Source organism: Acinetobacter sp. SM1B, from assembly GCF_003289665.1.
In the GTDB taxonomy this organism is placed as follows: Bacteria; Pseudomonadota; Gammaproteobacteria; order Pseudomonadales; family Moraxellaceae; genus Acinetobacter; species Acinetobacter schindleri.
In genome coordinates this window covers 366409-424079 of sequence record NZ_QMBM01000001.1, presented here as the reverse complement: position 1 = coordinate 424079, position 57671 = coordinate 366409, and the positions used below count along the sequence as shown (strand labels likewise).

General features: G+C 43.5%; 51 protein-coding genes, 1 tRNA gene and 2 pseudogenes (1 of these 54 running past the window's edge). 31 read left to right on the top strand and 23 right to left on the bottom strand.

Translation table 11 applies throughout. The features are described 5' to 3' along the window. Both C8322_RS02110 and C8322_RS02105 read left to right on the top strand, forming a co-directional pair. Positions 1-1311, top strand: partial view of an acyl-CoA dehydrogenase C-terminal domain-containing protein gene (locus C8322_RS02110; protein ID WP_111810323.1) — the 3' portion only. The gene continues 492 nt to the left of window position 1, outside the view; the window shows 1311 of its 1803 coding nt (coding positions 493-1803); its start codon lies beyond the left edge, outside the window; the stop codon is at positions 1309-1311. 170 nt (positions 1312-1481) lie between these two features. Continuing rightward, positions 1482-3263: an acyl-CoA dehydrogenase C-terminal domain-containing protein gene (locus tag C8322_RS02105; protein ID WP_008305513.1), complete on the top strand. Its 1782-nt coding sequence runs from the start codon at positions 1482-1484 to the stop codon at positions 3261-3263. Positions 3264-3317: 54 nt separating this feature from the next. On the opposite strand, the gene C8322_RS02100 is transcribed toward C8322_RS02105, so the two are convergent. Further along, complete coding sequence (locus C8322_RS02100; RefSeq protein ID WP_004891465.1) at positions 3318-3524, bottom strand: hypothetical protein; 207 nt, start codon at positions 3522-3524, stop codon at positions 3318-3320. A gap of 181 nt (positions 3525-3705) precedes the next feature. On the opposite strand from C8322_RS02100, the gene C8322_RS02095 reads away from it, so the two are divergent. Continuing rightward, positions 3706-4200 carry a phosphate-starvation-inducible protein PsiE gene (locus C8322_RS02095; protein ID WP_004891463.1) on the top strand — a complete coding sequence of 165 codons (495 nt, stop codon included), beginning with the start codon at positions 3706-3708 and terminating at the stop codon, positions 4198-4200. Between the two features lie 220 nt (positions 4201-4420). Here C8322_RS02095 and C8322_RS02090 read toward each other — a convergent pair whose 3' ends face one another. Beyond that, positions 4421-4843, bottom strand: coding sequence for an RcnB family protein (locus C8322_RS02090; protein ID WP_076754265.1), 423 nt, complete (start codon positions 4841-4843; stop codon positions 4421-4423). Positions 4844-5024: 181 nt separating this feature from the next. Here C8322_RS02090 and C8322_RS02085 point away from each other — a divergent pair, with 181 nt between their 5' ends. Continuing rightward, positions 5025-5477: a hypothetical protein gene (locus tag C8322_RS02085; protein WP_008306039.1), complete on the top strand. Its 453-nt coding sequence runs from the start codon at positions 5025-5027 to the stop codon at positions 5475-5477. A gap of 165 nt (positions 5478-5642) precedes the next feature. On the opposite strand, the gene C8322_RS02080 is transcribed toward C8322_RS02085, so the two are convergent. Further along, positions 5643-5729, bottom strand: a tRNA-Leu gene (locus tag C8322_RS02080). 168 nt (positions 5730-5897) lie between these two features. Between C8322_RS02080 and queA the strand changes: the two genes are divergently transcribed. The 8 genes and pseudogenes from queA to secF all read left to right on the top strand — a co-directional run bounded on the left by queA (position 5898) and on the right by secF (position 14148). After that, a complete protein-coding gene (queA, locus tag C8322_RS02075; protein WP_076754267.1) occupies positions 5898-6932 on the top strand; it encodes a tRNA preQ1(34) S-adenosylmethionine ribosyltransferase-isomerase QueA in 1035 nt (344 codons plus the stop codon). 15 nt (positions 6933-6947) lie between these two features. Further along, positions 6948-7976 carry a hypothetical protein gene (locus C8322_RS02070; RefSeq protein ID WP_111810322.1) on the top strand — a complete coding sequence of 343 codons (1029 nt, stop codon included), beginning with the start codon at positions 6948-6950 and terminating at the stop codon, positions 7974-7976. Positions 7977-8000: 24 nt separating this feature from the next. Continuing rightward, positions 8001-8567 (top strand): LemA family protein, encoded by a 567-nt coding sequence (locus tag C8322_RS02065; protein ID WP_005223221.1) that lies wholly within the window; start codon positions 8001-8003, stop codon positions 8565-8567. Positions 8568-8678: 111 nt separating this feature from the next. Further along, positions 8679-9492 (top strand): annotated as a pseudogene (locus tag C8322_RS02060) (DUF4303 domain-containing protein). A 159-nt stretch (positions 9493-9651) separates the two neighbouring features. Then, positions 9652-10782 (top strand): tRNA guanosine(34) transglycosylase Tgt, encoded by a 1131-nt coding sequence (gene tgt / locus C8322_RS02055; protein ID WP_111810321.1) that lies wholly within the window; start codon positions 9652-9654, stop codon positions 10780-10782. Positions 10783-10884: 102 nt separating this feature from the next. After that, positions 10885-11214: a preprotein translocase subunit YajC gene (gene yajC, locus C8322_RS02050; RefSeq protein ID WP_004816064.1), complete on the top strand. Its 330-nt coding sequence runs from the start codon at positions 10885-10887 to the stop codon at positions 11212-11214. Positions 11215-11266: 52 nt separating this feature from the next. After that, positions 11267-13165, top strand: a complete 1899-nt coding sequence (secD, locus tag C8322_RS02045) for a protein translocase subunit SecD (RefSeq protein WP_005223230.1) — start codon at positions 11267-11269, stop codon at positions 13163-13165. A gap of 8 nt (positions 13166-13173) precedes the next feature. Further along, positions 13174-14148: a protein translocase subunit SecF gene (secF, locus tag C8322_RS02040; protein WP_171056659.1), complete on the top strand. Its 975-nt coding sequence runs from the start codon at positions 13174-13176 to the stop codon at positions 14146-14148. A 49-nt stretch (positions 14149-14197) separates the two neighbouring features. On the opposite strand, the gene C8322_RS02035 is transcribed toward secF, so the two are convergent. The 5 genes from C8322_RS02035 to cysM all read right to left on the bottom strand — a co-directional run bounded on the left by C8322_RS02035 (position 14198) and on the right by cysM (position 20456). After that, complete coding sequence (locus tag C8322_RS02035) at positions 14198-14848, bottom strand: hypothetical protein (RefSeq protein WP_008304943.1); 651 nt, start codon at positions 14846-14848, stop codon at positions 14198-14200. A 104-nt stretch (positions 14849-14952) separates the two neighbouring features. Next, on the bottom strand, positions 14953-17262 hold the full coding sequence (locus C8322_RS02030) for a RelA/SpoT family protein (protein WP_005223232.1): 2310 nt from the start codon (positions 17260-17262) through the stop codon (positions 14953-14955). Between the two features lie 44 nt (positions 17263-17306). Then, the gene (gene rlmD / locus C8322_RS02025; RefSeq protein ID WP_005223233.1) at positions 17307-18683 is read right to left on the bottom strand and encodes a 23S rRNA (uracil(1939)-C(5))-methyltransferase RlmD; all 1377 of its coding nucleotides are present in this window, start codon (positions 18681-18683) and stop codon (positions 17307-17309) included. Positions 18684-18689: 6 nt separating this feature from the next. Beyond that, positions 18690-19508: a 3'-5' exonuclease gene (locus C8322_RS02020; RefSeq protein ID WP_005223235.1), complete on the bottom strand. Its 819-nt coding sequence runs from the start codon at positions 19506-19508 to the stop codon at positions 18690-18692. Positions 19509-19526: 18 nt separating this feature from the next. Beyond that, positions 19527-20456, bottom strand: a complete 930-nt coding sequence (gene cysM, locus C8322_RS02015; RefSeq protein ID WP_005223237.1) for a cysteine synthase CysM — start codon at positions 20454-20456, stop codon at positions 19527-19529. Positions 20457-20824: 368 nt separating this feature from the next. Here cysM and C8322_RS02010 point away from each other — a divergent pair, with 368 nt between their 5' ends. The 5 genes from C8322_RS02010 to rsfS all read left to right on the top strand — a co-directional run bounded on the left by C8322_RS02010 (position 20825) and on the right by rsfS (position 26737). Further along, positions 20825-23635 carry an ATP-binding protein gene (locus tag C8322_RS02010; RefSeq protein WP_111810320.1) on the top strand — a complete coding sequence of 937 codons (2811 nt, stop codon included), beginning with the start codon at positions 20825-20827 and terminating at the stop codon, positions 23633-23635. 99 nt (positions 23636-23734) lie between these two features. Then, on the top strand, positions 23735-24523 hold the full coding sequence (locus C8322_RS02005; protein ID WP_008304931.1) for a crotonase/enoyl-CoA hydratase family protein: 789 nt from the start codon (positions 23735-23737) through the stop codon (positions 24521-24523). 29 nt (positions 24524-24552) lie between these two features. Further along, complete coding sequence (locus tag C8322_RS02000; RefSeq protein ID WP_111810319.1) at positions 24553-25416, top strand: NAD(P)-dependent oxidoreductase; 864 nt, start codon at positions 24553-24555, stop codon at positions 25414-25416. A 45-nt stretch (positions 25417-25461) separates the two neighbouring features. Then, positions 25462-26244, top strand: a complete 783-nt coding sequence (locus tag C8322_RS01995) for a hydroxypyruvate isomerase family protein (protein WP_111810318.1) — start codon at positions 25462-25464, stop codon at positions 26242-26244. An 88-nt stretch (positions 26245-26332) separates the two neighbouring features. Next, positions 26333-26737, top strand: coding sequence for a ribosome silencing factor (rsfS, locus tag C8322_RS01990; protein ID WP_004816041.1), 405 nt, complete (start codon positions 26333-26335; stop codon positions 26735-26737). A 75-nt stretch (positions 26738-26812) separates the two neighbouring features. On the opposite strand, the gene C8322_RS01985 is transcribed toward rsfS, so the two are convergent. The 5 genes from C8322_RS01985 to C8322_RS01965 all read right to left on the bottom strand — a co-directional run bounded on the left by C8322_RS01985 (position 26813) and on the right by C8322_RS01965 (position 31980). Further along, positions 26813-27424 (bottom strand): hypothetical protein, encoded by a 612-nt coding sequence (locus C8322_RS01985; protein ID WP_004816039.1) that lies wholly within the window; start codon positions 27422-27424, stop codon positions 26813-26815. An 18-nt stretch (positions 27425-27442) separates the two neighbouring features. Next, a complete protein-coding gene (locus tag C8322_RS01980) occupies positions 27443-28777 on the bottom strand; it encodes an ammonium transporter (RefSeq protein WP_004816037.1) in 1335 nt (444 codons plus the stop codon). A 291-nt stretch (positions 28778-29068) separates the two neighbouring features. Continuing rightward, on the bottom strand, positions 29069-30514 hold the full coding sequence (locus tag C8322_RS01975; RefSeq protein WP_004816035.1) for an NAD(P)(+) transhydrogenase (Re/Si-specific) subunit beta: 1446 nt from the start codon (positions 30512-30514) through the stop codon (positions 29069-29071). A gap of 3 nt (positions 30515-30517) precedes the next feature. Further along, positions 30518-30841 (bottom strand): proton-translocating transhydrogenase family protein, encoded by a 324-nt coding sequence (locus C8322_RS01970; RefSeq protein WP_004783638.1) that lies wholly within the window; start codon positions 30839-30841, stop codon positions 30518-30520. 11 nt (positions 30842-30852) lie between these two features. Then, on the bottom strand, positions 30853-31980 hold the full coding sequence (locus C8322_RS01965) for a Re/Si-specific NAD(P)(+) transhydrogenase subunit alpha (RefSeq protein ID WP_004816032.1): 1128 nt from the start codon (positions 31978-31980) through the stop codon (positions 30853-30855). A 954-nt stretch (positions 31981-32934) separates the two neighbouring features. Here C8322_RS01965 and C8322_RS01960 point away from each other — a divergent pair. Then, a pseudogene (locus tag C8322_RS01960) lies at positions 32935-34125 on the top strand (MFS transporter). Between the two features lie 7 nt (positions 34126-34132). On the opposite strand, the gene C8322_RS01955 reads toward C8322_RS01960, so the two are convergent. Beyond that, positions 34133-34777: a hypothetical protein gene (locus C8322_RS01955; RefSeq protein WP_004816028.1), complete on the bottom strand. Its 645-nt coding sequence runs from the start codon at positions 34775-34777 to the stop codon at positions 34133-34135. Positions 34778-35047: 270 nt separating this feature from the next. Here C8322_RS01955 and dusA point away from each other — a divergent pair, with 270 nt between their 5' ends. After that, positions 35048-36073, top strand: coding sequence for a tRNA dihydrouridine(20/20a) synthase DusA (dusA, locus tag C8322_RS01950; RefSeq protein WP_004816026.1), 1026 nt, complete (start codon positions 35048-35050; stop codon positions 36071-36073). Between the two features lie 57 nt (positions 36074-36130). Here the strand turns inward: dusA and C8322_RS01945 are convergent, their stop codons facing one another. Together C8322_RS01945 and coaBC are read right to left on the bottom strand one after the other, a co-directional pair. Beyond that, complete coding sequence (locus tag C8322_RS01945; RefSeq protein WP_005223251.1) at positions 36131-36634, bottom strand: hypothetical protein; 504 nt, start codon at positions 36632-36634, stop codon at positions 36131-36133. 202 nt (positions 36635-36836) lie between these two features. Continuing rightward, positions 36837-38111: a bifunctional phosphopantothenoylcysteine decarboxylase/phosphopantothenate--cysteine ligase CoaBC gene (gene coaBC / locus C8322_RS01940; protein WP_004816022.1), complete on the bottom strand. Its 1275-nt coding sequence runs from the start codon at positions 38109-38111 to the stop codon at positions 36837-36839. 113 nt (positions 38112-38224) lie between these two features. Here coaBC and radC point away from each other — a divergent pair, with 113 nt between their 5' ends. From radC to C8322_RS01925, 3 genes are all read left to right on the top strand, one after another. Continuing rightward, positions 38225-38923, top strand: a complete 699-nt coding sequence (gene radC, locus C8322_RS01935) for a RadC family protein (RefSeq protein ID WP_004816021.1) — start codon at positions 38225-38227, stop codon at positions 38921-38923. A gap of 68 nt (positions 38924-38991) precedes the next feature. Then, a complete protein-coding gene (locus C8322_RS01930; protein ID WP_004816019.1) occupies positions 38992-39903 on the top strand; it encodes a bestrophin family protein in 912 nt (303 codons plus the stop codon). 80 nt (positions 39904-39983) lie between these two features. Beyond that, positions 39984-41012: a hypothetical protein gene (locus C8322_RS01925; RefSeq protein WP_004816018.1), complete on the top strand. Its 1029-nt coding sequence runs from the start codon at positions 39984-39986 to the stop codon at positions 41010-41012. Positions 41013-41018: 6 nt separating this feature from the next. Here the strand turns inward: C8322_RS01925 and C8322_RS01920 are convergent, their stop codons facing one another. Continuing rightward, the gene (locus C8322_RS01920) at positions 41019-41870 is read right to left on the bottom strand and encodes a PHP domain-containing protein (protein WP_004816015.1); all 852 of its coding nucleotides are present in this window, start codon (positions 41868-41870) and stop codon (positions 41019-41021) included. Positions 41871-41914: 44 nt separating this feature from the next. Between C8322_RS01920 and C8322_RS01915 the strand changes: the two genes are divergently transcribed. The 4 genes from C8322_RS01915 to C8322_RS01900 are packed head-to-tail and all read left to right on the top strand — an operon-like array spanning position 41915 to position 45325. Next, entirely contained in the window at positions 41915-42526 is a 612-nt protein-coding gene (locus C8322_RS01915; RefSeq protein WP_004816013.1) for a septation protein IspZ, read from the top strand. Positions 42527-42554: 28 nt separating this feature from the next. After that, a complete protein-coding gene (locus C8322_RS01910; RefSeq protein ID WP_004816011.1) occupies positions 42555-42857 on the top strand; it encodes a YciI family protein in 303 nt (100 codons plus the stop codon). 5 nt (positions 42858-42862) lie between these two features. Next, positions 42863-43387, top strand: coding sequence for a hypothetical protein (locus C8322_RS01905; protein WP_004816010.1), 525 nt, complete (start codon positions 42863-42865; stop codon positions 43385-43387). A 39-nt stretch (positions 43388-43426) separates the two neighbouring features. Beyond that, the gene (locus C8322_RS01900; RefSeq protein ID WP_004816008.1) at positions 43427-45325 is read left to right on the top strand and encodes a bifunctional tRNA (5-methylaminomethyl-2-thiouridine)(34)-methyltransferase MnmD/FAD-dependent 5-carboxymethylaminomethyl-2-thiouridine(34) oxidoreductase MnmC; all 1899 of its coding nucleotides are present in this window, start codon (positions 43427-43429) and stop codon (positions 45323-45325) included. A gap of 179 nt (positions 45326-45504) precedes the next feature. On the opposite strand, the gene C8322_RS01895 is transcribed toward C8322_RS01900, so the two are convergent. After that, the gene (locus tag C8322_RS01895; protein ID WP_004816007.1) at positions 45505-45819 is read right to left on the bottom strand and encodes a rhodanese-like domain-containing protein; all 315 of its coding nucleotides are present in this window, start codon (positions 45817-45819) and stop codon (positions 45505-45507) included. Positions 45820-45910: 91 nt separating this feature from the next. Between C8322_RS01895 and C8322_RS01890 the strand changes: the two genes are divergently transcribed. Together C8322_RS01890 and C8322_RS01885 are read left to right on the top strand one after the other, a co-directional pair. Beyond that, complete coding sequence (locus C8322_RS01890) at positions 45911-46399, top strand: YajQ family cyclic di-GMP-binding protein (RefSeq protein ID WP_004816006.1); 489 nt, start codon at positions 45911-45913, stop codon at positions 46397-46399. 27 nt (positions 46400-46426) lie between these two features. Then, positions 46427-46939, top strand: a complete 513-nt coding sequence (locus C8322_RS01885; protein WP_004816005.1) for a DUF4442 domain-containing protein — start codon at positions 46427-46429, stop codon at positions 46937-46939. A gap of 217 nt (positions 46940-47156) precedes the next feature. Here the strand turns inward: C8322_RS01885 and C8322_RS01880 are convergent, their stop codons facing one another. The 3 genes from C8322_RS01880 to C8322_RS01870 all read right to left on the bottom strand — a co-directional run bounded on the left by C8322_RS01880 (position 47157) and on the right by C8322_RS01870 (position 48922). After that, entirely contained in the window at positions 47157-47519 is a 363-nt protein-coding gene (locus C8322_RS01880; protein ID WP_221415591.1) for an acyl-CoA thioesterase, read from the bottom strand. A gap of 74 nt (positions 47520-47593) precedes the next feature. Further along, complete coding sequence (gene trxC, locus C8322_RS01875) at positions 47594-48025, bottom strand: thioredoxin TrxC (protein WP_004816003.1); 432 nt, start codon at positions 48023-48025, stop codon at positions 47594-47596. Next, entirely contained in the window at positions 48026-48922 is an 897-nt protein-coding gene (locus C8322_RS01870; protein WP_004816002.1) for an alpha/beta hydrolase, read from the bottom strand. A 124-nt stretch (positions 48923-49046) separates the two neighbouring features. Here C8322_RS01870 and C8322_RS01865 point away from each other — a divergent pair, with 124 nt between their 5' ends. After that, the gene (locus tag C8322_RS01865) at positions 49047-49382 is read left to right on the top strand and encodes a TIGR01244 family sulfur transferase (RefSeq protein WP_004816001.1); all 336 of its coding nucleotides are present in this window, start codon (positions 49047-49049) and stop codon (positions 49380-49382) included. After that, the gene (locus C8322_RS01860; RefSeq protein ID WP_111810317.1) at positions 49375-49797 is read left to right on the top strand and encodes a beta-lactamase hydrolase domain-containing protein; all 423 of its coding nucleotides are present in this window, start codon (positions 49375-49377) and stop codon (positions 49795-49797) included. The genes C8322_RS01865 and C8322_RS01860 overlap by 8 nt, the downstream gene beginning before the upstream one ends. 155 nt (positions 49798-49952) lie before the next feature. Here the strand turns inward: C8322_RS01860 and C8322_RS01855 are convergent, their stop codons facing one another. Further along, positions 49953-54386 (bottom strand): hypothetical protein, encoded by a 4434-nt coding sequence (locus tag C8322_RS01855; RefSeq protein ID WP_111810316.1) that lies wholly within the window; start codon positions 54384-54386, stop codon positions 49953-49955. Between the two features lie 170 nt (positions 54387-54556). Between C8322_RS01855 and C8322_RS01850 the strand changes: the two genes are divergently transcribed. After that, the gene (locus C8322_RS01850; RefSeq protein ID WP_111810315.1) at positions 54557-55939 is read left to right on the top strand and encodes a dihydrolipoyl dehydrogenase; all 1383 of its coding nucleotides are present in this window, start codon (positions 54557-54559) and stop codon (positions 55937-55939) included. Here the strand turns inward: C8322_RS01850 and C8322_RS01845 are convergent. Further along, a complete protein-coding gene (locus C8322_RS01845; protein WP_111810314.1) occupies positions 55902-57518 on the bottom strand; it encodes a Na/Pi cotransporter family protein in 1617 nt (538 codons plus the stop codon). The two genes, C8322_RS01850 and C8322_RS01845, sit on opposite strands and share 38 nt — an antisense overlap. Positions 57519-57671 lie beyond the last annotated feature (153 nt).

The window sequence follows — 57671 nt, the reverse complement described above, 5'->3', positions numbered from 1 at the left end:
TGTCTGACAGAATCTCATGCAGGTTCTGACCTGGGTATTATCCGTACTAAAGCTGAGCCACAAGCGGACGGCAGCTATGCAATCTCTGGCGAGAAGATCTTTATCTCTGCTGGTGAACATGACATGGCTGAAAACATCATCCATATCGTACTGGCTCGTCTACCGGGTGCACCTAAAGGTACTAAAGGTATTTCGCTGTTCATTGTACCGAAGTTCAACCTGAATGCTGACGGTTCTATCGGTGAGCGTAATGGCGTACGTTGTGGTTCGATCGAACACAAAATGGGGATCCATGGTAATGCAACGTGTGTCATCAACTTTGATAACGCAAAAGGCTTCCTGATTGGACCTGAAAACCGTGGTCTGAACTGCATGTTCACTTTCATGAACACTGCACGTATCGGTACTGCTGTACAAGGTTTGTCTGCATCTGAGTCTTCTTTCCAAGGTGCATTGGCTTATGCGAAAGACCGTTTGGCAATGCGTTCTTTAACTGGCCCTAAAGCACCTGACAAAGAAGCAGACCCGATTATCGTTCACCCAGCAGTACGTAATATGCTGTTAACTCAAAAAGCATTTGCTGAAGGTGGTCGTGCACTAGTGCATCTGTTGAGTCTACACGCAGATATCGTTGAACAAGGTGCAACTGAAGAAGATCGTAAATTCTCTGACAACATCTTGTCTTTATTGACGCCAATTGCCAAAGCCTTCCTGACCGAAACCGGTTCAGAAGCTGCAAAACACGGTGTACAGGTGTTTGGTGGTCACGGCTTTATTTCCGAGCACGGTATGGAGCAAATCGTACGTGATACACGTATTGCTTGCTTATACGAAGGTACTACTGAAATCCAAGCACTTGACTTGTTAGGTCGTAAGGTTCTGGGTACGCAAGGCGCGATGCTGAAAGACTTCACCAAGATCATTCACAAATTCGCAGAAGCCAACAAAGACAACGCAGCAATGCAAGAATTTGTTGAACCGCTTGCAGCGCTGAACAAAGAATGGGGCGATTTGACCATGCAAATTGGTATGCGTGCAATGCAAAACCCTGAAGAAGTCGGTGCTGCGGCAGTTGATTACATGTATTTCTCTGGCTATGTAACGCTTGCTTACCTATGGGCTCGTATGGCACTGGTTGCACAAGAAGCCTTGGCTGCGGGTACTACCGATGTCGACTTCTACAATGCCAAAGTAACCACTGCACGCTTCTACTTCAAGAAGATCCTGCCACGTGTACGCTCGCATGTTGACGTGATTGCGACTGGTGTAGAGCCGTTAATGAGCCTGGATGCGGAACATTTCGCATTCTAAGCTGATACAATTTTAAATGCAGAAACAAGGAAAAGGACGGTTACTTTTAAAGCGTCCTTTTTCTTTATAAAGCATTACAGAATTAACCTTTAGTCGTCTAACAATAAGATTTTTAATGCATTAGACTGACTCAAAATCAATCGATTCAAACAAGAAACAGGTGACCCACTATGCCAATTTATAACGCGCCACTTGCCGATATGAAATTCATCCTGAACGATGTATTCAATGCCGAACAATTCTGGCAAGCCAATGAAAATTTAGCCCATTTGGACGCTGCAACAGCAGAAGCAATTCTTGAAGAAATGGCTAAATTTGCGCAGAACGTCACCCTTCCGTTGAACCGTACCGGTGATGAAGAAGGCGCGAAATATGAAAATGGCGCTGTGACCACACCTGCAGGTTTTAAAGAAGCATTCAAACAATATGCTGAAGGCGGCTGGATTGGCCTTGGTGCTGATGCTGAATGGGGTGGTCAGGAAATGCCAAAAATGCTGACCGTTCTGTCAGATGAAATGCTTTTTGCTACTAACCCGTCTTTCATGCTGTATCCATTACTGTCTGTCGGTGCGGGTATGGCATTGAACAGCTATGGTTCTCAAGCGCAAAAAGAAACTTACCTGCCAAAAATCTATTCTGGCGAATGGTCAGGTACCATGTGTTTAACCGAACCACATGCGGGTACTGACCTGGGTATTATCAAAACCAAAGCTGAACGCAATGGTGATGGTACTTACAGCATTACCGGTACCAAAATCTTCATTACTGGTGGTGACCACGACCTGGCTGAAAACATTATTCACCTGGTATTGGCAAAAACACCGGATGCGCCTGCGGGCTCTCGCGGTATTTCCCTGTTCATCGTGCCTAAATTCCTGGTGAATGAAGATGGTTCGATGGGCGAACGTAACCCGGTAGGTCCAGGTTCGATTGAACACAAAATGGGGATCAAAGCATCTGCCACTTGTGTCATGAACTTCGACGGTGCCAAAGGTTATCTGGTAGGTAAAGAAAACGAAGGTCTGGCAGCCATGTTCGTAATGATGAACTATGAACGTCTGTCTATGGGTATCCAGGGCCTAGGCGCTTCTGAATTCGCTTACCAAAATGCGGCACAATATGCGACAGATCGTCTGCAAGGCCGTAGTGCTTCTGGCGTTCAGTCTCCAAACAAACCAGCAGACAGCATTCTAGTACATGGCGATGTACGTCGTATGCTTTTAAATGTGCGTGCAAACAATGAAGCCTCTCGTGCATTCGCTGTGTACGTTGGTCAACAGCTTGACATCACCAAGTTCTCGACTGATGCAGAAGCAATTAAGAAAGCCAATGATCGTGTTGCCCTGTTAACACCGATCGCGAAAGCGTATCTGACTGATACAGCCTTCAATGCAACACTTGATGCACAAATGGTCTTCGGTGGTCATGGTTATATTCGTGAATGGGGCATGGAACAGTGTATCCGTGATTTACGTATTTCACAGATTTACGAAGGGACTAACGGTGTTCAATCACAAGACTTGATTGGCCGTAAGACCATTAAATGTAATGGTGAATTTATTGCTGAATACATTCAGGAAATCCGTGATTTTACCAATGCACTGGATGCTGACCTGAACTTCATTAAAGATGCGACCCTTGATGCGGCTGCAGAAGTTGAAGCAGTAACCCAGCATATTATTGAAGCTGCGAAAGAAAATCCAGAATATGCGAATGGTGCAGCAGTAGATTACCTGCATGCAGTAGGCCTGTTGAGCTTCTCTTATATGTTCGCACGCATTGCCCATGCTGCGAAAGATAAACAAGGTGAGTTCTATCAGAACAAACTGGGTCTTGCTCGTTATTTCGTACAACGCATTCTGCCTGAACTGGCACTGCGTATTACTAAAGTCAAAGCAGGTTCAGAAGCATTAACACAGTTCTCTGAAGAATACTTCACAACTCAGTCTTAAAATATTTAAGCCATAAAAAACGCCTGCAATTGCAGGCGTTTTTTTATTATGCTTTTAAACTTTTTCGATCAGAATCGTATCTGGCTGATTGGCCACCTTAGGATTCAGATGCTTGTTCACAATTCGGATTTCCCCTTCAGACTGCAAAGATTCACACAACTCTAATACTTTCTGCATGTCATCACTTTTAATCCCTGTACCCAGAATTAATTTTTTGCCTGTTTCTAATTGATTAATCTTATTTTGGATTTTTTCTAACATCTTTTTTCTCCCTCATTATTCGATGTATAACTTCTACAATATAGCAATTTGGTATGAAAAAAGTACACTTTTTCATCTTTTTACATTTTTATTTTCCATATTTTCATTTTCTTTGCATGAAATTTGCAGAAAATTTCCTAAGATTTATAAATTATTTATTTTTAATCAGGAGGACATAGTGATGAAACCTAATTCCAAAGCCAAGAAAATAGAAGCCCTCCTCGACCGCGGCGGTAATCTTGCCGTAGAAAGTTTTCATTATCTCGCCCTGTTCATTATTGGCTGTATGGTGATCTGGTCTGCCGGTCATACCGTCATCGACATTTTGACAGTCAAGAAATTTGCCAGTATTGATGACATTCTGCTGTTATTTATTTATCTGGAATTAGGCGCGATGGTGGGTATTTATTTTAAAACCAATCATATGCCAGTTCGATTCCTGATCTACATTGCGATTACTGCGCTGACACGTCTCTTGATTTCTGATATTCAACACACGCATAAAGCCAGTATGGATCAAGTGATTATTACGGGTTCTATCCTCATTTTGGCTTTCGCCATTTTAATTGTGCGTTATGCATCCTGGAACTATCCATCAATTATCCGAGACAAGCATACTGAAAAACCAGTTCCTCAAGGCAAGACCCCTCGCCCTGAAGATGATGAGTTGGCATAAAATATTTTATTCATAACTGTATTGAAGAATACTCTCTCCCTTTGGGAGAGAGTTAAAGAGAGGGACTTAATGTATACGTGTCAATCTCATTTAGAATTTGAGAAACAATTATTTCAAATCATTTCGCCCTAACCATCTCCTTACCGGTGAGGAAGCTATTTTGTTTTTTTTTGAGTTATTTAGGTATAACTGAAGTATTTCTTCATTCATTTAGGATGGTTTAACGATTATTCACCAACACATAACGTCCATTTTCATAGATCCAGTGCATTCCAGCAGGCGGATCAGGCAGACCCAAACGGCGCCAGTCATTGATCAATACATAACGTGAGCTTTCAATATGTGCCACATTCGGATCGCCATTTACCCAGCTATAGCTGGTCGAGTTTTGATAAATGGTGGTCGGTGCCTGATAACGAATACTCACCCCATTTTGAATCGGTGGATGGCCCCACTGATTCGGATAATGATGTGCAGGCGGTCGCGGACGCTGCGGATAATGCTGCTGAGGTGGACGTGGATGCTGCGGGCGTTTATAAGTCTCTTTGCTGGTATAGCCGGCCCAGTTATTTCCTGCTACAGCTGGGACAGAAGCTCCAAATAATAGTGCAGCTAGACAGGCGCTGGACAAGATGATTTTCATAGGAACTTCCTTTGATAGGTTTGCCTATATTTTATACAGAATTTACGGAGGAAATATGAATTTATGCAGTTATACCACAAGGTTTTACAGCCGATAGTGAAAAGACATTTGTGCTGCGGCTCAGGTGCTGCCTGCATGCTTTGTGCTAAACTTTGATTTTCCGAATTTTGAGTCCAACATCGTGTCCGATTTAAGTTTTGATCGTTTATATGAATATTTCTGTAAAGTCCCAAGTGTTCAAAAAAACCTGATTGATAGCTATGGATCTGATGGCAAGCAGGCATGGTGGTTCAAGTTCCGTATTGATGTAGACCATCCGCTGGCTTGGCAAACTGTACAGGAACTCGGTCATGTTCTGAATTATATTTCCAAGAATGAACGCCTACCGACGCAGTTTTTACCGGTATCTCCTCCTCCGTATATGAATGGTGAAGCGAAGGATTTCCTGTGCTGGGTGATTCAATGCAATCATGCAGATTTCCCGCCGGATGTGGTATGTGACTGGTTAGAAGCACGCCTGCCGAATCCGGTGGATGATGAATCTCAATGGAAAATCAAAACTGATATTGCTGAGCTCGACCAGATGTCCGATAAAGATTTGGATAAACTGGTTCCACCAAATCCTGCACCCTAAAGCTTTTGAAATAAAAAAATCCCTCTAAATTTAGAGGGATTTTTTTATAGCAAAGAATTCATTTAACACTTTAGTTACTGAAATTAAAGGAATTAAAATAGTTAAATTAAATATCAGGCAATAAAAAACCCCAAGACTGAATATGCTTAGGGCTCTTTAGAATTTTGGTCCCGAGGGTCGGACTCGAACCGACACGTCATCGCTGACAGTGGATTTTGAGTCCACCGCGTCTACCAATTTCACCACCTCGGGAGTGGATGAAAGGTATATTACTCGGTTTCAATCAGATGTCAACGCAGATTCTCTGCATTTGTTTAATTTTAAAACAAAACTCATTTTTTTGATCTATAAAGCTGCAATTTTCTCCTTAAAAAGGAAAAAAGTTTATACTACGCCCAGTTTTTATTACCGTAACTTGTCATGCAACTTTCTGATTTTAGCTTTGATCTCCCAGATGAGCTGATTGCTCGCTATCCGCTTGAACAACGTAGTGCTTCCCGCCTTTTACACCTCGATGCTGAAGGTCAATATCATGACCACCAATTTACCGACATTCTGGATTTATTGAATGAAGGTGATTTGCTGGTTCTGAACGATACCAAGGTGATGAAAGCCCGCCTGAAAGGTAAACGTGCGTCAGGTGGTGCAGTTGAAGTTCTGGTTGAACGCATGATGGATCAGTTCATCGCGCACTGTCACATTAAAGCCAGCAATACACCGAAAGCCGGTGCTGAACTGTTTATTGGCCCAGATGTCGTTAAAGTGACTGTTCAAGGCCGTCATGAGAATCTGTTTGTTGTGGAATTCTCCCAGCCGATTTTAGATGTCCTGGATCAATACGGCGCCCTGCCTATTCCACCTTATTTCAACCGTGAAGCGGAAGAGATTGATACTTTACGCTATCAAACGGTTTTCAATGACCCAACAAAATTAGCCAGTGTGGCTGCACCGACAGCTTCCTTGCACTTTGACGAAGATTTATTGAAAAAACTCGAAGAAAAAGGCATTCAAAAAACGTTTGTGACCCTGCATGTTGGCGCAGGTACATTTTTACCAGTGCGCACCAGTGATATTGAAAATCACATTATGCACAGTGAATGGTGTCAGGTCTCTGATGAATCCATGGCCCTGATCAAAGCTACGAAAGAACGTGGCAATAAAGTCATTGCTGTCGGTACCACAGCCACACGCGCAACTGAAAGTGCAGCTCAGGCCAATGGCGGTGAGCTGAAAGGCTGGACCGGCGATACCCAGATTTTCATTTACCCGGGTTATGAGTTTAAAGTGGTTGATCGTTTGATTACCAACTTCCATTTGCCTGAATCTACCCTACTGATGCTGGTCTCAGCGTTGTCAAATCGTGACAATATCCTGAATGCCTACAAACATGCCGTAGAAAGCAGATACCGCTTCTTCAGCTATGGTGATGCCATGCTGATTGATCAGGCCAAATAATTACAGGACCCATCTATGCCGATCGATGCAGTGCAACGCTCCATTCATATTCGTCGTAAGAAAAATGAAGTGGTGTTTAAAAATATCGATCGGCTGTGGCACTTATCGAGTGATGCCAAAAGCCATCAGGACATTCTTAATGGCTTGCATCCATGGCAAGGTTCAATTTCTCTAAAATTTGAAAACACCCTGCCGTGGTTCTTGGCACTCTTTGGCTTGATGCAAGTATTCAGCCTTATCATTGCACCGCACAATTTCTGGCTGCAATGCAATTTTGCCTTGGGTTTTGGCATGTTATTTTGGGCCTATCTGATTTATGAGCAAGAGCGCTCCATCAATGATGTAATTGAATATTTAGAAGAACGTGTGCTGACGCATAAATATCATCTCCACTTTCAACAACAGCCACAGCATATTTCAATGCCACTTAATCCTCGGCAATTTATTGGCAATTTAAAACGCCTTTTTCCTGTGTTTGAACGTGGCTCATTACGCAATGACATCTCACGTTATGCCAGCACCACATGGTTAGATGAAAATGGACAAGAACACCAAGTCTTGCTGTTTGAATACCACTATGTAGATGAAATTAAAACCATCGATAAAAATGGCAATACCGTCAAACTCATTGAACAACATAAAAATTTGTGGGGTGCATTTGTCTTTGATGTCTCTGTGCAGGGGCTTGCCATTAGCACATCAAGACGTCCATTCCCCTCACCTTATCGCCATCCTTGGCACAGCAGTGATATACGCACCAATCAGCGTTTAAAATTTTATGGCACAGATCCCATGCAAATGGCTAAACAGCTCAGCCCGGGTTTTGTGCTCCGATTAAGTCAATTTTTCCAATACCGTGAAGGCGATCTTATTTTTCATCCCCAACAACGTGTGCTGTGCTATTTAGGGCCACATGACATTTTTAATGCGCCTGAACGCAAGCAAAATATCCAGGATATTTCTGCATTGCGTGGACATCTGAGAACGTTTAAATTAGTACAACTGGAAAAGCTGCAAACTGACCTGATTCAGTTTTTAAAATAATTATTTTCTCTGGGGACTGCTTTTATGGGATTTGTTGTTTTTGTCATTATCCCGATTCTGCTGATTGTTGCCATCATCATGATCCGTAACAGCATCGTACGTTATCATAATGCCACAATTCGGGCATGGTCTGATGTTGCCAGCTATGAACGGCAGAAACTGAAAATTCTAGATGGCCTGCAACCTTTGGTCGAACAGTATTCCAGTTTCGAAAAAGGCACGCTGGAGAAAGTGACTGAACTGCGTCAGAACATCATGAACCTGAATATTAAAGATGCCGATATTGGGCAATTACAACGGATCGAAAGCCTGAACCGGGAGCTGATGCATAACCTGAATGTGGTGATCGAAAACTATCCTGAATTGAAAGCCAATGAAATTTATCTGAAAATGATGAACGAAATTGAAGAACAGAATGAAAATGTCGGTGCCGCAATCAGTATCTATAATCGCAATGTCGAACTGTTTAATAACCAGATTCAGGTTTTCCCGCATAATATAATCAATAACATGCTGCTACAAAAGAAAGCTGTGCGTCCCTTCCGCGATCAGGCCGTGACCCAAAGTTTTGACTATCGTCCGAATTTTTAAACCCTGACGTATATTCATGCGATGATAAGAAATACCCAACTGCCTTAGCGATGAATCAGGAGATTCCAGCTAAGGCAGTTTGCTTCAGAATAAAAATAAAGAATTAAAACTATGCTGGATCATCTCGATACCTTAAAGGAAGTCCTGATCAAGAAATTTTATCAACTCTATGATCATTATAGTGACGACGAAATATATGCCTGTAGCCTGGTCTTTGACGAGTTTCTGCGAATGGATTATCTCGCCATTTCAACCGAACGTAGTATTTTTAATGATCAGGAAGATCGTGCACAGTATCTGTCTGAAACTGAACGCTGGAATGCAGCGAAATGGCTACCGTACCGTCCATAGCTCTAGTAACGGTATGACGCAGTTTCGTGCACTGCTGGACAGCTATTTCAAGAACCAGCATAGTTTCGGCAATCCTTTGCTGGAACATAGCAAGACCGATCAGGCCAATACGCTGGATGTACTTTTAAAGCTCTTTCAACAGGCACGTGATGCTTTAGAACAGGATTATGGCTTGGACTTAAACCGGATTGTGTTTTTTATCCATATGCCAACACAGCCACAAATAGAATTCCAATCTGCTATTTCTCTAAATCAGGAAAGTCCATTAAGACAACAGTTTCTGTTCAGCAAACAGCCTGCAAATCAACCTGCTATGTCAAAGTCATTTAAGCTAAACCAGAACGATAAAGATCTGCTGATTGATCTGGCGCAGCTGGTCAAGTTAGAAGCTTATGATTATTTACATGTTGCCCATCAGGCCTATTTACTGACCTTGGAACCGCATTTTGTCGATGCCAATTTTTATATCCAGAAACTGATCCAGCATATCGCAGCGATGGCAACTGAAATTGATGGCAGTTGTGCCATGACACAAGCGGAAATTCAGGAGCACATCAGCCAGTTTGAACGTTAGATCACAAGCTTATTCTTCATTTTTTATTCATACAGGCAACATAAATAAAACAGCCCGGACTGGATGGAGCGCTGGTGTTTACGGTCAGAATCAAGGAAAATAGCCGGTTTTAGCATTAACAATCAGTGAACTGTTTTTTCGCCTTGATTTGGAACTCCTATGAAGTTTGAAAAATTAGCGCAGTCGGGCCGTGCCCGTCGTGGCCGTTTAACGCTTGAGCATGGCGTGGTTGAAACCCCAATGTTCATGCCGGTGGGGACTTATGGCACGGTAAAAGGCATGTTGCCTCGTGACATTAAAGAAATTAAGTCTCAGGTAATTCTGGGCAATACCTTCCATCTGTACCTGCGTCCAGGTCTGGATGTCATCCGTGACCATGGTGGTCTGCATCAGTTCATGAAATGGAACAACCCGATCCTGACCGATTCTGGTGGTTTCCAGGTGTTTAGCCTCGGTGCGATGCGCAAAATCAAGGAGGAAGGTGTGACCTTCCGCTCGCCGATTGATGGTTCCAAAGTATTCCTGTCTCCTGAAATCTCGATGGACATTCAGCACACCCTGAACTCTGACATCGTGATGATTTTTGACGAATGTACGCCTTATCCGGCAACGCATGAAGAAGCACAAAAATCGCTGCAACTGTCTTTACGTTGGGCAAAACGCTGTAAGACTCAACATCACGACGTACTGAAAAACCGCAATGCCCTGTTCGGGATTATTCAAGGCGGTATGTACGAAGATTTGCGTGATGAATCCTTAAAAGGCCTGCTTGAAATCGGCTTTGATGGTTATGCCATTGGTGGTCTGTCTGTTGGTGAACCGAAAGAAGAAATGATCAAGGTGCTGGATTATCTTCCAGAGAAAATGCCGGAAGACAAACCACGTTACCTGATGGGTGTCGGCAAACCGGAAGATATCGTGGAAGCAGTACGCCGTGGTGTCGATATGTTCGACTGCGTAATGCCAACCCGAAATGCACGTAACGGTCATTATTTTGTGACCGGCGGTTTAGTACGTATCCGTAACGCGAAATACCGTCATGACCAAAGTCCGCTAGATCCAGCCTGCGATTGCTACACTTGCCAAAACTTTAGCCGTGCCTACCTGTTTCACCTGGAGAAATGCGGTGAAATGCTAGGTTCTATGCTGGGTACGATTCATAACTTGCGCTATTACCTGCGCCTGACTGAAGCGATGCGCGAAGCACTGGATCAAGGCACATTCGAGCAATTTGTTGAGGACTTTTATGCCCGCCGTGGCATGCAAGTGCCGCCTTGTCCTGAAGATTAATCTTTCAGTATTTGCGCTAAAGAAAAAGACAAGGTAAATTGCAGAACAAGTCAATTTATTATCATTCAGTTAATTAACCATTTTTAGTTTAGGAAAATGTAAATGAGCCTATTTATTTCGACTGCTCACGCTGCAGGTGAAGCTGCACAACAACCAAGCCTGATGGCGAACCTTTTGATGATTGCGGTATTCGTAGCAATCTTCTATTTCCTGATCTGGCGTCCTCAATCTAAACGTGCCAAAGAGCATCGTGCACTGATTGAAAGTCTGGGTGTTGGTAGCGAAGTGGTATTTGCAGGCGGCTTAATGGGCAGAATCACAAAAATTGAAGGTGACTTTGCTGTGGTTGAACTCAACCGTGGCGTGGAAGTAAAAGTTCAGCGTGCGAGCGTGGTCTCAGTACTTCCTGAAGGCACTTTAAATAACATTTAATCAAAAGAAGTCGTGCTCCCTGCACGACTTTTTAATTTTAAGAAGAAAACAAATGCGTTACCCAGCATGGAAATATGTACTGATCCTGGTTGTCCTGGCGATCAGTACATTATATGCCCTGCCTAGTTTGTATCCAGATGAACCTGCCGTACAGATTTCGGGTGCCAAAGCCGGCACTCAGATCGATGCGGGCATCGTACAAAGAGCAGAGCAATTATTAAAAACTGAAAATATTGCAACTCATGACAACAGCTTCAGCAACAATGCGGCCTTACTCCGCGTTGATTCTAGCGAAGCACAGCTCAAAGCCAAGGAAGCACTGCGTCGCGGCCTGGGCGATGATTATGTTGTAGCATTGAACCTTGCACCAACAACACCAGAATGGCTGCAAAAAATTGGCGCCAAGCCAATGAAGCTGGGTCTGGATTTGCGTGGTGGTGTTCACTTCCTGCTAGAAGTGGATATGGACAAGGCGATTGCGCAGCGTATGGAAACATCGGCAACTGACCTACGTCGTCAATTACGTGATAACAATCTGAAATTCAACAGCCTGACCCTTAGCAACAACACCATTACCATGCAGTTTGCCAATAATGATGATCGTTCTGCGGTAATGGACTTTCTGCGCCGTAATGACAATGAGTTCACCCAGCAGGCTGTAGCGACGGATACCGGATCTACCCTGCGCCTGAACTATACCGATGTGCGTAAGCAGGAAATTGAAAGCTATGCAGTCAACCAGAACTTAACCACACTACGTAACCGTATTAACGAGCTAGGTGTGGCTGAAGCACTGGTACAAACTCAGGGCAGCAACCGTATTGTGGTTGAACTTCCTGGTGTTCAGGATACTGCTGAGGCAAAACGTGTCCTTGGCCGTACTGCAAACCTCGAGTTCCGTCTGGTCTCAGATCTGAACGATCAATATATCGACCCATATACGGGTCAGGCAACAGGTACCTTGCCCCCTGGTACTGAAGCATTTGCTTATGAATCTCTAGACAGCGGTCGTCAGTTATTGCTAAACCGTACCCGTATTCTGACGGGTGAGCGTGTTCAAAATGCCTCAAGTGGCTTTAGCCAGGACACTGGTGGTGCTGAGGTGAACATTACCCTCGATGCTGCGGGCGGTAAGCTCATGTCCGATGCCACACGTAATGCTGTTGGCAAACGTATGGCTGTACTGTTCATCGAGAACAAGCAGAAGATCAGCTATGTTGAAGATCCTGCAACAGGTCAGCAAACTGAAGTTCGTACGCCATATACCGAATCTGTGGTAATTAACGCGGCAACCATTCAGGCGGTATTGGGCTCTCAGTTCCGTATTACCGGTCTGGATTCTCCACAGGAAGCGTCTGAACTTGCCTTGATGTTACGTGCCGGTGCACTGGCCGCGCCAATGTACTTTGTTGAAGAACGTGTGATTGGTCCAAGTCTGGGGCAGGAAAACATCGATAAAGGTGTATTGTCTACCCAAATCGGCTTTATCTTGGTGGCGATCTGGATGGTCGTGTTCTTCCGTCTGTTTGGTGTGATTGCCAACTTTGCCCTAGTATTTAACCTGGCGATGATCCTGACAGTCATGTCATGGATTGGTGCTTCGCTTACCTTGCCAGGTATTGCCGGTATCGTGATTACCATTGGTATGGCGGTCGATGCCAACGTCCTGATCTGTGAACGAATACGGGAAGAAATGAAATGGGGCGCTTCGCCGAAACAGGCCATTGTCGCCGGTTATGACCGAGCCTATAACACCATTTTCGACTCGAACTTAACTACCTTCCTGGTAGCGTTCATTCTGTTCGCGATTGGTACCGGCCCGATCAAAGGCTTTGCCGTGACCCTGATGATTGGTATTGTCTGCTCGATGTTTACAGCAATTACTGTAACCCGTGCGATTGTACAGATTATCTATGGCAAAAAACGTAACTTGAAAAAGTTGAGCATTTAAGGAGATCACTGATGACTGAGAATACTCAACCTAATTCAAAACAATACGGCCGCCCGGATCACGAACGTGTTATCCCGTTTATGAAAATTGCTTTGCCTGCGGCATTGTTTTCAATTTTATTAACGGTTGCCAGCATCTTCTTTATTGCCACTAAAGGCTTGAACCTGGGTCTGGACTTTACTGGTGGTGTGGCAGCAGAGCTGAACTATACCAATCCGGTTCAGCCAGAATCAGTTACTCAGGCGCTGAGTCAAGCTGGTTTTAATGATGCTGTGGTACAAACCTTAGGGTCAGATCGTGACCTGATGGTGCGTATGCCTGTTCAGGAAGATGTTGAAGCAGAAGACTTGACCAAAGCCATTACCACAGCAGTTCAGCTGCCAGGTAATGCAGCTGAAGTACCAAAAGTTGATGTGGTTGGTGGTCAGGTCGGTAATGAGCTGTACGTGCGTTCTGCAGGTGCGGTTGCCCTTGCCCTGCTGCTGATGCTGGTTTATGTCACCATCCGCTTTGAATTCAAGCTGGCGATTGGTGCAGTACTGTCCTTGTTCCACGATATCGTGGTGACACTGGGTATCTTTGCCATGATGCAATGGCCATTCGACCTAACCGTACTGGCAGCGTTATTGGCGATTATCGGCTTCTCACTCAACGATAACATCGTGGTCTCTGACCGTATTCGTGAAAACTTCCGTAAAATCCGTGGTGCTGAACCATTGGAAATCATCAATATTGCCTTGACTGAAACTTTACGTCGTACCATTCATACCTCTATGACGTTATTGCTGGTAGTCGTAGCCATGATGATCATGGGTGGTGATGGTTTGAAATGGTTCTCGATCGCAATGTTTGTTGGTGTTTTTGTAGGTACCTATTCATCCATCTATATCGGTACAGCCTTTGCTTTATGGCGTGGCCTGAACCGTCAGGATTTCATTGTGCAAGTGAAACCTGAGTTTGAGGAAGAAAACGAAATTCCATAATTTCAGCCTTCTTTTAAAATATGAAAAGCCCATCTACAGATGGGCTTTTTTATCGCCGTTGAATCTGTTCTGGATGCAGGATGGCGATCACTACCTCAGCTTGCTGAACGTCCTGTTTCTGAAAACGAACCTGACGTTTGCCATCCAGACTTTGACATTGTAACTCCTGCTCAGTTTCTCGCTGTAATTCTAAAATTAAACAGAATTTATTGATGAACTGTATGCAAAGCCAATCAGCCGTTTGGGCGGGCCGCTGACGGTCACATAGCAGCCACCAGCCCGGTTTAAGTATAGGCTGATAGGCATCGCTGCTGATTTGCAGAGCATGGTGATTCGCCTGCAATTGAATAGTAGGCTCTATTTCATAATGAACAGCATCCAGAGGCTTTAAGCAAAACAGTTCCTGCTCCACCACCTGCATACTATATAAATGAGGAACCAGAGTATTTTTTACTTGTTCTATCTGAAGCTCTTGCTGATCCAGACTCATGGATTCCAAGCCGAGCTGCTGTTCCAGTTCCCGAGCCGCCTTTTCTCCAATCTGGCGCTTGCTATTCAGTAACTGAGCGACATAAGTCGCAGACAGGCCATAATATTCACAGATCTCTTTGCCTGTTTTAAAGCGCTGATTGGCAATCCATTGATCAATGATCCTGCTCAGATTTTCCCGTCTACGTTCAAATAGTTCTGTCGTACTCATCGCAATTGGGTGACTTCATTTTTATTAAGTGCTACTGAGCACCTTACAATAAAAAAGCCCACCAATAAATGGCAGGCTTTTTCTAGACGAATTAATCAGTAGATTTAATTGCCTTGAACCAAACGACGGGCACTAATAATCCCGGGCTGCTGTTCTAATCGAGCCAGCAGTTTGGACAGCTGGGCTAAACCTTTGACTTCAATCAATAGCTTCATATTGGCAATACCATCAGCTTCTGAAATGGTATTTACCTGACGGATATTGATCTGATCAGAGAAGATCACTTGCGTCAGATCTTTGAGCAGGCCACGGCGGTCATAAGCTTCTACTACAATCTGGACACTCTGACCACGGGTTGGCTGCATTTCCCAATCAGCTTCTACGGCACGTTCTGGTTCCTGCGAAATCATACGCACATAATCCGGACACGCCACCTTATGGATGCTTACTCCACGATTGAGCGTGATATAGCCCCCAATCGACTCGCCATGTACAGGCTGACAGCATTGCGCCACATGTAGTTCAACATTGTCTAAGCCATCAATCAGAATACCATGAGCAGACAAAGTATGACTGGCACGTGGATTCAGCGCCGGCTTCAGTACCAGTTCAGGTTCATCCTGATCCAGGTGCATATGGCGATTCACCTGATTGATCAGCGCATGCAGGCTGATATCGCCATTTACGATACCAATCAGAATGTCTTCGCCACTCTTCACATTAAAGTGATTGCAATAGTCACCCAAGTCGATCGATTTCGGGTGAATTGCCAGACGTGAAAGTTCTTTATTCAGAATTTCACGGCCAACTTCCAGATTCTTGCTACGATCCTGCTGACGGAACCAGTGACGTAACTTGTCACGTGCACGTGCAGTCTTGATATAACCAAGCGAGTTCACCAGCCAGTCACGGTTTGGCTCACGGTCTTTTTTGGTCAGAATCTCGACCTGTTCCCCGGTTTTCAGAGTATAAGTCAGCGGCACATAGCGCTGGTTCACTCGTGCGGCATAGCACTTGTTACCCACTTCGGTATGGACATGATAGGCAAAATCCAAGACTGTTGAGCCACGCGGCAATTCTTTAATATCTCCATCGCGGCTAAACACATAGATTTTCTCAAAGCCTTCAAAGTCTTGAATCTGTTCAAAATTCTCAACTTCTGCCTCAGAATCTTTATGTGCACTGGCATCATTACGTTCCTGGTAATGCTCCAATACGGCACGTAAAGAATGCAGGCGATGGTTAAAGGAATGGTCTGTGGTTTTTGCCCCTTCCTTATAGTTAAAGTGTGAACATACACCTAGCTCTGCCTCTTCGTGCATGTGATAGGTACGAATCTGCACTTCAAGCGATTTGTTTTCTGCAATCACGGCAGTATGCAGTGAGCGATAACCATTGGCTTTCGGATTGGTAATATAGTCGTCAAACTGGTGCGGAATATGACGCCAGATCTGATGTACGATACCTAAAGTGTGATAACACTCAGGTACTGAATTTACCAGGACACGTACAGCACGGATATCATAGAGCTGATCGAAGCTCAGATCCTTGCTCTTCATTTTTCGATAAATCGAATAAATGTGTTTGACCCGACCGGTAATTTCGGCCTCAATGCCATGCTCAGCCAGTTCACCACGCAACTTGTCGATTACAAACTGAATATAATGTTCACGCTCCAAGCGCTTTTCATTCAGTAAAGAAGCAATTTCTTTATAACGTTCTGGCGCCAGATAACGGAAAGCCAGATCTTCCAGCTCCCATTTCAACTGGGCAATACCAAGACGATGTGCCAGTGGCGAGTAGATGGTCAGAATTTCGCGTGCAACACGTTCCTGACGGTCTCGAGGTGATTTCGCCAGTTCACGCAATGCATAGGTACGCTCGGCCAACTTGATCAGTACCACACGGACATCTTCGGTGACTGAGATCAGCATCTTGTAAATGCCGGTCAAATGCTCGCGCTGGTTATTGTTGAAATGGTCTTCCAGACGTTTGTTATTTTCAATCAGCTCGGACAGCTTACCCATCGACAGAGTGCCTTTCACCAGGCCATGTACACTCTCACCGAATTTCTCCAGTACGTCTGCAAGCGGTGTGACACCTTCACGTACCGAACGATACAGCATGGCTGCAGACAAGGTATCTTCATCAACATGCAAATGGGCAAGGATATCCGCCATCTCAATACCGGTATAGAAAGTATTGGAGCGATGCTGAACCGTGGTTTCTAACTCATTTTCTAAAGTGAGATGGGCGACTTCTTCGAGCTGTTTTAATGGGGCCCCATCTAATATGCCGCGTACACGATCTAACCATTCGGTCATATCCTGCAGGGCTTGATCGGCATGTTCTACAGTCGCCTCCTGTGACAACTCATTCAGTCGCCCAGGCAGCTGTTCACGTACTGTGACCATACCATTCTCCTACTTTTATATACATCATCTCTTTAATCGTTTATTTAATTTTCTTTTTCGAACAAGGCAATCGACTCAACATGGCCCGTATGTGTGAACATATCCATCACACCGGCCCTGCTCAGACGATACCCCTGTTGTACCAGCAATCCAGCATCTCTGGCTAGAGTTGCCGGGTTACATGATACATAAACGATTCTTTTTGCACCAAACTTAGGAATATATTGCATCACTTCTTCTGCGCCTGAACGAGGCGGATCAATTAGTAATGCATCAAAACCCTGATTTGCCCAAGAATGATGCGAAAAATCCTGGGTTAAATCCTGCGAATGGAATGAAAGTTGTGCAATACCATTTATTTTGGCATTTTCCGCACCACGTTGCACCATTTCTTCACTACCCTCAACCCCTACGACGCTTCCACTCGCACCAACACAGCGCGCCAATGGTAAAGAAAAGTTTCCTAATCCGCAAAACAGATCCAGAACACGCTCTCCTGGTTGTAGTTGTAGCAAATCACATGCCAGACGTAGCATCTGCGGGTTTACTGTGGAATTGACCTGGGTAAAATCTAGCGGATCAAAGCCAAAATCAACATCAAAGTCATCCAGACGGTAATGCAGTCGCGCAGGCAATTGCGGGTGATCAATACGCGTCAGTTGGTTTTGACCTGCTGGCTGAATATAAAGCTGCCACCCCTTCTGTAACGCAAATTCGCGTAATTGGTTGACATCCTGTTCAGGTAATTGTGCAGTTTCACGAACTACTAATGCGATTTCCTGATCACCCATGGCCAATTCTATATGACCAACGTCAGCCTTACCATTTAGACTTTGGAGCAATTGTTTAAGACGTGTAACCGAGCCAAACTCCCGATCCAGAATCATGCAGCGATCAATCGAAGTCAGCTTGTTACTTTGGCTTTCACGGAATCCCACCACCAGCTTGTCTTTACCGGGTAAATAACGTACGCCAATACGGGCTTTACGACGGTAATCTTCACGTTGTGAACGCAATGGCGCCAGCCATTCATCTGGCTGAATTCCAGCAAAATGTTGCAGATGTGATTTCAACACACTCTGTTTGAGCTCAATCTGTGCATCCGGAGCGATATGCTGCATATTGCAGCCCCCACAAATCCCAAAATGTGTACAAGGGGGCTGTATGCGAATTTCTGATGCTTCACTCAACAATTCAAGCGAGTCAGCTTCTTCTAGCTTTTTCACTTCACGGGTGATTCGGGCACGAACTGTTTCACCAGGCAGTGCATAACGAATAAAAACTTTTTTACCGTGCTTGTCCGCTGGATGGTCCGGATGTGAACCATAGTGAGCAATGCCACGCCCCTCATGCGATAGTGACTCAACCTGGAAGATGTATTCGGGTTGCTGCTTGGGCCGTGGTTGAGCTCGATGTTTCATGAAAACCTAATGTGTGGAGATGGGAAAATCAAATTGAGTAAATTCAGTCCGTCGTGACGTTTCACGCCAGACCGATAAAAAGTCCGCATGCTGCGGTTGCATTTGCAAATACTGGATCGTGCTTTGTAGCAGATGTTGATAATCAGGCAGCAATAACTGTCCCTTTAGCAACTGCCAGCGAATATAGACCAGCCAGGTATTCAGGACATCACCTTCACAATAGCTGGTGAGCTTGTCCCATTCCTGATTGCGCACATATTCAGGCACATGGTAGCCACCATCGCCACGCTTGCCTGGATAACCGAGCAAGTGCGCCACGTCATCCAATTTCTGGAAATGACGGGCATGAAACATGGCCATCACATCCATCAAATCGACATGACGCTGATGGTAGCGGTTCTGATAGTTATTATAGCGCTTTTGCGTATCAATTTCGCCCTGATCAAACAGACTTGGCGCAGACAAGCCATGGTACATGGCCCGGTAAAGAATCACGGGCAGATCAAATTGTGAACCATTCCAACTCACTAGAGTTGGATGACGCTTATCAAAAATCGATAAAAATTTTCGTAAAATTTCAGCTTCTGAATTCTGTTCCCGGCTAAAGGAAAACAGTTTCATGCCCTGCTCATCAATCCACAGTCCGGAGATACAGACAATTTCATGTAGTGGAAGACGCTGAAAATCAGAACCGGATTCCTGACGACGCAGTTTGGTCAGGGCCTGATCCAGGCTTTGTTCGGGCAGGTCCAGGCCAAACAGATGTGCGCCTGATTTAAGATCGGTCTGGGTTTCAATATCAAACGTTAAAACAGGCAAGCGCATAAATTGATTACTCAGGAATTATTCAGGATCTTGTACAGAGAATAAACCTGTAGACAGATAACGGTCACCACGGTCACAAATAATGCACACGATTACGGCACCTGGATTTTCTTCTGCCAGCTTGATCGATGCCCAGACTGCACCTCCGGAAGAAGTTCCAGCACTGATCCCTTCTTTTTGTGCCAGCTTGCGCATGGTTTTTTCAGCTTCAATTTGTGGAATATCGATAATACGATCCACACGGCTACGGTCGAAAATGGTTGGCAGATACTCTTCTGGCCAGCGGCGGATCCCCGCAATACTTGAACCGTCAGAAGGTTGTAAACCAACAATCTGAATATCCGGATTCATCTCTTTCAGGTATTTAGATACACCCATAATAGTACCGGTCGTACCCATCGAACTGACAAAGTGAGTGATCTTGCCACCCGATTGCTGCCAGATTTCCGGACCAGTGGTCAGATAATGCGCTTCAACATTGTCCGGATTACCAAACTGGTTTAGGACCAGGCCTTTGCCTTCGTTTTGCATTTGCAGTGCCAGATCACGTGCACCCTCCATGCCTTGCTCTTTGGTCACTTCAATCAGTTCGGCACCGTAAGCACGCATGGCATCCTTACGTTCCTGACTCATGTTATTCGGCATGATCAGCTTCATTTTGTAGCCGCGCATTGCCGCAACCATTGCCAATGCAATCCCTGTATTTCCACTCGTCGCCTCAATCAGGGTGTCACCTGGCTTGATCTGACCACGCTTTTCCGCCTGCATGATCATGTTATAGGCCGGACGATCTTTCACCGAACCTGCAGGATTATTGCCTTCGAGCTTTGCTAACACTGTCGCTTGAGTGTGATTTGCCAGACGCTGTAGACGTACCAGTGGCGTTTTGCCTACGTAGTAGTCCAGTAAAAATTCGTCTGCTTGAAAATCAGGGGTTGTATTACTCATTATTTGCACCTATGTCGAGGTGCGGCTATTGTATGAAAATTTGCATTTCCCTGCACCCATTTAGCCAGTCTTTTTCAGAAAACCGATTAAAACTCGTGCAGCATTGTCTAAAAATTAAAAAACATTTTTCTGTCAGTAGTTTATTTGTAAATTAAACGCTGTTATTTCAATATTTCTCAGGTCAATTTCAGATTTAAAGGGTTTCATTTCTTAGCATTTTATACGTTATCTATTTGAATTTTTTTCATATCCAGATTTATTCTTAAAAAGTCTGTTTGATTTGGTATTGCGAAAAATCTTGATGAAATTTTAACTGAAGATTTAAAGCGTGCTAATATGCGGAGCATAAGGAAAACACTGCTTGAATCATGTCAAATATCAATAAAAAGCTGTTTAAACGCCTACACTTAAATCATGCCTATGGCCAGTTGATTGCCCTGATCTTTGTGCCAATTACAATTTTGGCTTGTGTGGGTGCAGCACTGGTTTTGACAGAAACCTCCAATGCAGCCCGTGCCCAGCAAAAACAGATGGCGATTGCCATTCTGACCCGTTTTCAGACCACTTCTGAATCTGCGCTGGATATTGTCAATTACTCCCCCTGGCAGTATGAACAGGCACGCAATGCTATGCAAAACATGCTCAATGAAAAGCATCTGATTCGTGCTGCAATTCTGGATCCTCAAGGCAAAAACCGCCTCGGTATTGGTTTTCAGGATCAGGCACCTTGGCCAAAGTTCAAGCAGGAAGCTAGTTTTGTTGGCCCGATTGTCAATCAGAATAATCACATTTTTGCGGTTCGCATTAATGACAATACGGGCAATCCGGGCTGGCTTGCGATTGAGCTGGACAATCAGCCCCTCGAAATTGCCCGCTACCGCGTGATGATCGTATTGATTGCTACCGGCCTGTTGACCTTGTTGCTACTTTTATTGTGTCTGAATTTCTACTCGCGCCGCTGGATTGCACCGATGTATGAAATCCGCATGCAATTACAACGCCTGAATGCAGATACTTTGGATCAGCATATGGTCATCAACAGTACCGGTGAACTGCGCCTGTTACAGCGCGATATTGCCAATGTGGTAAAACGGCTGCATTTCAGTTTTCTGGAATTGCGCGAACATACTGAACAGACCGAAGATGACTTGCGCCGCACCCTCGACACTCTTGAAGTGCAGAACATCACCTACCGTCAGGCCCGTGACCAGGCGATTTCTGCCAATCAGGCCAAGTCAGTATTTTTAGCCAATATTTCACATGAATTACGCACCCCACTGAACAGTATTGATGGCTTTATTCATTTGCTGCTGCGTCAGGGTAATTTAAGTAATGAGCAGAGTCTGTATTTACAGACCATCCGCAAATCATCGGCGCATCTGCTGGCCCTGATCAATGACGTGCTAGATTTCTCCAAGATTGATGCCGGTAAACTAGAACTCGAAACGGCGCTGTTTGATCTGGAAGAAGCGATTTTTGATGTAATGGACATGCTCTCGCCACTGGCAGCGCAGAAGCATATTGATATGGCCTTCTACTATGCCGACAATGTACCAAAATGCGTCAATGGTGATGCACTGCGCTTTAAGCAGATTCTGACTAATCTGATTTCCAATGCGATCAAGTTTACGCCGGACGGTGAAATCATCGTGCGGGTACGAATGGAACACGATGATATCGGGCAATGTCTGCTGCATTTTAGCGTACAGGATAGTGGTATCGGCCTCAGCGGTACTGACCGCAAGAAGCTGTTTGAATCCTTCTCTCAAGGCGATACCTCAGTTACACGTCAGTTTGGTGGCACTGGATTAGGTCTGGCGATTTCCAAACAGCTGGTCAGTCTGATGCATGGCCAGATCGGCTTTGAAGATAACCAGGAACGCGCCCCAACCGAGAAAGGGTCAACCTTCTGGTTTACCGCCCAGTTCCTGGTCGATGAAGATGATGTGATCGAACACCCAGACTTTAACAATCTGACTGTGGTCTCTTATCTGGCACATCCAGCGACGGCGAATGTACTGCGTCATTATCTGGAAAACTATAACGTGAAGCATACCGAGTGTGCTTCGATTCTGGATCTGTTTAGCCGTCTGAATCATCTAAAAACCACGACTGAAAATACCTGGCTAATCGTTGATCATAGCGGCGACAGTCAGGCCCTGCTACAGGAAATTCGTGCGCGTTATCATGGCAATCTGGCAGTCTATGGCTATCAGATGCAGCTTGATCCAAACATGCTGAATGAATATCGTGCCCGTGCGCTCTACCAGCCACTTAGCCGTAGTGCACTGATTCAACTCCTGAATAACCAGCCTGTATTCGACCAAGAAACTCATGAAGACTTCAATGGTCAAGGGCTGCATATATTGGCAGTCGATGACCATTTACCCAACCTGATCGTCCTTGAAGCACTATTGGGTGAACTGAATGTCACCACAACCAAGGCCACCAGCGGTCAGGAAGCGATTGATATTATCCAGAAACGTCATGAAGAAGGTTTAAGTGCATTTGATCTGGTATTTATGGATATTCAGATGCCGGTAATGTCCGGCATGGATACGACCCGTGCCATCCGCTCGCTGGAATCCACCTTTGAAAACCATCGACGTTTGCCGATTATTGCCCTGACTGCACATGCCCTGTCTGATGAAAAGCAGAAATTACTACAGGGTGGCATGGATGACTATGTCACCAAGCCCATTCAGATTGAACAGATCATCCAGATTCTGACTCAATGGACCACGGAAAATTTCCGCAAGGCACCCATGCTAGAACGTGCGAATGTCATTGATGCTCTGGATAGCAATATTCTGGACTGGCAGCAAAGTCTGCAACTGGCTGCCAATAAAGAAGATCTGGCCGTAGATCTGTTGAGAATGCTGGTCGACAGTTTTGAAACTGAACTCAGTGAAATAGAACAGCTGATTGAACTGGAAGATTTTCCACAACTGGAACATGTACTGCACCGGCTCTACGGCGCGACCCGTTATGTGGGTACGCCGAACCTGCAACAGCTGACTGGCAGTTTTGAACAGTTTGTTTCTACCCTACGTAAAGAACGCCGCAAAGCTGATGAAGCCTTTGTCCAAGAGGTGATGAAACGCCTCGATGAGCTTAAAGCAGGCATTGACCAGGTGGAACAAGCTGCACAACAGGTGCTAAATAAGCATATGATCTAATGCGCAAGTTAAGGATAATCACAAAGCGTGACTTAAGTGTCATGCACGTGATCTAACGCACATGCTATGCTCAGAGCAATAAAAATGAAGGGTTTAGCCATGTCACTGGTTCGTTTAGAAAAAAATAATGGAATTGCCACGGTGAGTTTAAACCGTCCGGACAAACGTAATGCCATGAGTTTTGCGCTATTGCGTGAACTTGTTGCAACCGCCAACACGATCAAAAAGGATAAAAGTATCCGCTGTGTCATCCTGACAGGTGAAGCACAGGTCTTTAGTGCCGGGATTGATCTTGCTGATTTAAATAATCCCAAAAATCGTGCCTATGCAGCCTGGGAACTGCTGCGTCCGGGTCAAAGCCTATTTCAGAAAGCATTTTTGATCTGGCAAGAATTACCGGTTCCCGTGATTGCAGCTTTGGAAGGCTATTGTTTTGGTGCAGGCATGCAGCTGGCACTGGCAGCAGATATTCGGATTGCTCATCCACAGACTCAAATGTCAATTATGGAAAGCCGTTGGGGCTTAGTACCGGATATGGGGCTGAGCCGCTCGTTAAAAGGCTTAATAAGTCTGGATCTAGCCAAAGAACTGACACTGACCGCGCGTATTTTTGACGGTAACTATGCCAAGCAGATCGGCCTGATTACTCATGTAGATGAGCAACCTCTAGCAAAAGCACAAGCCTTGGCTGAAGAAATGTTGCAGCGTTCTCCAGATGCTTTAATGGCGTCTAAATATGTGCTGGATGCTATGGAACATCGACCAAACAAATCCTTACGTATGGAAAAAATCTGGCAGTTAAAATTACTCCTCGGCAAAAACAGCCAGTTGGCACGCAAAAAAGACAAAAATCCAGAAGTCCAGTTCCAGCCTCGCCAGTATTCATAAGATCATCTCAGTAGATATCGGATAGCATCATGCAGTTTGATCAAACCACTAAAATCGCATTTCTCGGTATGGGCCTGATGGGTAGCCGTATGGCCAGCCGGCTGATTCAGGCAGGCTTTGAAGTTGCTGTCTGGAACCGTACCGCTTCTGCTTGTGATGCATTGATTGCTCAAGGTGCACAGCTATTGCAGCTTGAGCAGATTGCAAATTACCCGGTAGTTCTCATCTGTCTGGCGGACGATTTAGCCGTTAAAGCAGTGTATAAACAGATTGAGCCTTATCTGGTTGCACAACAGGTGATTGTAGATTTCTCCAGTTTATCTGTGCAGCAGACGTTGGAACTGGCACAACGTGCGCAGACCCAACAGGTGATCTGGATTGATTCCCCAGTTTCTGGCGGTACTGCCGGTGCTGAACAAGGCAGTCTTGTGATCTTTGCCGGCGGTGATGAACAGACTATTTCTTCTTTAGCTGCAATTTACCAAGTCCTCTCCCAACGTGTGACTCGCATGGGTGACTCAGGTACAGGACAAGCGACGAAAATCTGTAACCAGCTAATTGTCGCGGCAAATAGTACGCTGATTGCCGAAGCTGTGGCACTGGCTGGACGTGCAGGAGTAGATACCACCCTGCTTGCCCCAGCGTTGGCCGGTGGTTTCGCGGATTCAAAACCGTTTCAGATTCTGGCACCGCGTATGGCCGCCCAGACCTTTAAACCGGTACAATGGAAAGTTCAGACCTTGTCCAAAGACCTTAATAATGCAGTACAGCTTGCAGCAGCACATGCGCTGAATATTCCGGTTGCTTCTCAAGCTTTATCTCAGCTCAAGGCTCATCAAGAGGCTGGCTATAGCGAAACGGATCTGGCCACTTTCATTCAGCACGTTCAATAACTTCATTTTCACGATTATTTCTATATTTAGTGCAAGGAGCTTCAGATGTTAAAATTCGCAGTCAACCTTTCCATGATTTTTACGGAAGTCCCCCTGCTGCAGCGTTTTGCCCTTGCCCGTGAGCATGGTTTTGACCATGTAGAAATCCAGTTTCCTTATGAACTGACTATCGAGCAGATTCAGGCACAGTTGACAGCGCATCAGCTGAGTTTATGCCTGATCAATGTCCCGGCAGGTGACTTGATGCAAGGCGGTCATGGGCTGGCTGGCATACCCGGCAAGGAAATTGAATTTCATCAAGCGATGCAACAAGCGATTGCATATGCAACTGCGCTGAAAGTACCGAGCGTCAATATTCTGGCAGGTAAACAGCCGCTGGATAGTGACCTGTTACCTTGCCTGAATACATTGGCAGATAATCTGAAAATGGCCTGTTCGATGTTGGCAGATCATGGTATTCAGCCAGTTTTTGAGATGATCAATGGGACCGACATGCCACGCTTCCTGGTGCAAAATGTAGCTCAAGCACAGGAAATGCTCGAAGCAGTCCAACATCCAGCCTTAAAGATGCAATATGACTGTTACCATATGGCGATGATGGGTGAAGATGTATTTGAAGCTTTAAAAGAGAACATTGACACAATTGGACACATTCAATTTGCAGACTGTCCAGGGCGACATGAACCGGGTACAGCTATTGTCAATTATGTCGAGATTTTTCAATGGTTAGAGAATAGCCAATATCAAGGCTATGTGGCAGCAGAATATCGCCCGCTGAAGCATTCAGCAGCGTCTTTTGGTTGGAAGACCCGATATTTTGCAGATTGATTACAAACCGAACAATGTGCTGATTTGAAATTTCGGGGCAAAACCGCTATATTAGATCATGCATAATTGTTAGGAAATTATATCCCCCATGAATTTAGAACCATCGCCCAGCGCTTCTAATTCTCACGATCTTACTATGAATTCACACTTACAGACTGTACAAGACTGCTTGAAAGTTGTGCATGCTGCACTTGAAGATGTAAAGGCCAAAGAAGTTGTTGTGCTTGATGTCAGCGGTATGAGCAATGTTGCTGATGCCATGGTCATTGCCAGCGGTACCTCTACCCGTCACATCAAATCTCTTGCCAACAATGTTGCTGAAGAAGCACGTAAAGCTGGCTTCCGTCCACTTGGCATCGAAGGCGAACGTGATGCTGAATGGATTCTCCTAGACCTCGGATATGTAGTGGTTCACTGCATGCTTCCTACAGCGCGTAAATTCTATGACCTAGAAAGCCTGTGGAGCAATGCTCCTGCAGATTCAGTGGCATAAAACAGATTCTTAAAAAAGCGGCCCATGGAGGCCGCTTTTTTTTATTGGCTCAAAATAAACTTTAACCGAAAAGATTCAAAGGAGCTGCTGTAAATTAGCTTCTGGGTATTTTTGTTTGATCAAATTCTTGGCCTGAGCATAGACCTGATCACTACGTTGTGGGCCATAGAAGTCACAGAATACCTGATATAGACTGGTAATGGCTTGTGCATAAAGTTTTGAAGATACATAGCTCAGCAAATCCGCACTTTTCTGCAATTTCTGACTAGTTTCCTGGAACAAAATCCGGTCTTGTACCAGTTGCTGTGCCAGCTCCCTATAAAAGTCTTTCTGATCTTCTAGCTTGACCTGATCAAGAACTGATTCTCCAAACTCAATATAAGCCTGGTACTGTGCTTTCTGATTCAGAGATACTGCCTCTGTATCTTCAGACTCGATCCATTCACTTTTTTCCAGAATGGTCAGTTCATGCAGTACCTGTTTAAGCATATCTTTCCGGTTCTGCTTAAGCTCTTCTGTAGTACAAATCTCGCTAAGAAAGCGATTCAGTACAAAAGCAGGCTGCCCGCTATATTCCTGTTCCCAATATCCTACGATCTGTTCCAGGTGAGGTCCTTGAAAATAATGCTGTAGCCCACGCTGAATAGCCTGGCGGCGCTGTTCTAGATTGAGCACTTCTGCATTCATGTTATACCCTCCTGTCCATTAATGTCGTTTGGTGATGTGATCCGTATCGAAAGTTACATCTCGCTGGAATTCTGGATAAGACAGTTCAGCATGCTCGGTATAGTCCAGACCACGCTGCTCGTGCTGTGCACTCACACGTAAACCACCTAAAATAATATGCAGCACTTTAAATACAATAAATGCCACCCCGAAGCCCCAGGCAAATCCGGCACCAACGCCTACTGCCTGAACAGCAATAATGCTGCTATCAAACATTTTACTTTCATAAAAGATACCCGCAGCTAGCGTCCCCCAAGCACCACAAAAGCCATGTACAGTGACAGCATCCACCACATCATCAATACGCATTTTCTCGAGTAGTGCTGGCAATACACTAACCAGCAACCCTGCTACCAGTCCGGTTATAACAGCAAACATAGGACTCATTGTGGCGCAACCCGCTGTAATCCCCACTAGCCCACCTAAGGAAGCATTAATCGTAGTCCTTATTAAAATTGCTTTACGTCGTACCAGGGCAAACAGCATATAAGCCACTGCCGCCGCACACGCTGCGAGATGGGTATTTAAAGCAATCCGCCCAATGCTGACATCGGCATTAACTGTGGAAGCGGCATTGAAGCCAAACCAGGCTAACCACAAAATAAAACCACCTAAGGCAATTAAAGGCAGATTATGGCCGGGTAAATAGTGCACTTGGCCATTGCGGCCAAAACGCCCTATACGTGGACCCAATACAATAATGCCCGCCAAAGCAACCCAGCCACCAATCGAATGCACTACAGTTGAACCAGCAAAATCAATAAAGCCCATGGCTTTGAGCCAGCCTTCACCCTCAAATAGACTCCCCCACGCCCAACTGCCAAAAACTGGATAAATTAAGCCACTCACAAAAGCGGCACTCACCACATAGGCGACAAAATGAATACGCTCTGCCATGGCACCACTGGCAATAGTGGTTGCTGTTGCGGCAAACATCATTTGGAAGAAGAGTAAATTCCAGCTCCAGCTATCTAAACTATCCGGTGCAAAATGTGAGCTACCAAACCACCCGGTATGATTAATCCCGAACATAAGCCCAAAACCTATCAGCCAGAAAACCAGCCCTCCAAGACAGGCATCCATATAATTTTTCATTAAAACATTCACACTATTTTTACTTCTGACTGATCCGCTCTCAATCAGTGCAAAACCTGCCTGCATGAAGAAAACCAGAATACCGCCCATCACCACCCAGACACTGTCCAGCGATATCCGGATTTCCTGGATATTTTTTACCATTTCTGCTGGTTCAGCTGCATAGATAGGTAAACTCAGTAGCCCCAGTAAAAACCCTAAATATTTTATTTTTGTCATGTAATCCCCCTAGCTCTTAATGAAGGAATAGCAAGAACAATGCCATACAATTTATGAATTTTAAAATTATTTGAAGAAGCAATTTAATGATAAACCTATCAAATTTTCACAAATAAATAATTCCTAATTCACAAGATAAATATTTATCTGCGATCAAATATCAATTAACTGTGGTGTATAAAAAATAAGAGCAAAAATAAAAAAACCACCCGAAGGTGGTTTTTTTCTAAATCTTTTAATTCATCTCGACCTTTCTTTTACAAAAGAGGATCTGGAAGAAGATTTTAGGAATTAGTGACCCGTACCATTAATGGCTTTGGTCATATCTTCCACAACTTTCTTGGCATCACCAAAGATCATCATGGTCTTATCGTTATAGAACAGGTCATTGTCTAAACCAGCATACCCTGTTGCCATAGAACGCTTGATCACCAAAATCGTACGTGCCTTGTGCGCTTCCAGAATTGGCATACCGTAAATTGGTGAGCTTGGATCGTCTTTGGCCGCCGGGTTAACCACGTCATTCGCACCGATTACCAGTACTACATCTGTTGCCGGGAAGTCAGAGTTGATCTCATCCATTTCCAGAATGTCTTCATATGGCACGTCAGCTTCAGCCAGCAATACGTTCATATGACCAGGCATACGACCTGCAACCGGGTGAATCGCGAAACGTACAGTCACACCCTGCTCTTTTAACAAGTTCGCCAACTCTTTCACCGCATTCTGTGCACGGCCTTGCGCCATACCATAACCGGGTACAATGACTACACTGTCTGCATTCGACATCAGGAAGCCAGCATCATCTGCAGAACCTGAGCGATGATTACGTTGTACCTGCTCGCCTGCACCCGCTGTTGCTGTTGCGGTTCCGCCCATTGCACCACCGAACAGAACGTTGATGATCGAACGGTTCATCGCTTTACACATGATATAAGACAGAATTGCACCTGAAGAACCCACCAGCGAACCAGCAACGATCAGCATGTTGTTTTCTAGAGTAAAACCGATACCTGCAGCTGCCCAACCAGAGAAAGAGTTCAGAAGCGATACCACAACTGGCATATCACCGCCACCGACTGGTGCAATCCATACCCAACCGAATACCAGTGCAAGACCGGTCATTGCCCAGAAGGATGTCATGTTACCAGTCAGGAAGAAGTGAATCCCTGCTGCCAGCATTGCGATAAAGATCAATGCCTGAACTGGTTTTACCCAAGCACCTGAAATGGTTTTTGCCCATTTCTTAGCAGCCAGTTTACCGTAAGCAAATACAGAGGCAGTAAAAGTAATCGCACCGACGAAACAACCCACGAAGAGTTCGAACAAATGCACTTTGCTCATTTCATGGAAAGTTACCCCATTTGCAGCTAAAAGGTCTGGACCCAATTCGATTAACTTGTTGTTATGGATAATCGCAGCAATAGCAATCAAAACCGCGGACAAACCGACCAGAGAGTGCATCAGCGCGACAGTTTCAGGCATTTGAGTCATAGGTACAGTTTTCGCACGGGCAATACCGACGATCGCACCAAGCACCATTGCGCCAAGAATCATCCAGATCACCGGATTTTCTGCGACAAAGAAAGTCGTCAATACCGCAATCGCCATGGCAAGCATACCGTAGCGGTTACCTGCAATTGCTGTTTTAGGACCTGACAAACCACGTAGCGTCAAGATAAAGAGAATGGCACCAATCAAATAGAACCAATTTGCATATTCACGAATGAATTCCATCAATTAGCCCTCTTTTTTCTTTTGTTTTGGTTTGAACATTTCCAGCATACGTGCAGTCACGGCAAAGCCACCGAAAATGTTAATGCTCGCCAGGAATACTGCAATTGCGCCAAGTACACTCACCACGTTAATGGTCTGGAAGTCTACGCTGCCTTCAACACCGACCATGGGTAAACCAACAGTCTGAATCATCGCACCCACGATAATGATTGAAGAAAGTGCATTGGTTACCGCCATCAACGGCGTATGCAAAGCTGGAGTCACGCCCCATACCACGTAGTAGCCTACAAAGATGGCAAGGACAAAAATCGTAATAGTTTCAACCATGAGTACTCTCCTTAACCACGCTTTAACAGCACTTGGCCGCCGTGAGTGACGAGTAGGGCTTTCTGAATTTCTTCTTCTGGATTGATAGCAAAATTCTTTTCGCTATCAAATAAAGTTTCAATGAAGTTCAAAACGTTACGTGCATACAGTGCAGATGCTTCAGTCGACAAGGTTGAAGGAATATTTGGAATACCCAGAATCTTCACGCCATTTTCAGTCACAACCGTTTCACCGCATTGAGAGCCTTCTACATTACCGCCAGTTTCAACCGCCATATCTAAAATGACTGAACCTGGTTTCATTTTGGCAACGGTCTCGGCACGGATTAAGCGCGGTGCATCACGACCTGGCAATAATGCAGTCGTGATCACAATATCCGCATTGGAAACTGCTTTATCAACGATGATCGCCTGATCCTTGATGTACTGTTCACCAGGCATCCAGCCATAACCATTTTTAGCCGCATCAGCTGCTTTTTGTTGTTCTTCTTCAGACATCGGTACGTCTAACCACTTACCGCCCAAAGATTCAACCTGGTCTTTTGCTGTAGGACGCAAGTCAGTTGCTTCTACAACAGCACCGAGACGTTTTGCAGTTGCAATCGCTTGCAGACCTGCAACCCCTACCCCCATGATCACGACACGAGCCGGTTTTACCGTCCCTGCAGCAGTCATCAGCATCGGGAACATGCGCTGGTATTCTGCTGCAGCAAGAAGCACTGCTTTATAACCCGACAGGTTTGCCTGAGAAGACAGGACATCCATGTTTTGCGCACGGGATAAAGTACGTGGCAAAAGTTCCAATGCAAATGCAGACACATTCTGTGCCGCGAAATGGTCAAGCTCGGTATTGCGGTATGGGTCAAACATCGCCACCACCGTAGCATTCGCAGGTAATTTTTGAATTTCTTCACCTTTCGGTGCACGAACTTTCAAAATCATCTGGCTACCGGTATAGGCATCATCCGTAATTTTTGCACCAACCTGTTCATAAGCACTATCGATATAGGCAGCTTTTACCCCTGCACCACGTTCGATAATCACGCTATGACCAGCGCTGATCAATTTCTTTACTGTCTCAGGTGTCGCAGCGACACGATGTTCACCGACGACAGTTTCGGCTGGAATTCCGATTTGCATGAGCGTCCCTCAAGCTAATTTTTTCTTAAGTAAACATCGCAAAAACGATGTTTCCCCTCAGGATGTGTTTTGTTGATTTTTTGGATTCTAATCAAACTATTCCAAAATACTACCCAATATTTATTTAATAAATAGCCATATTTTGAACTGATGATTCATAAAAATGATGTTGTCATATATCATTTATAAGTTAAGCCCTGATTTTTTGATCTGCTGAATTTATAAACGATATTCATTCTCTTGAAGGATATTTCCTTTTATGTTCATTTTTTCTTAGCTTAATTTTCGTTGTACTTTGTTACATTGATCATTCTGACAGTCATTCCATTTTTTTTGCTGTACTCCTTCCCTTTTCCGGCATGCCAGAATGCCCTAATTTAGGCACTTTTATTGGGCACTTTTTGATTCCTTGACTTCTTTGACAAATTTAACTGAATTATACTGATTCATTTGGAACCCCTGAAAACCATGTTTTCCTATAACTTTTTCCTTTTTTAATCATAAAATTTTTAAATCAGTTGAATTTAATGTTTCATTTAATTGGCTCTTTTGACTTATTCTACTCAAGTCTAAAACTACACTAATAATCGTTAAAAAATAATTTTTGAGTCATTTATTATATTAATACCTTAAACTGGCTCAGCATCATAAATTGTCAAATTTGCACTATATTTGTGCAATAGAATACAGTTTTATCTCTGACTCAATTGCAATGTTTTTCTTCAGTGCCGTTTCGACAACTTAAGATACTTTGTAAGAAAAAAAAGATTAAATACGCATCAGTTATGGTTTTGAAGATATTCAGAGATGGTAATAACCAGATCTGTCTTCAATTTCTGTTGTATTTTTCTACTTTTATCATGTGCTATTTTGACCTATAGTGCCTGCAATCTTTGCATCTTTTTGATGCCATTATCAAAAATAGTCTTCTGCTTCTTATATAAGGTAGCTGTCATGAATCCTGCACTGGATATCAGTCAAAATAAGCCTTTGCTCTGGCTGATGGCAATTGCATGTGGTCTATGTGCTGGGGCGAATTATTACTGTTAGCCTCTGATTTCATCAATTCAGCAATATTATCAGGTACCTGAATCGCAAGTCGCCCTGACCGTGACCTTTGCTCAGGTGTCTTATGCACTGGGCCTGCTGTTCATCGTGCCATTGGGTGACATGCTGAATAAGACCAAGCTGATTCCTGCCCTGATATGGGGGGCTGCGCTGGGACTAATGATCTGTGCCACAGCAATCAATTTGCCCATGCTCTGGTTAGGGACGGTTATCGCTGGTTTATTTTCTGTAGCGGCACAGGTGCTGATTCCTTTAGCGGCCATGACGGTTAAACCGGAAAAAACTGGTGAAGTGATTGGCTTTCTGATGAGTGGTTTATTGGTCGGGATTTTGCTGTCGACCAGTATTGCCGGATTACTCTCTGACTTGTTTCACTGGAAAGTCATCTATGCATTGAGTTCAGTTTCGATGCTGTTCCTAGGAATCTATTTACGTGGGCAGCTACCGACCCTACCAAAATTCAGAATCAGCTATGCCAGAATTTTCCACTCTATGGGCAGTCTGCTGGTCCAAGAACCACGACTGGTATTTCGTTCCCTTACCGGTGCTTTTGCCTTTGCTGCGATGAGTATTCTGTTCTCTACCATTGCCCTGTTACTGACACAGTCTCCCTTTCATCTGGCAGATGTTATGGTGGGATTAGTCACTTTAGTAGGAGTTTTTGGCGCATTATCAACTCAAGTGATTGGGAGATGGGCGGACCGAGGTTATATCAAACTGCTGAGCTGGATTGGCTGTTCAATTCTGGCAGGCAGCTGGCTGTTTCTCTATTTTGGTGGCACATCGTTGATTAGCTATATTGCAGGTTATGCGCTAATTAATTTGGGACTGGCGATTACCCATAGCTGTAACCAGAATGTAATTTTTCGCCTGCGTCCGGATGCCAAATCCCGGATTAACTCTATTTATATGACCCTGTATTTTATTGGAGGTGCCTGTGGCTCTGCAGCGGGAGTATACGCGTGGCATCATGGTGGCTGGAGCATGAGCTGCCTGACTGGATTCATATTTGCACTAGCTGCCACCGTCTTTGCCCTGATTGATCAGTTTTATCATGCGCGTGTAAAAACCAACTAATGATCATCTAATTTACTTGAACCACTGGATAGTAGGCTTTGCCGGAATCCATTACTGCTGCATGTTCCAGCAATATATAGATAAAGGTGTTCAGCAAGGCTGAAAATAGACTACAACTTTCCTGCATCTGCTTGCGACTGAGGGCGCTGGCATAACTCACTCCACCCTGCAGAATTTGTTGCCTTAAAATAGTGAAACGCTTAAAAACTTCTGACAGCATCTTCAATATATCCTGCTGTCCTAGCGCTTGTTGAGCCTCTATTTTTTGTTGCTTCAGCATTTTACGACAATCACTTTGGCTAATCTTATTGTGTTGATAATCCCAAAAGTGCTGAGTGAGATATTGATTATTCAATAGTGCATGCAGCGTAATCTCATAGCGACCCAATAAAATTTGAGAAATTCTTTTCTCCTGATCCTTGCTAAGGATGAGATGGAGAAATTGCGTTAATGCCTGCTGATCAAGACTATCTTCATTTTCCTGTACATAAAGAGCATTCAGACCAATCCACAGGCTCAGAAACTGAAAATCATAATCGGCCTGTAACTCTACCGCTTTTCTGAACCAGCTTAGACTGCGTTGAATACGCAGATTGAAATATTCTGAACGCTGAGCTTTTGTTGTTTTGTAAATCTCTTCTAGTAACATCATTATTTTTCTCCTTTTTTATCCTGTTTTCTTTATCTTAAACTCTTTTACTGTTTAGTAAACTATTCCTTGACCTCTGCATCTATTTGAATGAATTCAATACTTTTTAATTTCCTAGAAGGCTTTCTTGCAGTGCTAGTACTCAGCCATGAAGCCTGATTATTTTTATGCTAATATTGCGCCCTCTTTTACTGGTCGTATCACTGCCGGTGAGCGCCCAAAGACCCAACGGCGTGCTGTCTCTTCCATTTCTAACTTAAGGCGTGATTTTGAATGACTGATCTCAAGACCATTGAACAACAACTTCAACCACGAATCAGTGTTGCGCCGATGATGGATTGGACCACCAAAGATTATCGTTTCTTTGCACGACTGTTTAATCCCAATATTATTCTCTATACCGAGATGGTAACGACAGGTGCCATCATTCATGGTGATGCCAAACGCCATCTGGACTTTAATCAGCAAGAACAGCCAGTTGTGTTACAGCTTGGTGGCTCTAATCCCAAAGACCTGGCCACCTGTAGCAAAATGGCACAGGATTGGGGGTATAACGAAGTCAACCTGAATGTCGGCTGCCCAAGTGACCGGGTACAAAACAATAAAATTGGAGCCTGCCTGATGGCGGAGCCTGATCTAGTCGCAGAATGTATTGGTGAGATGCGCAATGCCGTAGATATTCCGGTGACGGTGAAACATCGTATCGGGATTGATGATATGCAGTCTTATGAAGAGATGCTGCATTTTGTCGATACCGTAGCGAAGACGGGTTGTAATAATTTTATCGTGCATGCCCGAATTGCCCTGTTACAAGGCCTATCCCCGAAGGAAAATCGTGAAGTTCCCCCATTACGTTATGAAGATGTTTACCGTTTAAAACAGGAACGTCCTGAGCTGCTGATTGAAATCAATGGCGGGATCAAAACCTATGCGGAAACGGTTGAACACTTAAAACATGTGGATGGCGTAATGATTGGTCGCGAAGCCTATCACAATCCGTACTTACTGGCCGAGTTAGGCCAACTTTGGAATCTTGAAGCTCCTGATCGTTTTGAGATCATGCAACAAATGATGCCTTATATTGCCCAGCGTATGGCAGAAGGTGCACCACTTTCGATTATTAGCCGTCATATTCTGGGCTTGTTCCAGAACTTGCCAGGTGCGCGTAAATGGCGTCAGGCATTAAGCGGTGGTAATGCCAAAACCTTAAAAGATGTAGAAAATGCCTTGTTCAATATTCAGGAGGCGATCAAACGCACTGAAGACTACCTGCTCGAACAGCAAACCCAGAATCTTTAATTTAAAAAGCACCGTTTCCCCGGTGCTTTTTAAATTAAGGTTTTTTGACTAGAGAATTTATTGGGTATAAGCGGTAATATTTCCCACAGGAATGGGTTCTTCAACCCGCTGTGATGTTGTCCTGGATTCCCGCGTTGCAGCCTCAGTGATCTCATTGACCTTCTCGTTCCCAAAGCCTTCATCTTGTTCGAATTCTGCAGAAATCATAGCCAGTTCCTGCTGTAACTGCTGTTCATAACGCTGAATTTCAACTTCATCAATAAAGGCAAAAGCATCATCTTCCAGCTGCCAGCTATAACCCTGCTCCACCTTCTGGATAGAGACCTTAACTGGAAAAGATTGGCCCTGATACTGTATCTGGGAAATGGCCTGAAAATGATCACCAGAACGTTCCATGATTTTTACATCCATGACTTTTAACCGGTAATGGCGATAATCCAAACTGGAATTAAATTCACGTTGCATCTGAGACTGAATATTGCGCGACAGTTCATCAATAGAGACAAAGTAACTGCAGGAAAACAATAGCAAGGTCAGAAACAATAGACTTATTCTTTTCATACCACCCCCAGTGCTCAAATTAGTGAGGCTGGAAAATAAAAAAATTCTGATTCTTATAGGGTGATTTTATCTTTTTCAAACTGGGCACGAAATAGCCAAAAGTGTCTTTCAAGGTCAAAATACTTGGTTTTCTTTTGAACATTTAGTCAATTCTGCAGAAATAAAAAAGCCCTGACTATGCAGGGCTTTTTTATAAAATAACTTAGAAATCATCATCCTTAGAAGGATCATGATGTAGGGCATCATGAATGGCTTCAACCAGTTGCTGGGCAATTTCCTGTTTGGAAGCCTTTTCCAGATCACGTTTTTCCATATGATAAGATTCTGCAAAGAATACCGTCATGGCATTTTCATCTGAGGCAAAGCCAATATCTGCACGGGAAACGTCATTGCAGGCAATCATATCCAGTTTTTTAGCGACCAGTTTGCCAGCTGCATATTCTTCAATATTTCGTGTTTCTGCGGCAAAGCCAACCATAAATGGACGTTTTTCCTGTTGAGCAATGGTTGCAACGATATCCGGATTTTTGATCAGTGCGACATTCAGCTCATCACCGGCTTTTTTAATCTTATGTTCTGCCACTTGTGCTACGCGGTAATCCGCAACTGCAGCGGTCGCAATGAAAATATCACAGCCCTGTTCTAGCATATGCAGACTTTCATCCAGCATTTTCACGGCTGAGCTGACATTTTTACGTTTGACGCCATTTGGCGTATCCAGCGTCACTGGTCCTGCAATCAGTGTTACATCCGCACCGGCAGCATAACAGGCTGCCGCCAAGGCAAAACCCATTTTTCCGGTACTGTGATTGGAAATATAACGAACCGGGTCAATCGCTTCACGCGTTGGACCTGCTGTAATCGTGACGCGCTTACCCGCAAGCTGACCAAATTTTTCTGCAATCGCTCGTTGTGCCTTATGGAAATACTCGGTTACCTGACGTGCCAGATCTTCCGGTTCCGGCATACGGCCCAAACCTACATCACCACAGGCCTGTGAACCTGCATCCGGCATAATCACATGCACGCCATCTTCAATCAAAGTGGCTAAGTTACGTTGCGTCGGCTTGGCTGCCCACATCTGCTGATTCATGGCTGGCGCTACCCAGACCGGTGCGTTGGTCGCCAGATAAAGTGTACTGAGCAAATCATCGGCCAGACCGGCAGCGAATTTGGCCAAAGTATCGCAGCTTGCTGGGGCGACCAGTAACAGGTCCGCCCAGCGTGCCAGTTCAATATGCCCCATGCCTGCTTCAGCTTCTGGATCCAGTAATTCAGTATGGACAGGATTACCCGACAGTGCCTGGAGCGTCAGCGGCGTGATAAAGGCCTGTGCGCCTTGAGTCATGACCACACGAACATTAAAACCGGCATCTTTCAGACGACGGACCAGAATTGCACTTTTATAGGCAGCAATACCGCCTGTCACAGCTAAAATAATATTTTTATGAGGAATTACACTTACGTCGAAGCTCACAAACAGGCTACCTTTCTGTTGCAGTGGCGCTCACAATAGCATTAAATAGAATCATGCCCAAGAGACCTTCTTGTGTGAAAAACAATAATTAATAATAAATAAGTCTAATAAACATGCAATTTTCGATTAAACACTGGCCTGAACAGGAACGTCCACGCGAACGCCTGTTACAGTCAGGCCCACAAAGCCTCTCCGATGCCGAATTGCTGGCAATTTTCCTGCGCTCAGGCTCCCAGCGGCATTCCGCAGTGGAACTAGCTCGACTTCTGATTCAACATTTTGGTCATTTAAGTACTCTTTTGGATGCCCCACTGCAAGAGATCAGCCAGTTTCACGGGATGGGTGTCAGTAAATTTACCCAGCTGATGGCTGTTAAGGAACTGGGACGGCGCTATATTGCCGAGCACCTTCGCCAAGATGCATTGGAACTGAATCATTCCCGCAAAATTATGGACTATCTGCGCTTTGAACTGCTGGGAGAAACTCAGGAAGTGTTTGCTGTACTGTGTCTGGATGCCGGGTTAAGAAAAATCAGCTTTAAGAAAATGTTTTATGGCTCGATTAATTCATGTGAGATTTCGATTAATCAGTTACTACGCCATGCCATTCAGCAACAGGCAACATCGATTGTGATTGCCCATAATCATCCACTCGGTCAGCCTCGACCTTCCGCAGCAGATCTTGAGCTCACTCAGCAGATTGCAAAGGCCTGTCACCTGGTCGAAATCCGCCTGATTGATCACTGTATCATTGCCCGGGAAGGCAGTTTTTCCTTTGCAGAACAGCAACTCATTAATACGGTAAAACCCTGAACGATAGCACTTGACAAAGCAGACACAACTCAACAAGATCATGAAAAAAATTGTGATGATTCCAATAAATGATCGTACGTGACCAACCCAGTATCTTTAAAGTATTATTTTCATGGCGGGGAACGATTTTACCTAAGGTACTGCCGCCTCTAGGCGTGGTCATGCTTATTTCTGCCATTATTGGCGGGCTATCTTATACCAATTATTTACATTTACCGGAATTACCCTTAGTCGGTTTTACCCTGATCGGAGTAGTACTGTCGATTTTCCTTGGTTTCAAGAACTCTGCCGCCTATGAACGCTGGTGGGAAGCGCGCAAACTCTGGGGGATCCTAATTGCCAATGCACGTCATTTTGACCGAGACTGCCGTATGTTGACGCAGGCACGCCGTGAGCGGGTCATCCAGCATGTAATTGTCTTTGCCAATGTACTGCGCGATCGTTTGCGCCATCAGACTGCCAATCCAACCGAACTGGTACAGACCAGTGGTATGAGTCCTCAAGCCCTGCAACAGCTCTATCAACAGGCCAATGCCCCACAGTACACCCTCAGTCTGATTCAATGGGAATTTATGCAGGCCCTGAAAGAAGGCGAAATTTCAGACATCATTTATGCGCAGATGAACCAGCATGTAGCTGAGTTGAGTATTGTACAGACAGGTTGTGATCGGATTGCCACCACACCACTACCTTTCGCCTATTCAGTCTTGCTGAATCGTACCGTATATTTTTTCTGCTTTATGCTGCCATTTAGTCTGGGTTCGACCCTTGGAATGGTGACACCGCTGCTGGTCGGAATTTTGGCTTATACTTTCTTGGGACTGGATGCGCTCAGTTCAGAAATTGAAGAACCTTTTGGTACGCAAAGCAATGACTTACCACTTGATTCAATGGTACGTACCATTGAAATTGAACTATTGGGTACTTTAGGCAAACCAACCCCACCACCTATTCAGGCCCAAGATCATAATCTATTATAAGAAGTACGATTACAGCTGAACGCAGCTCATATATATTCAATTCAAAATTAAAATAATTGAAACAATAAAAATAAGATCTCATGACTATCAAGCAACGGATTCATCATTGTACACCGCAACCGGTGACGCGTCTGGGTGCAACTTTAGCGGCTTTACTACTTTGTAGTGGGGTCGTGTTCGCATTTGGCTGTGTATTGGCCTGGCAAGATATTTTATTTAGTGGATTAGAACAATACTGGATTTTACTGCTTCTCATCAGTTTCATACTGGTGTTTGGTCTAAGCTATGACCGGAAACAATATTTCAAATTTCCTTTTCTGATTCAGCAACATCTGATTGATTCGAAACTGGCTCAGGATATCCGTGAAAGAGCCTTACGCAGCTCAGATGCCACCATTATGGGCCAACGTCAGATTCATACGACCCGGCTACGCAAACAGCAGCAACTGCTATTAAAGATCAATGAGCATGAAGCACCACAATGGTTTAATGTCGATTTGAATCAGGTGTTTAAAACAGAGTCGTATCTGGATATCCATGTTCAACTAAGTGATGCGCTCATCGGCCAGCAGGTTCTGGTCTATTACCTGAGGCGTACACGCTGGATTGTTCAACTGTATGCACATGATGGAGACCAGAATTTTCAGCATTTGCAGTACTATATCGCGACACCGCTCCGCGGACGGATTTACTTCGACCATATTCCCAGTCGACTCATGCTGGACTTACCAAGAATTGTACATATTCAGGCGAGTCGTGAAGATGACTCTCCAACTTATACGCTTAAGCTGAGTACCAATTATGGTAAGTACTATCGGATGTCCTGCAAGGCAGTACATTTTGACAAGCTGGAACTGGCGCTCGCGAATTTGATCGATTTTCTACGCTATCGAGAATTCAAACATCATCCAGACATCCAGCAGGCGGTAATTTCCCGAAACCATCCTTTTCTTTATCGCAATTTACTGAACTATACGCTTATTGCAGCATTATTACTGATGGCAGCGATTACAACAACTTGGCAACTGGCATTACTGAGTTTAGCTTTGGCCTGCCTTCTAGGCATAAAAATCCAGCAGCAAAAGCAGTCTCCATTTATTGAAGCCTGACGCCTGTTACCGAAAACTTTCCCAGATGCCCACTTGCCCGTCTTTAACTGTTGGAATATGGCCGAGCTTAATCCAGGGCATATTGTCCCCATGATAATCACTGCCTACAGATACTTTTAGCCCATGTTCAGCAATCATCCGATCTACCATCTGCCGGGTAGAAGCCGGATCAACTGCTGGTGGCAGCTCAACGGCGTCCCCACCGAACCTAGCAAAAATTTCTATCAGGTAACGGATGTTGGTCGCAGACAGATCATAACGGGTGGGGTGCGCTAGCACTGCAAAACCACCACTGGCATGAATCACCTGAATGGTTTCTTCCAGTCCCAGTCCATCAAACTTCACATAAGCTTTCTTGCCTTCCTTGATATATTTATCAAAAGCCTGTTGTGGACGGGTGACGATCCCCTTTTCAACCAGTGTTTTGGCAATATGGGTTCGCGTGACACGGTCTGGAATATTATCAACCTTAGCGACTACATCTGGATAAATATCTTGTCCAATCAATGGTATCAGTAGATCACAAATCTTTTTTGAGCGTTCAGCGCGAATCCGTTTTTGCTGTTCTAAAGCCTGTTGCAATGGTTCAGGATTTTGAACATCTAACGCCACAATATGCACGCCATAATTCTTCTTGGTGGCCGGACGTGACCATTGACTGGAGATTTCTACGCCAGAAATGATCTTAATTTCGTGATCTTTCGCGGCTTCACGCGCCAGTTCTAAACCGTCCATGGTGTCATGATCAGTCAAGGCCAGCGTATGGATAAAGCTCGCTGCCGCGGCCTCAACCAGCTGCTGTGGACTTAAGGTTCCATCAGAAATATTGCTGTGTGTATGTAAATCTACGCCGTGCATCTCTATACTATGACATTTATTTGATCAGATTTAGATACTCTAACATGAAAGCACTTTTAGACTTTGTGCCACTCATTATTTTCTTTTATTTATATAAGACAGTAGATCCTAAAGACACCAACCATCCATTACTCCAGCTGATTGGCTCCGCAGGCGGTGTCGACAATAACAATATTCTTGTGGCAACCACAGGTCTGATCATTTCCATGTTAGTGGTCTATGGCGCGTTATTTGTTTCACAGAAATTCCGTCTGGACAAACAGCAATGGATCGTATTGTTTATGACAGTAATCTTCGGTGGAATCACTTTAATACTCAGTGATGATTTCTATATCCGCTTAAAAGCTGTCTTGCTAAATCTGGTTTTTGCTGGCGTATTCCTGCTTTCACCATGGTTCAGTAAAGATAAAAAACCATTAATCCAACGTCTGTTTGGACCAGTTTTTAATTTAACTGAAAAAGGCTGGTTTAAGCTCAACTATGCTTGGGCAGCAATGTTTGCAGTTATGTCTTTCTTGCATTGCTTCTTTGCCTATATCTTTATGGATGGAAAATATTGGGGAGAATTTACCGCATTTGGTGACATGATCGTGATGTTTTCCTTTATCATTATTCAGTTCATTGTATTGCGCAAATACTTTAAAACTGCTGAATAAAAGTTAGACTAAGTCATCGAGAACTGCCATGCCATTATTTGTTGTCAGCTGTACCGATCAGGAAGGTACTGTCGAAAAACGCCTTGCGATTCGTCCTCAACATCTTGCACGTCTGCAAAAATTAAATGATGAAGGTCGTTTAATCGTTGCCGGCGCGATGCCAAAAGAACCAGGTAATCCTCAAGCAGGTTTTTATGGCAGCACCATCATTGTGGACTTTGACAGCCGTGAAGCATTGGAGGAATGGTTACAGGAAGAGCCATTCTTAAAAGAAGGCGTCTATGCGCATATTGACGTTAAACCATTCAATAAAGCATTCCCACAAGGATAAGGTTCATGCACGCTGTAATTGCCAGTTTAATCGGTTTATCTTTTGCCTGTACAACTGCCTGGGCAGTTGAAGTAACACCGGCAGCGGAATCTGCTGCCCCAGCGCAAAATACACCAGCAACTGTGCAACCCGCGGTAGCCAATACGCCACCGCAAACACTGTCTGCCAATAAACCTGGCATCATGCCAGTGGCTGCTTCGAATAATCCTCTTGTTCAAAATCCTGCTGCCAAGCCATTGACTGCAGAAGATATTGCACAGAACAAAGCTCAGCAAGATGCCAAAGTGAAGGCTTTGGTCAAAGATCAGGCGACACGTCTGCAACAACTGGAAAAAGCCAATCTTGAAGCATTGACCCAGAATCAGGAACTACAGCTGAAAAACGATAATCTCGGCGTTCAGGTGCAGGTGCTACAAAGTGAACGTAGTGCACAAATGTTTCTTTACGGTGCTGCGACATTGGCAGTTGGGGTACTACTTGGCTTCCTGATTGCGAGTTATGTTTATACCAAACGCCGTCGTCAGTGGTAAGCTATTCCCTCTCCTGACGTATTCAAGGTTGTATCCGTTTTGTCTCATGCAATTCAAACTGCCGATCTCGATTGGCAGTTGGTAGATGGCATTGACGTGCCAGTTTCCAAACAGTTCGGTGATGTTTATTTTTCCAAGGACAATGGTCTGCTTGAAACACGCCATGTGTTTTTAAATGGTAATGATCTCGGTACCCGGCTCACGGATCTCAAACCTTTTGAATATTTTTGTGTAGGGGAAACGGGCTTTGGTACAGGACTCAATATTCTGGCCTTATGGCAACTGTGGCAACAGGTTCGTCCAGATAACCGGAGCCATCTGCATGCCATTTCAGTAGAAAAATTTCCTCTATCAAAAGATGATCTGATTCGTGCTTTAAATGCCTGGCCGGAACTAAAACCCCTTGCAGATCAGCTGATTTCCCAATATCCACTCCCAATTGCTGGCTGTCATCGCCTCAGTTTTCCTGAAGAACGTTTTTCTCTGGATTTATGGCTAGGTGATGCACATGATGTCTTTCCAGTCATTGAAAAAACTGTGTCAGTACATGCCTGGTTCCTTGATGGTTTTGCGCCTTCCTGCAATCCGGATATGTGGGAAGAGAATGTCCTGAACAATATTGTTCGACTCTCGGATTATGGCACCACCTTTGCCTCTTTTAGTGTCGCAGGTATACTGAAACGCGGTCTTAGAAATCATGGTATTTCGATTTCACGTCCACGTGGCTTTGGCCATAAACGTGAAATGCTGAAAGCCATCTGGAATCCGCCTGAATTTGCACAGCCAGTAACAGCAATTCCTGAACACCATACTCAAAAAAAAACTTCGCTCAATAAAGAGTTGAAATGTCAGGCACGTCAGATCGCTGTCATTGGTACAGGTATTGCCGGTTTAAGTATAGCCTGGGCTTTTGCTCTACGTGGTCATCAAGTCAGCCTATTCGATCAAACAGCACCACTTTCCGGTGGTTCTGGTAATCCATTAGCGCTACTCAATCCGAAACTGTCACCGATTGCACAAAGCGCTGAACATTTAATGACCCAGGCTTGGCAACACGCCCTAAATCATTATGCACAGTTTAAAGCCTTTCACGCGATTCAGGTTCAGCAGCTGGCATTGAAAAATCCAGAAAACCTGTTGGCTCTGGCTGATGAGTATCCTGATGGTATTCTAGAAGTTCCAGATCAAAATCAGCAGTCTTTAACAGCGAAATATCCAGCATTGTCGTTGTTACAGGCGGGAGCTGTATCGCCTCATCAGTTGCGTGATGAAATCCTGCAACATAGCAATATTCGCTATATCCAGGCCCAAATTAGCCGAATTGAACCACACTCATGTCCAGAATTATTTGATGGTGATAGCTCACTCGGACAGTTTGATCATATCATCGTCTGTACCGCATTAAATACGCCACAGCTGCTTGAAGAGCATCCTGAACTTAAACCCATTCGTGGACAGGTCAGTTGGCTCAAAAATAGCGATCAACCACTCAATCCGAATATTGCCTATAGCTACGGCGGATACTGCATCCAGTTTGATGAACAGCATTTGCTGCTCGGTGCTTCATTCTGCCTGAATCGTGATGATACAGAGGTACTGGAAGAAGACCATATCCATAACCTTGAACTGATCCATTCAGTATTTCCAGAGTATGCACAGAGTTTGGCTGATGTCAGTGAATGGCAAGGTCGTGCTTCGGTTCGTGCCCAGAGTAAAGATTATTTCCCCTTGCTTGGAAAACTTAAATCAGATCAGGAAATCTATAGTCTGGCTGGCTTAGGTTCCAAAGGCTTTCTATTTGCTCCATTGTGCAGTGAAATTTTGGCTGCACAGATTCTAGGAGAGGCTTGTCCTGCATCCACAAATCTAGTGAAGAAACTGGATGTCAAACGCTTTGAAAAGAAAATCAAAACCCAAAAGCCTTATTTTAAACCTTAGTGTTAAAGCCCCTCCCTTTATTAAAGGGTGAGGAACACTGTTCCGCAAGGGAAGGATTTATAGAAAAAATTTAATCCCCCTCTTGCGCCATCTATGGCTCACCTTTTTCAAAGGGGAACATTGAAGAAATATAGCCAAGAAAAAAGCGCCTGACGGCGCTTTTTCTTTTTAAAGCTTAATCAGGCACCCTGTTCCAGCGGCAAGCCTGCATCACGGGCAGCACGTGTACCACCCATCAGGATGACATATTCACGAGAGCTGTCGAAACCCTCTAGTTTTTCAGCAGCACGAGGGGCTTTACTACCTCCACCACACAGGATATAAATCGGCTGATCCGTGGACACTTGAGTAAGGCTATCTGCTGAAAGATCGTTAATGGGCTGGTTTACCGCACCCTTAATATGTGCTTCAGCAAAAGCATTAGAATCACGTACATCCCAGATTACAGCACCTTCTGGGAACTCAAATGTTGTAATTTCTTGTTTACGGATCATTGCGCACTCCTTTGATGTAAACAACACTTGGCAAATGAAGAAAACATCCCTAGCATCTCAGATATTCTTTCCATTTGTAAAGGTCTAAACTATGCCTTCTTTCGATATTGTTTCTGAATTAGAAATTTTTGAAGTAAACCATGCAGTTCAAAACACGCAAAAAGAAATTGCGACCCGTTTTGACTTCCGTGGTCAGGACGTTTCAATCGAGCTGAACGAAAAAAATAAAGAAATCAAAATCAAGACTGAAAGTGATTTTCAGTGTGAACAAGTTTATAGCATGTTAGAAAATCACTTCTTTAAACGTAAAGTAGATATTCAGGCGCTTGATCCGCAAAAAGGTGCACCTTCAGGTAAAAACTATATCCAGGTGATTAAACTGAAAGACGGTCTTGACTCAGATACCGCAAAAAAAATTAATAAAGCCATTAAAGAAAGTGGCATTAAAGCGCAGTCTTCTATCCAAGGCGACAAGATTCGTGTGACCGATAAAAAACGCGATACTTTGCAACAAATTATGGCATTCCTCAAAGAACAGCAATTTGGTGTGCCTTTACAGTTCAACAACTTTAAAGACTAAGACAGTCTATTTTCGGATAATAGAACCATGGCCAAAAGCAATCAACTCTCCAAACTGGTAAAAGCAAGTTCACGACTTCCACAAGGCATTCGTACTGCACTGCTGAGTAAAACCTTTGGACGTGTGGTGCCGATGGTCGGTTCTGCCCGAATTCGCTATGAACAGGTGAGTCATGATCAGGTCATGGTCAGCATGGCCAATCATAAGGCTATGCAGAACCATATTGGTCAGGTTCATGCCTGTGCCATGGCACTGCTTGCAGAAACAGCCACAGGATTTGTCACCGCAATGAACGTGCCTGATTCTGCAGTCGTCCTTATTAAAAGTATCAAAATTGATTATAAACGTCCTACCCAGGGGGCAATGCGTGCTATAGCCACTCTGACTGCTGAACAGCAGCAATTGATGCAAAGTACAGATAAAGGCGAAACATTGGTGCAGGTTGTCATAACAGATGAATCTGGTGAAGCACCAATTCAGTGTGAAATGCTGTGGGCCTGGATCGCTAAATCGCAGCTTAAAACCAAAGCCGCATCTTAATTTTTTAAGAATATACGCTAAATAAATTGGGGATTATTTAAAAGTATCCTCATCATCTATCAAGATAATGACTGTTTTCCTTGTCTCAGCTTAAAAACTATTTGATTTTTTAGCTTTAAAATCAGGATAAGCAATAAAAATCATTGCCTAAGAATTTAAATTTTCAAAAATAAAAAAACCAGACAAATTGTCTGGTTTTTTGCATTCATCAATTCGTTTACTGAGCGTCAAGGAACTTCTGTTTTGCTTCATCTGGAATCGGACGCTTATTGCCTTTGACATCCACCGCTACGAAGGTAAACACGCCTTCTGTGACACGAACAGGCGGACGGGAATCATCGTGACTGTCCCACACTTCGATCTGCATTTGAATCGAAGTATTCCCCACCTTCAGAATCTTGGTATAGCAGCTGATCACATCACCGACTTTTACCGGTACCAGAAAAGTCATCTGATTAATCGAAATTGTCGCACAACGTCCTTTGGAAAAACGTTCTGCATGGATCGCACCGGCCAAGTCCATTTGTGAAACAATCCATCCACCGAATACGTCACCGCTCCAGTTGGTATCTGCTGGCATTGCAATCGTCTGTAGGGAAAGAACTCCCTCTGGTTTTACATGAGAATCTGACACGTTAACTCCAGGCCTGGGTATTAGGATTTGGCATTCAGATGCTGATCCAGCCACTGTTGCAGCTGAGGTGCTCTGAGCGCACCACTTATTCTAGCAATTTCATCAGTTTTATTCATCAAAACCAGTGTTGGAATACTACGAACATTAAATGCAGCGCTGAGTCGTGGATTCGCTTCAGTATCAATTTTGGCAAATACCACATTTGGATACTGCTGTGCTACTGTTGCAAAATGCGGAGCCATCATCTTGCATGGGCCACACCAGTCTGCCCATAGGTCAATCAGAATCGGTAAATCGCTGCCAGTCACGAACTGGCTAAAATTCTGTTCATTGAGTTCAATCGGTGCAAGTGGAATCAGGCCCTGATGACACTGGCCACATGCAGGACTCTCGGTGAGTTTATCTTCAGGCACACGGTTTTTGGCCTGACATGACGGACATACAATGATCATCTAACGAACTCCAATATATTGATGTAAGAATTCTAATTGGGTCGAAATTGCTTTTTCAAACCATTCACCATGATATATATCGAAATGTCGCATATTCCACTCATGATATTGGGCAAATGGTGCGATATTGGTTACCGTTTCACGGCTGGACTCAATCGGAATCAGGCTATCCTGTTGCGCAGCGATAAACAGAACCGGTACTGTAATTTTACGCACATCCTGAATCGGTCGATAGCGGATCAGTTTAAAGAACACCCGGGCTGGTATTTCCCCACTCCAGTAATGGTCTGGATGAACAATTGACAGATAACCTTCGTAGCTATCGGGTGTTGGTAAGAAACAGAGTTCATTCTGGGCTACAACGGGTAAAGTTCGTGGCGTCATCCCGACTTTAGAGCCCATATAATCTTGACTGGAAATTTTCAGCGCTTTAGGCAGCTGCTGTAAAGGATACAATTTGGCACTTTCAGCACCATCCACAAATGGGACTTGGACCATAATGGCCTGTACATCTTTGGATTCTGCGGCAAGTGTTAGTACATATCCGCCACTCAAACTCGTTCCCCAGAGCACAATACGTTTAGCATCTACGGATTTACGTGCTTTAACGTGAGCAATCATGGTTCGCCAGTCTTCAAGCTGGGCTTTAATTGAAACCAGTTCTCGTGGTCGTCCGGTACTTCCACCCCAGTAGCGATAATCAAACAAAATGACGGCATAACCCGCTGCTGCAAAACGTTGGGCATATTTGACCAGTTCAAAATGACGTAAGGCAGCCAGACCATGTGCCATTAAAATGACTGCTGGTTTGTGTATATTCTTGGGACGATAAAAATCGGCAGCAATGACATCTTGACCGCTTTTGACATACAGTGGTTCAACTGTATATACATGCATACGCGCTCCGTTGCGTTATTTTATGGTTGTATTCGTTTATAAAAATTTCAGATCTTTCTGCTCATTTTTGAGCTTAATGCTATCATAAAGCATATCTTTATAAATGAAATGATGGAGTGACATCATGAGTGAAAATGTAGGCTTTGCAGGTCAAATTGGTCCAGAACATATCGAACAGGTAGTTGAGAAAGGCTTTAAATCCATTATCAATAACCGCCCGGATATGGAAGGTGGTTCGGATCAGCCAACCAGTGCACAAATTGAAGAGGCTGCTCGTGCAGCAGGTCTGGATTATGTGCATCAACCTGTAGTTGCAGGTCAGATCACTGAACTCGATGTCCGTACTTTTGCCAATCACTATAACGAACTGCCAAAACCCTTATTGATGTTCTGCCGTACTGGTAACCGTTCTAATAACCTGTACCAGATCGCAAAGCAAATGGATTTATTGGATGACTAATCCCTTCTTCTGGAAATGTGCAATGCTTGGACTCGGTCTAAGCTTTGCTACACTCAGTTTTTCTGCAGAATTAAGCCGGCCATTAACTCCTACAGTGAGTGTAGCTGGACAAATGAATAGTATTAAGTTTCAAGAATTAATGAAACAGGGTTTTAAGTCTGTCATTGTCAATCGTCCAGATCAGGAAACGAGTAATGAAGTATCGGTTATTCAGCTTCGTACTATCGCAGAGCGCCATCATGCCAGTGTAATTTATCAACCAGTGATTAGCGGAAAAATTACACAACAGAACATTGAAGAATTTTCCAAATACTATAATGACTTACTTAAACCCATTTTAATGGTTTGCCGTAGTGGTACACGCTCTGCTGCCTTGTATTACAAGGCGAAGGACCAAGGATTAATTCATGAATAAAGTTTTACTGATCATTTGCTTAAGTTTAAGTTTTGTTGGTTGTAGTTCGATGAATGTGAAACCAACAGTGGGTGTGAGTGTGGGGACCTCGCTCTAATTTTTAAATTAAATTCCCCATAAAAAAACAGCGCCGAAGCGCTGTTTTTATTTCATTATTATGGCGTACACTCCGAGGTATTTGTACCAAATGGACTAATTGCATTAATCGAATAAATTCCATTGAAATCCTTATCATTACCTTGCTGGTTACGTAGAAGATGAGGATAACTATTTGACATTCTATACGAATTTGATTCTGCTGTAGCATCAATACGTACATTTAACCATTGAGCATACGTTTTTGGATAAGTTATTACAAAATTAATTTCACCTGAATTATTTGTAACCCCAGTCCATGTCGCATCATTACTTGCCTTAAACTTAACAACATCTAATGCTACATTCGCATTTGTGACGTGGGTAACATCTACAGCAAAGTTACAGAGCAAGCTTTGATTGACTAGTACAGGGTTATTAATATTATTACCTTGATAATAATTTTGACCAGCAAATACCCATTTCATTTCACCTATTTGAGGGTCTGTGAAAGGTATAGGTGCTAATGCCCATAAATTTTGACCTCTTATATAGCTTTGAGGTTTAATTTCAAAGCTTACATTCTGTTCTTTTACTAAATTTCCAAGTTCATCTTTTACTGTAGCTTTTAACGTTTGCTCATAAGTATTACCATTGGCTACAGGTTCTAAATGATTATCTGTAATATTAATCACTAGATTGTTAAGAGATTTTCTGACTACATCCAGTATATAAGTTTGGGTAGCACCTGAAAAACTTGCACTCAGCTCCAAATCTTCATTGATAAAAGCAGTCTCAGTATAATTACGACGTAAACTTTCATCAATTTTAATGTTAAATGTAGCTTCCCCATTATTATCAGTTACAAGCCCAGATGGACCTTGTATATAAGCCCCATTAAAGTTTGAATTCTTTAAAGCCAATGTAACATATTCATTAGCCACTGCACCACCAAACTGATCACGTAAACTGACGCTAACAGTTGCCGTTCCATCGACAACATTAATAGTTGATTGACTAGGTTTAATGAACAGACTGTATCTTGGTGTAGTCGATGTCGGATCTGTAACATTTAAATGAAGAACCTGCTTCACATCAATACCATTCGTAGTATTAGTTGCATCTAAGGTAATACCACTTGCTATCAAAGCATCTTTATCAAAACCTTCTTTTGGAATATATAGGGTGAAGAAGCCTCGTCCATCTTCATCAGTTTTGACAGTCCATTTCTCAGCAATATTTTCTGGTAAAGGATGATTATTTTCATCAGAAGTATTTTCTTCAGTAATAAAGCCTACATTTTTACCTGTGGTGGTGTTTGTCTTACGTACAGCCAAGGTGACTTCTTCATTACGTACAGGATTATTAGAAGCATCGAGTAAACGTACAACGACAACTGTTCTGTCATCACCTGGATTCAAAGCGTTTTTAAAACTATTGATTTCAAGATGGTTTGGGTTTTCGACATCTTCAACTGTAAACGTTAAAATAGCAGGAATTTCATTACCCTTTGGATCTCGAATTACACCTGTAACTCGAATAGATTGTAATATATCCGTCGTTATACCTTTTGGTACCTCTAAGGCAAATTCAATTGAACTATTTGCTGGTATAAGCACACCCTCTATATCAACACCATTGGCTTTTAACTTAACACCAGCATCGATGGCTTCTTTATTCAAGCTTAATCGCATCGGTGTACCTGTAACAGTATTAACTCCCATTTCATCTTTAACAGCTGCATACACTTTAATTGTTTGCCCAGCTGTCACTGTTTTTTCATCTGAGGTTAAACGTGGGTTTAACGCATTTGCAGGAGCAGTAATATTAATTGCACCTGTTTGCTGTAAACGGTCACCATTATTTAAGTTTGTACCTACTACAGCAAAGATAATGCCATTTTTGATCAAACTAGGGTCATACTCTCCCTCAGCTACGGTCACGGTAAATTCAGCTTCACCATCACTATTCGTTTGAGTTGGTATATTACTTAATGACACACGACTAGAAGTGAGACTAGATAAAGCAATTGCAATTGGTGTATTTGGAATAGGATTACCCTTTTCATCAACTGCTGTAATTTTGACGCGAGTCTCACCACCGAGAACAGAAATAGGATCTAATGGCTTATCTTCTATTGTAGTAAACAGAAAGTTAGCCAAGTCTGGTAAAACGACTGGTGGTTGTGCAACATCAACTTTCTTTATAACAGTAAATGCGGAACCATCTGTACGAGTTGATTTCACGACTACCGTTAAACCATTCGCAATTAGATTCGTGAGTTCAGTAACATTGCCCGCTTTTACTTTAATTGTAAATTTTGCATGACCATTTTCATCTGTGCGAATAGCTTGCGTAGAAACGTAACTCACACCATTATTTAATGCTGCATCATTTAAACCAATACTGATCAGCTGATTTTTAAGTAATTCGCCATCTGTACCTTTTGCGGTGACATTAACAGTTAATGTTTGCTCTTGACCCACTGTTAAAGTCAAATCTCCCAACATATCAACTGTAAAGTGATCAAGATCAATCACACCTTGTTCTGTAGGTGCTTTGAAATTCAGACGCAATGTTTGTGTCTTACCATTTGCTGAAGTCGCAACTAACGGTACACCTTGAATCGCTAAAGCAGCTTGCTCAGGCGATGAATTTGCCTTGTAGTCAATAGTAAAAGTTGCATATCCATCTGTACCGGTCTGTTTGGAAGACTGACCTGTATGACTCAAGCCTAAATCTTGCAACTGTTCATCACTTAAAGACCCTGCAATATTTAAAGACACAGTTTCGCCAATTAGTGCACTACCGTTTACACCGACTGCCTTCACTTTAACTGTGAAAGTTTGAGTTTTTGTATAATCAAATACCGCTAGTTTTGGATCTGTCGAAGAAGTGATTGGATCTATAGCTAAATAGCGCGTCGCTTCTTCAGAAACTTCTTCATTAGCAACCGTAATAGCAATAGCATTGCTTACACCATTATCAGTCGTAAAATTAGCTTTAATTCCTGCTTTTACCAATGCTTCCACTGCAGCAGGTGTTTGGGCATTAGTCTTAATATTAAAAGTGGCAAACCCGTTCACCAAGTCTTTTTCCGCAGCCCCATCCAATGTTACACCATTTGATGTTGCCTCAGCATTTAAGTCAAGTTTAACCTTACCTTTAGTTGCTGCTAAGCCTTTATTGTTAATTGCCTTAACAGTTACAGCAACTGAGTCATTTTTTGCATTCACTTTATATGAAGATGCAATTTCTAAACGCTGAATAGCTTCGGGATCAGAAGCATTCACATTTTCAGTGACGACACCAACAATTGTACTTGCTGAAACCTTAACACTGTTATCAACATAAGTTGCTTTGAGTGAAATACCCGTTTCAGATAAGGCAATCGGATGAGTGACATCTGCAGTGCTAATAGAAAACTCAGCAACACCTTGTGCATTAGTCTTGGCTGTTACATTATTCAGTTTAACACCGTAAGCCAATTCATCTTTTTCAAAATTTAGACGTACATCTTGATCTTTTAATGGCTCACCTTGAATGTTTTTTGCTAATACTTTAATAATTACAGGCGTTGTACTTTTCGCAGCAACCGCCAAATCAGGCTTAATCACTGAAAGCGTTGAATATAATAGTTGTGATGTGACTTTGAAGGTTAAGTCTGCTGTATCCAACCTTTCTGCTTTATGTTCATCTACAAGTACAAAGGTTAACGTCTCTGACTTACCAACAAACGCATCAACATCATCTGATCTGAAATCACTACTTACTTTAAGGGTATATTTCACTTGACCTTCAGCATTTGTAACCTGAGTAGCCGCACCATTACTAATAATAAATTTACCACGCATCGCTTCAGGCATATTTAAAGTAACAGATTGATTCGCTTTAATACCACCCTTTGCATCTGTTACAGTCGCAATAACATCCACACTACCATCTGGTATATCTATCACTGCACCCTGGGTCACACTAATATTATAATCACTGACAATCGTACTACTTTTCTTAATATTTAAAGTGTAGGGAATACTAACTGAAGTACCGTCAACTGTAGCAGTTACTTGCACTGAACCTTCAGCTTCTGCCAATTCAGGTACATTAATCTCAAAAATAGCGACACCATTAGTGCCTGTTGCAACCAAAGAGTTAGTGCTGGTTACGCCAAACTTATTTGTCGCAATTGTTAAGCGAATATTTTTGTTGGCAATACCACCATTGTCAGCATTTAAGGCTTTGACCGCCAAATAAACTTTTGAATCATCTGGTGCAAGTTGAATTTCTTGACCACTCGCATTCTGTAGAGCTCGAGTTAAATGCGTTGCTACATTTGACGTATCTGTTTCTGACTGGTTATTATCATTTGTATTTCCCCCTTCCGTATTACCGCTAGAAGAACCATTATTATAATATCCATCACTACCGCCACCACCACAAGCAACCAAAGAAATTGATGTTGCTAAAACAGTTGTATTTACCCCTAGTTTTTTCAAATTTATTAAAAAACCCATGATTTTTCCTACTAGATATAATAATTAATCGCCATAAAGTTAGTCTTTTGGCGTTTATACAAAATTTACTCAAAATAGCATAAATAAGCAATCTAGTTACATAATTTACATCGAAAACACTGTAAATCATGCATATGAATATTCATGTTTTGAGAATTGGTAAGCACTATATGTATGACCTCATCATCATTGGCGCAGGCACAGCAGGCATTACAGCCTACAAAGAAGCAATCAAACATACGGATAATATTCTGATCATTAATGCTGGTCCTTGGGATACGACCTGTGCACGCGTCGGATGTATGCCAAGTAAAGTTTTAATTGCTTCAGCCAATCGTATGCACCTGATTCAGCATGCACATGATTTAGCTTTAAATATTGATAGTGAAGTTACCCCGACCAATGTCATGTCACGTGTTCGTGAATTACGTGATTTCTTTACTCAAGCCACCCTTAAAGAAGTCAATCAATGGAATCCAAAACATAAAATTTCAGGTCATGCCAAATTTGTAGATGCCCAAACCGTAGAAGTAGATGGACAATATTATCAAGCTAAAAGTTTTATTTTGGCTGTAGGCTCACGACCAAATATCGATTCAAAACAAAAAGAAGTACTTGGTGAGCGACTGCTTAGCTCTAATGAAGTGTTTGAGCTTCCTACCCTACCTGAGTCACTGGCAGTGATTGGTAGCGGAGTAATTGCCATTGAGCTTGCACAAGCCATGCAACGCTTAGGAGTCAAGACCACTATATTTGCCCGTAGTCAAAAAGTCGGTTCTCTTACAAGTCCGGTGCTTCAGGAACTTGCTCAACAGCAACTCAGTTCAGAACTTGAGATTAAATTTAAAACTGTTCCTGATGAGATGATCCGACAAGGTGATCAAGTCCAGATAAAATTTAAGCAAAATGATCAACCAGAAACTTTAAAGGTTGACTATGTATTAACGGCAACTGGAAGAAGCAGCAACCTTGATCAACTCGACCTGGAAAAAATTGATCCCTCATATACAGACATCAAAAATCTTCCAATTGATCTTTCTACAAAACAGTTAGCTAACTATCCAATTTTTATTATTGGTGATGCAGCTCCTGATGCTCCAATTCAGCATGAAGCTGCATATGCAGGTAAAAAAATCGTTAAAAATTGCCTAAATTATCCAGATGTACAAGCAATTCCAAAACTTACCCCTTTGGCGATTGTGTTCAGTCAGCCTGAAATGGCTATTATTGGAAAAAATTATCAGCAATTACAAAAAGCAAAAACTGATTTCGTTACAGGTTTTATTTCTTATGAAAGACAGGGCCGAGCGCGAGTGGAAGCTACCAATATGGGTGGTGCTGAAATATATGTAGACAGGTCTACGCGTAAACTTTTGGGTGCAGAACTATTTTGTGCACAGGCAGAACATCTAGCACATCTTCTTGCCTGGTTAATTGGTGAAGGAGTGACAATTGATCAGATCCTAGAAAAACCATTCTATCATCCGACTCTAGAAGAGGGCTTACGTACTGCACTCAAGCATGCGCGTCGTCAGTTAGCTGATCAGCATTGAGTTCATTTTCACTTAATACATTTACAAAGCGCTGGCTATGGGAAATAAACCGATCCAGCCAGCGATGGGCTGCGAGTAATTCCAAGGTTCTGGCAGCACTCAATTGATTGCTAGAAGCATACTGATTAATCTTTTCACGAAGATCAGCATGATGTTGTTTCGTCCATTGTTCCAGCAGAATCAGTTCATTTTGTAACATGCAAATTTTATCATAATCCTTTACATCTGCAGCTTCCTTCCAATAATTATCAAAAATTTCAACAACATCCAATATAACCTGATATAAAGCAGGCTGAGTCCGGATATCCAAACTATAGGATAATTGTTCAAGATCACTGCGGAATACATTGAGATAGACCACTTTCCTGAGTAAGGCCAATAAACGTGCTTGCTCTTCGGTATTTTGAGACACGGTAATTTGAGCCAAATATTGTTTAAGCTTTGCAATGAGTTCATCTTGTTGTTTGAGTTGATTAGCTGCAACCAGCTGTCCATCTTTAAATGCTGCAATAAACCAGCCATATTGTTGCCATACTATCTGTTCAATGACATTTTCAGCATTCGCAACTGCGACTGCGGGTACTGAAAGACTCGACTCATCCAGAGACTGAATTAAACTGTCCTCATCAGTAGGAATGAGCCAAGTCAGAAAATGCTTAAACTGTTCGATGAAAGGCATTAATAATACAGCCCCACATAAACTAAATGCCGTATGAAAAGCTGCAACAATTACTACAGAATCCCAGGAAGCCAGCAAGTGACCTTCGTGGGATAACCAGAGAAAAAATGGAATTAATATCAGGAAGGCAAAAGTTGCACTGCTCAGATTAAAAATCACATGTACTGCAGCCGTTCTTTGTGCATTGCTATTCGCCCCAATTGCCGCCAAGACTGCCGTAGCTACAGTTCCAATATTTTGACCAATAACCAGCAAAAGTGCCTGTTCTAGCTGAATAATCTGGCTTGCCAATGCAGTAATTGTCGTCGTAATTGCGGCACTAGATGACTGTAAAATGACCGTCATCACCAAGCCAATCAAGACTAATAATAATTTTGAGAAAAAGTTTTGGGTGCTAAATATAGAAAGATCTATACGATTTGCCAGGCTAGACATTGCCACCTGCAATAACTCAATTCCAAAGAAAATCAGACCAAATCCCGCAATTACAAGCCCAGTCAAAGCCAGCCGACCCTGAGCTAAGATCTTGAGTAATGCACCCGCTGCAATTAAGGGTAAAGCGAATTTTCCAATCGAGAATTTGACACCAAGCAGTGCTACCATCCAGCCAGTACTAGTGGTACCAATATTTGCACCGATAATCACGCCAACAGATTGAGCAAAAGTTAGTATTCCTGCACTTACAAAACCAATAGTAGCAAGTGTTGTCGCTGTTGAAGACTGCACAATCAAGGTAAAGATAATACCTGAGCTCATCGCTTTTAAAGGAGAACCCGTAAATCTACCTAACCATTGTCTCAGAGATTCACCTGCAATATCCTTCAGGCCGTCGGTCATCAAGGTCATGCCGAGCAGGAATAAACCTATTCCACCACAAAGTTGTGCAAATACATCAAACACACTTATCCCTTTTTATAATTTTTTAAGTTTTAATAATTTATATACGATAGCTGAAACTAAACCAAGCCTATCAAATACTTTAAACCCACCTATTTTTCCCACGCATAAAAAAACACCCCCTGTCATTTGACAGGGGGTGTTTAGAATAATGAG

Bases quoted from the DNA above. Each gene is read 5' to 3' on its own strand.
- C8322_RS02095 (WP_004891463.1), top strand. From the start codon at position 3,706: ATGAAACCTAATTCCAAAGCCAAGAAAATAGAAGCCCTCCTCGACCGC.
- C8322_RS02005 (WP_008304931.1), top strand. From the start codon at position 23,735: ATGTCACTGGTTCGTTTAGAAAAAAATAATGGAATTGCCACGGTGAGT.
- radC (WP_004816021.1), top strand. From the start codon at position 38,225: ATGCAATTTTCGATTAAACACTGGCCTGAACAGGAACGTCCACGCGAA.
- C8322_RS02090 (WP_076754265.1), bottom strand. From the start codon at position 4,843: ATGAAAATCATCTTGTCCAGCGCCTGTCTAGCTGCACTATTATTTGGA.
- C8322_RS01850 (WP_111810315.1), top strand. From the start codon at position 54,557: ATGTATGACCTCATCATCATTGGCGCAGGCACAGCAGGCATTACAGCC.
- C8322_RS01870 (WP_004816002.1), bottom strand. From the start codon at position 48,922: ATGCATGTATATACAGTTGAACCACTGTATGTCAAAAGCGGTCAAGAT.
- C8322_RS01895 (WP_004816007.1), bottom strand. From the start codon at position 45,819: ATGATCCGTAAACAAGAAATTACAACATTTGAGTTCCCAGAAGGTGCT.
- C8322_RS01915 (WP_004816013.1), top strand. From the start codon at position 41,915: ATGAAAGCACTTTTAGACTTTGTGCCACTCATTATTTTCTTTTATTTA.
- C8322_RS02010 (WP_111810320.1), top strand. From the start codon at position 20,825: ATGTCAAATATCAATAAAAAGCTGTTTAAACGCCTACACTTAAATCAT.
- C8322_RS01975 (WP_004816035.1), bottom strand. From the start codon at position 30,514: ATGGAATTCATTCGTGAATATGCAAATTGGTTCTATTTGATTGGTGCC.
- C8322_RS01925 (WP_004816018.1), top strand. From the start codon at position 39,984: ATGACTATCAAGCAACGGATTCATCATTGTACACCGCAACCGGTGACG.
- C8322_RS01965 (WP_004816032.1), bottom strand. From the start codon at position 31,980: ATGCAAATCGGAATTCCAGCCGAAACTGTCGTCGGTGAACATCGTGTC.
- C8322_RS01980 (WP_004816037.1), bottom strand. From the start codon at position 28,777: ATGACAAAAATAAAATATTTAGGGTTTTTACTGGGGCTACTGAGTTTA.
- C8322_RS01885 (WP_004816005.1), top strand. From the start codon at position 46,427: ATGGCCAAAAGCAATCAACTCTCCAAACTGGTAAAAGCAAGTTCACGA.
- C8322_RS01970 (WP_004783638.1), bottom strand. From the start codon at position 30,841: ATGGTTGAAACTATTACGATTTTTGTCCTTGCCATCTTTGTAGGCTAC.
- dusA (WP_004816026.1), top strand. From the start codon at position 35,048: ATGACTGATCTCAAGACCATTGAACAACAACTTCAACCACGAATCAGT.
- C8322_RS01855 (WP_111810316.1), bottom strand. From the start codon at position 54,386: ATGGGTTTTTTAATAAATTTGAAAAAACTAGGGGTAAATACAACTGTT.
- C8322_RS01945 (WP_005223251.1), bottom strand. From the start codon at position 36,634: ATGAAAAGAATAAGTCTATTGTTTCTGACCTTGCTATTGTTTTCCTGC.
- C8322_RS01860 (WP_111810317.1), top strand. From the start codon at position 49,375: ATGACTAATCCCTTCTTCTGGAAATGTGCAATGCTTGGACTCGGTCTA.
- C8322_RS01890 (WP_004816006.1), top strand. From the start codon at position 45,911: ATGCCTTCTTTCGATATTGTTTCTGAATTAGAAATTTTTGAAGTAAAC.
- C8322_RS02065 (WP_005223221.1), top strand. From the start codon at position 8,001: ATGGGATTTGTTGTTTTTGTCATTATCCCGATTCTGCTGATTGTTGCC.
- C8322_RS02000 (WP_111810319.1), top strand. From the start codon at position 24,553: ATGCAGTTTGATCAAACCACTAAAATCGCATTTCTCGGTATGGGCCTG.
- C8322_RS01905 (WP_004816010.1), top strand. From the start codon at position 42,863: ATGCACGCTGTAATTGCCAGTTTAATCGGTTTATCTTTTGCCTGTACA.
- C8322_RS02100 (WP_004891465.1), bottom strand. From the start codon at position 3,524: ATGTTAGAAAAAATCCAAAATAAGATTAATCAATTAGAAACAGGCAAA.
- yajC (WP_004816064.1), top strand. From the start codon at position 10,885: ATGAGCCTATTTATTTCGACTGCTCACGCTGCAGGTGAAGCTGCACAA.
- C8322_RS02105 (WP_008305513.1), top strand. From the start codon at position 1,482: ATGCCAATTTATAACGCGCCACTTGCCGATATGAAATTCATCCTGAAC.
- C8322_RS01995 (WP_111810318.1), top strand. From the start codon at position 25,462: ATGTTAAAATTCGCAGTCAACCTTTCCATGATTTTTACGGAAGTCCCC.
- C8322_RS01880 (WP_221415591.1), bottom strand. From the start codon at position 47,519: ATGCCAGCAGATACCAACTGGAGCGGTGACGTATTCGGTGGATGGATT.
- C8322_RS02020 (WP_005223235.1), bottom strand. From the start codon at position 19,508: ATGCGCTTGCCTGTTTTAACGTTTGATATTGAAACCCAGACCGATCTT.
- C8322_RS02030 (WP_005223232.1), bottom strand. From the start codon at position 17,262: ATGGTCACAGTACGTGAACAGCTGCCTGGGCGACTGAATGAGTTGTCA.
- rlmD (WP_005223233.1), bottom strand. From the start codon at position 18,683: ATGAAACATCGAGCTCAACCACGGCCCAAGCAGCAACCCGAATACATC.
- cysM (WP_005223237.1), bottom strand. From the start codon at position 20,456: ATGAGTAATACAACCCCTGATTTTCAAGCAGACGAATTTTTACTGGAC.
- C8322_RS01920 (WP_004816015.1), bottom strand. From the start codon at position 41,870: ATGCACGGCGTAGATTTACATACACACAGCAATATTTCTGATGGAACC.
- C8322_RS02035 (WP_008304943.1), bottom strand. From the start codon at position 14,848: ATGAGTACGACAGAACTATTTGAACGTAGACGGGAAAATCTGAGCAGG.
- C8322_RS01910 (WP_004816011.1), top strand. From the start codon at position 42,555: ATGCCATTATTTGTTGTCAGCTGTACCGATCAGGAAGGTACTGTCGAA.
- trxC (WP_004816003.1), bottom strand. From the start codon at position 48,025: ATGATCATTGTATGTCCGTCATGTCAGGCCAAAAACCGTGTGCCTGAA.
- secD (WP_005223230.1), top strand. From the start codon at position 11,267: ATGCGTTACCCAGCATGGAAATATGTACTGATCCTGGTTGTCCTGGCG.
- C8322_RS01930 (WP_004816019.1), top strand. From the start codon at position 38,992: ATGATCGTACGTGACCAACCCAGTATCTTTAAAGTATTATTTTCATGG.
- C8322_RS01865 (WP_004816001.1), top strand. From the start codon at position 49,047: ATGAGTGAAAATGTAGGCTTTGCAGGTCAAATTGGTCCAGAACATATC.
- C8322_RS02070 (WP_111810322.1), top strand. From the start codon at position 6,948: ATGCCGATCGATGCAGTGCAACGCTCCATTCATATTCGTCGTAAGAAA.
- queA (WP_076754267.1), top strand. From the start codon at position 5,898: ATGCAACTTTCTGATTTTAGCTTTGATCTCCCAGATGAGCTGATTGCT.
- rsfS (WP_004816041.1), top strand. From the start codon at position 26,333: ATGAATTTAGAACCATCGCCCAGCGCTTCTAATTCTCACGATCTTACT.
- C8322_RS01985 (WP_004816039.1), bottom strand. From the start codon at position 27,424: ATGAATGCAGAAGTGCTCAATCTAGAACAGCGCCGCCAGGCTATTCAG.
- tgt (WP_111810321.1), top strand. From the start codon at position 9,652: ATGAAGTTTGAAAAATTAGCGCAGTCGGGCCGTGCCCGTCGTGGCCGT.
- C8322_RS01955 (WP_004816028.1), bottom strand. From the start codon at position 34,777: ATGATGTTACTAGAAGAGATTTACAAAACAACAAAAGCTCAGCGTTCA.